Source organism: Algoriphagus zhangzhouensis, from assembly GCF_900148515.1.
In the GTDB taxonomy this organism is placed as follows: Bacteria; Bacteroidota; Bacteroidia; order Cytophagales; family Cyclobacteriaceae; genus Algoriphagus; species Algoriphagus zhangzhouensis.
Genome location: NZ_FRXN01000008.1, coordinates 1 through 52,750, shown reverse-complemented (window position 1 = coordinate 52,750; position 52,750 = coordinate 1). Strand labels below are relative to the sequence as shown.

The 52,750-nt window shown below is 36.9% G+C and carries 42 protein-coding genes and 1 pseudogene; 37 read left to right on the top strand and 6 right to left on the bottom strand.

The features are described 5' to 3' along the window. The coding region (locus BUF13_RS20250) for a T9SS type A sorting domain-containing protein (RefSeq protein WP_073573658.1) at positions 1 to 1,734 on the top strand (1,734 nt) is incomplete at its 5' end. Positions 1,735 to 2,989: 1,255 nt separating this feature from the next. On the opposite strand, the gene BUF13_RS20245 is transcribed toward BUF13_RS20250, so the two are convergent. After that, a complete protein-coding gene (locus BUF13_RS20245) occupies positions 2,990 to 4,717 on the bottom strand; it encodes a purple acid phosphatase family protein (RefSeq protein ID WP_166669869.1) in 1,728 nt (575 codons plus the stop codon). A gap of 1,717 nt (positions 4,718 to 6,434) precedes the next feature. Between BUF13_RS20245 and BUF13_RS20240 the strand changes: the two genes are divergently transcribed. The 25 genes and pseudogenes from BUF13_RS20240 to BUF13_RS20125 all read left to right on the top strand — a co-directional run bounded on the left by BUF13_RS20240 (position 6,435) and on the right by BUF13_RS20125 (position 29,264). Further along, positions 6,435 to 7,556 (top strand): DegT/DnrJ/EryC1/StrS family aminotransferase, encoded by a 1,122-nt coding sequence (locus BUF13_RS20240; protein ID WP_073573656.1) that lies wholly within the window; start codon positions 6,435 to 6,437, stop codon positions 7,554 to 7,556. Positions 7,557 to 7,616: 60 nt separating this feature from the next. Next, a pseudogene (locus tag BUF13_RS20820) lies at positions 7,617 to 7,766 on the top strand (MBOAT family O-acyltransferase); the annotation flags it as partial. Between the two features lie 5 nt (positions 7,767 to 7,771). Then, positions 7,772 to 8,665, top strand: a complete 894-nt coding sequence (locus BUF13_RS20235) for a glycosyltransferase (protein WP_073573655.1) — start codon at positions 7,772 to 7,774, stop codon at positions 8,663 to 8,665. A gap of 6 nt (positions 8,666 to 8,671) precedes the next feature. Further along, positions 8,672 to 9,472: a glycosyltransferase gene (locus BUF13_RS20230; RefSeq protein ID WP_073573654.1), complete on the top strand. Its 801-nt coding sequence runs from the start codon at positions 8,672 to 8,674 to the stop codon at positions 9,470 to 9,472. Positions 9,473 to 9,613: 141 nt separating this feature from the next. Next, on the top strand, positions 9,614 to 10,735 hold the full coding sequence (locus BUF13_RS20225) for an ABC transporter ATP-binding protein (protein ID WP_394345377.1): 1,122 nt from the start codon (positions 9,614 to 9,616) through the stop codon (positions 10,733 to 10,735). Beyond that, positions 10,716 to 11,444, top strand: a complete 729-nt coding sequence (locus tag BUF13_RS20220) for a TylF/MycF/NovP-related O-methyltransferase (RefSeq protein WP_166669867.1) — start codon at positions 10,716 to 10,718, stop codon at positions 11,442 to 11,444. The genes BUF13_RS20225 and BUF13_RS20220 overlap by 20 nt, the downstream gene beginning before the upstream one ends. After that, positions 11,444 to 12,145, top strand: coding sequence for a methyltransferase domain-containing protein (locus BUF13_RS20215; RefSeq protein ID WP_073573651.1), 702 nt, complete (start codon positions 11,444 to 11,446; stop codon positions 12,143 to 12,145). Before BUF13_RS20220 ends, BUF13_RS20215 begins: the two co-directional genes overlap by 1 nt. After that, positions 12,133 to 13,245 carry a glycosyltransferase gene (locus BUF13_RS20210; protein ID WP_073573650.1) on the top strand — a complete coding sequence of 371 codons (1,113 nt, stop codon included), beginning with the start codon at positions 12,133 to 12,135 and terminating at the stop codon, positions 13,243 to 13,245. The genes BUF13_RS20215 and BUF13_RS20210 overlap by 13 nt, the downstream gene beginning before the upstream one ends. Next, complete coding sequence (locus tag BUF13_RS20205) at positions 13,238 to 14,206, top strand: glycosyltransferase family 2 protein (RefSeq protein WP_073573649.1); 969 nt, start codon at positions 13,238 to 13,240, stop codon at positions 14,204 to 14,206. The genes BUF13_RS20210 and BUF13_RS20205 overlap by 8 nt, the downstream gene beginning before the upstream one ends. Next, entirely contained in the window at positions 14,203 to 15,063 is an 861-nt protein-coding gene (locus tag BUF13_RS20200) for a glycosyltransferase (RefSeq protein WP_073573648.1), read from the top strand. Before BUF13_RS20205 ends, BUF13_RS20200 begins: the two co-directional genes overlap by 4 nt. After that, positions 15,060 to 16,088, top strand: a complete 1,029-nt coding sequence (locus BUF13_RS20195) for a glycosyltransferase family protein (protein ID WP_073573647.1) — start codon at positions 15,060 to 15,062, stop codon at positions 16,086 to 16,088. The genes BUF13_RS20200 and BUF13_RS20195 overlap by 4 nt, the downstream gene beginning before the upstream one ends. Beyond that, complete coding sequence (locus tag BUF13_RS20190; protein ID WP_073573646.1) at positions 16,078 to 17,175, top strand: glycosyltransferase; 1,098 nt, start codon at positions 16,078 to 16,080, stop codon at positions 17,173 to 17,175. Before BUF13_RS20195 ends, BUF13_RS20190 begins: the two co-directional genes overlap by 11 nt. Beyond that, entirely contained in the window at positions 17,168 to 18,058 is an 891-nt protein-coding gene (locus tag BUF13_RS20185) for a glycosyltransferase (RefSeq protein WP_073573645.1), read from the top strand. Before BUF13_RS20190 ends, BUF13_RS20185 begins: the two co-directional genes overlap by 8 nt. 111 nt (positions 18,059 to 18,169) lie before the next feature. Beyond that, entirely contained in the window at positions 18,170 to 18,868 is a 699-nt protein-coding gene (locus BUF13_RS20180) for an acylneuraminate cytidylyltransferase family protein (RefSeq protein ID WP_073573644.1), read from the top strand. Beyond that, positions 18,846 to 19,466: an HAD family hydrolase gene (locus BUF13_RS20175; protein ID WP_073573643.1), complete on the top strand. Its 621-nt coding sequence runs from the start codon at positions 18,846 to 18,848 to the stop codon at positions 19,464 to 19,466. The genes BUF13_RS20180 and BUF13_RS20175 overlap by 23 nt, the downstream gene beginning before the upstream one ends. Further along, the gene (locus BUF13_RS20170) at positions 19,466 to 20,263 is read left to right on the top strand and encodes a glycosyltransferase family 29 protein (RefSeq protein ID WP_073573642.1); all 798 of its coding nucleotides are present in this window, start codon (positions 19,466 to 19,468) and stop codon (positions 20,261 to 20,263) included. The genes BUF13_RS20175 and BUF13_RS20170 overlap by 1 nt, the downstream gene beginning before the upstream one ends. Beyond that, a complete protein-coding gene (locus BUF13_RS20165; protein ID WP_073573641.1) occupies positions 20,260 to 21,402 on the top strand; it encodes a glycosyltransferase family 4 protein in 1,143 nt (380 codons plus the stop codon). The genes BUF13_RS20170 and BUF13_RS20165 overlap by 4 nt, the downstream gene beginning before the upstream one ends. Before the next feature lie 166 nt (positions 21,403 to 21,568). Further along, positions 21,569 to 22,540 (top strand): glycosyltransferase family 4 protein, encoded by a 972-nt coding sequence (locus tag BUF13_RS20160; protein ID WP_166669866.1) that lies wholly within the window; start codon positions 21,569 to 21,571, stop codon positions 22,538 to 22,540. A 9-nt stretch (positions 22,541 to 22,549) separates the two neighbouring features. Beyond that, complete coding sequence (locus tag BUF13_RS20155; RefSeq protein WP_073573639.1) at positions 22,550 to 23,641, top strand: glycosyltransferase family 4 protein; 1,092 nt, start codon at positions 22,550 to 22,552, stop codon at positions 23,639 to 23,641. Positions 23,642 to 23,721: 80 nt separating this feature from the next. Next, complete coding sequence (locus BUF13_RS20150) at positions 23,722 to 24,444, top strand: FkbM family methyltransferase (protein WP_166669865.1); 723 nt, start codon at positions 23,722 to 23,724, stop codon at positions 24,442 to 24,444. Positions 24,445 to 24,541: 97 nt separating this feature from the next. Further along, a complete protein-coding gene (locus tag BUF13_RS20145; RefSeq protein WP_208327388.1) occupies positions 24,542 to 25,063 on the top strand; it encodes a hypothetical protein in 522 nt (173 codons plus the stop codon). Positions 25,064 to 25,074: 11 nt separating this feature from the next. Next, on the top strand, positions 25,075 to 26,265 hold the full coding sequence (locus tag BUF13_RS20140) for a glycosyltransferase (protein ID WP_073573636.1): 1,191 nt from the start codon (positions 25,075 to 25,077) through the stop codon (positions 26,263 to 26,265). A gap of 77 nt (positions 26,266 to 26,342) precedes the next feature. Beyond that, on the top strand, positions 26,343 to 27,479 hold the full coding sequence (locus BUF13_RS20135; RefSeq protein ID WP_243839779.1) for a hypothetical protein: 1,137 nt from the start codon (positions 26,343 to 26,345) through the stop codon (positions 27,477 to 27,479). 233 nt (positions 27,480 to 27,712) lie between these two features. Further along, complete coding sequence (locus BUF13_RS20130) at positions 27,713 to 28,093, top strand: four helix bundle protein (RefSeq protein WP_073573634.1); 381 nt, start codon at positions 27,713 to 27,715, stop codon at positions 28,091 to 28,093. Positions 28,094 to 28,277: 184 nt separating this feature from the next. After that, a complete protein-coding gene (locus tag BUF13_RS20125) occupies positions 28,278 to 29,264 on the top strand; it encodes a polysaccharide deacetylase family protein (protein WP_073573633.1) in 987 nt (328 codons plus the stop codon). Positions 29,265 to 29,321: 57 nt separating this feature from the next. Here the strand turns inward: BUF13_RS20125 and BUF13_RS20120 are convergent, their stop codons facing one another. Further along, the gene (locus BUF13_RS20120; RefSeq protein ID WP_073573632.1) at positions 29,322 to 29,528 is read right to left on the bottom strand and encodes a helix-turn-helix domain-containing protein; all 207 of its coding nucleotides are present in this window, start codon (positions 29,526 to 29,528) and stop codon (positions 29,322 to 29,324) included. 116 nt (positions 29,529 to 29,644) lie between these two features. Here BUF13_RS20120 and BUF13_RS20115 point away from each other — a divergent pair, with 116 nt between their 5' ends. From BUF13_RS20115 to BUF13_RS20100, 5 genes are all read left to right on the top strand, one after another. After that, positions 29,645 to 29,836 carry a hypothetical protein gene (locus BUF13_RS20115; protein ID WP_073573631.1) on the top strand — a complete coding sequence of 64 codons (192 nt, stop codon included), beginning with the start codon at positions 29,645 to 29,647 and terminating at the stop codon, positions 29,834 to 29,836. 2 nt (positions 29,837 to 29,838) lie between these two features. Next, positions 29,839 to 30,000 (top strand): hypothetical protein, encoded by a 162-nt coding sequence (locus BUF13_RS20725; RefSeq protein ID WP_166669864.1) that lies wholly within the window; start codon positions 29,839 to 29,841, stop codon positions 29,998 to 30,000. Positions 30,001 to 30,478: 478 nt separating this feature from the next. Further along, positions 30,479 to 32,674 (top strand): TlpA family protein disulfide reductase, encoded by a 2,196-nt coding sequence (locus BUF13_RS20110; RefSeq protein ID WP_083586539.1) that lies wholly within the window; start codon positions 30,479 to 30,481, stop codon positions 32,672 to 32,674. Continuing rightward, positions 32,671 to 35,871 (top strand): SusC/RagA family TonB-linked outer membrane protein, encoded by a 3,201-nt coding sequence (locus tag BUF13_RS20105; RefSeq protein WP_083586538.1) that lies wholly within the window; start codon positions 32,671 to 32,673, stop codon positions 35,869 to 35,871. Before BUF13_RS20110 ends, BUF13_RS20105 begins: the two co-directional genes overlap by 4 nt. Positions 35,872 to 36,064: 193 nt before the next feature. Then, positions 36,065 to 37,444: a RagB/SusD family nutrient uptake outer membrane protein gene (locus BUF13_RS20100; RefSeq protein ID WP_083586537.1), complete on the top strand. Its 1,380-nt coding sequence runs from the start codon at positions 36,065 to 36,067 to the stop codon at positions 37,442 to 37,444. An 84-nt stretch (positions 37,445 to 37,528) separates the two neighbouring features. Here the strand turns inward: BUF13_RS20100 and BUF13_RS20095 are convergent, their stop codons facing one another. The 4 genes from BUF13_RS20095 to BUF13_RS20085 all read right to left on the bottom strand — a co-directional run bounded on the left by BUF13_RS20095 (position 37,529) and on the right by BUF13_RS20085 (position 40,327). Continuing rightward, positions 37,529 to 38,743 (bottom strand): DUF4221 family protein, encoded by a 1,215-nt coding sequence (locus tag BUF13_RS20095; protein WP_073573628.1) that lies wholly within the window; start codon positions 38,741 to 38,743, stop codon positions 37,529 to 37,531. Between the two features lie 65 nt (positions 38,744 to 38,808). Then, positions 38,809 to 39,027, bottom strand: a complete 219-nt coding sequence (locus tag BUF13_RS20570) for a hypothetical protein (protein ID WP_134204610.1) — start codon at positions 39,025 to 39,027, stop codon at positions 38,809 to 38,811. Between the two features lie 89 nt (positions 39,028 to 39,116). Next, on the bottom strand, positions 39,117 to 39,398 hold the full coding sequence (locus BUF13_RS20090) for a DUF6520 family protein (RefSeq protein ID WP_073573627.1): 282 nt from the start codon (positions 39,396 to 39,398) through the stop codon (positions 39,117 to 39,119). A 518-nt stretch (positions 39,399 to 39,916) separates the two neighbouring features. Next, on the bottom strand, positions 39,917 to 40,327 hold the full coding sequence (locus BUF13_RS20085; RefSeq protein WP_073573626.1) for a MauE/DoxX family redox-associated membrane protein: 411 nt from the start codon (positions 40,325 to 40,327) through the stop codon (positions 39,917 to 39,919). A 297-nt stretch (positions 40,328 to 40,624) separates the two neighbouring features. Here BUF13_RS20085 and BUF13_RS20080 point away from each other — a divergent pair, with 297 nt between their 5' ends. The 6 genes from BUF13_RS20080 to BUF13_RS20055 form a co-directional block, all read left to right on the top strand. Continuing rightward, positions 40,625 to 41,212 carry a cyclic nucleotide-binding domain-containing protein gene (locus BUF13_RS20080; RefSeq protein WP_073573625.1) on the top strand — a complete coding sequence of 196 codons (588 nt, stop codon included), beginning with the start codon at positions 40,625 to 40,627 and terminating at the stop codon, positions 41,210 to 41,212. Further along, on the top strand, positions 41,209 to 42,093 hold the full coding sequence (locus tag BUF13_RS20075) for a terpene synthase family protein (protein ID WP_073573624.1): 885 nt from the start codon (positions 41,209 to 41,211) through the stop codon (positions 42,091 to 42,093). The genes BUF13_RS20080 and BUF13_RS20075 overlap by 4 nt, the downstream gene beginning before the upstream one ends. Before the next feature lie 13 nt (positions 42,094 to 42,106). After that, entirely contained in the window at positions 42,107 to 42,301 is a 195-nt protein-coding gene (locus BUF13_RS20070; RefSeq protein WP_073573623.1) for a hypothetical protein, read from the top strand. Positions 42,302 to 42,505: 204 nt separating this feature from the next. Continuing rightward, positions 42,506 to 43,147, top strand: coding sequence for a DUF6266 family protein (locus BUF13_RS20065; RefSeq protein ID WP_073573622.1), 642 nt, complete (start codon positions 42,506 to 42,508; stop codon positions 43,145 to 43,147). Between the two features lie 2,836 nt (positions 43,148 to 45,983). Beyond that, complete coding sequence (locus tag BUF13_RS20060; RefSeq protein WP_170865157.1) at positions 45,984 to 46,529, top strand: phage tail protein; 546 nt, start codon at positions 45,984 to 45,986, stop codon at positions 46,527 to 46,529. A 96-nt stretch (positions 46,530 to 46,625) separates the two neighbouring features. After that, positions 46,626 to 52,750: MBG domain-containing protein (locus tag BUF13_RS20055; RefSeq protein WP_244547799.1), on the top strand; the 6,125-nt coding region annotated here is incomplete at its 3' end.

Here is a 52,750-nt window from a genome sequence, read left to right as displayed (position 1 = left end):
GCTCCGGCGAATGTCATTGTTGGAACAGATCCAGGACTTTGCGAAGCAAGCAATGTTGATTTGGGTGAAGCTCAATCAGGAGACAATTGTGGAGGAGTGCAAGTCACCAATGACGCTCCTGCTATCTTCCCATTGGGTCTGACCATCGTAAACTGGAGAGCAGAAGATGCAGCCGGAAATGTAACCTCAGCTTCTCAAGAAGTATGGGTAGAGGATAGGGAAGCACCAACCGTTTTGACACAAAATATAACTCTAACTATTCAAGAAGGGGAACAAGTTGAGGTTCTTCCTGAAAACATAGATGCAGGTTCTACAGATAATTGTGGAAGTCTCACATTGAGCTTGGATAAAACTTTATTCACTGATTTGGATGAAGGAGAAAATACTGTTCTCTTGACAGTAGAGGAAAATGCGGGTCATAGTTCCAGCGCAACAGCCTTGGTAACGATCATAGTAAATTGGAACCCAACTTGTGAAATCGCAGCGATTGCCAATAATATCAGCGTTGAACTAGATAGGAAAGGCTTTGCAAGTATTAGTCCGAGGGAGGTAGATAATGGATCTTTCAGCGATTGTGGTAGAATTGTGGGGGAGACATTGAGTCAATCCGATTTCTCCTGCGTGGATGTAGGAGATAATCTGGTGGTATATACAATCACAGATGCAGAGGGGAATCAAGCTGAAGCAATATTGATTGTGACGGTTATTGATCCAGAAGCTCCAACTATTTCTAGAACTCCAAAATCAATAACTGAAGCATTTACCGATGGTCAGATTTTCGAGATTCCTGATTATAGAATTTCTTACCCAGCAACGGATAATTGCTTTGTTTCAGAATTTATTCAGATTCCAGAACCTGGAACAATACTAGATGCTCAAGGAACTTACCCTATTATTCTGATGGCAAGGGATACTTATGGTAATGAATCTCAAGCGAGCTTTGATTTGATTCTCAGTTCTAGTGGTGGTAAAGGAAGAGGTAAAAACAAATTTGTAAGAAATGAATCTTTGATACCTGTACCATGGAATACTCCAGAGAAGGAAATTGCTTCAATTGGCTTTGAAAGAGATAATAATGGTCAAAAAGAAGAACTGCCAGTCATTTGGGATTTGAGTACTTATAATGGATTGGTGCCAGGAACCTATGAGATTCACGGTCAAGTCCAAGATGAAGAACCTGTGTTGATAAGGGTTAAAGTGGCTGAAAAAACTATGCCTGAGGAAATCTTGATTTTAGAAAATGAATTGACGGAAATCCTTCAGAAGGATCAGGTTTTGGCCACTTTGGAGACTATTGATCCAGAGGATGATCAGCATGAATATCAGGTCCTAGAGTCCAAGGATTTGGAGGTGAAAGGAAATCAGTTGATTTGGATAGGCGAGACCCAAAAAGCCAATTATCCATTGGAGTTCAGAGTTAAGTCCATCGATAGAGTGGGGCAGGTGATTGAAAAAGATATGATTTTGGAAAGAAGAATTGATCAAGCTGATTTTGAAATGTATCCTAACCCGGCAACTGATTTTGTTCAATTACAAGTCAATCTGACCGGACCATCGCACGTTTCCATACAGGTATTTGATTTGGCAGGAAAAATCTTGATCAAGGATGAGGGTGAATATGAAAGAGGATTTAATAAATCATTGGAAGTAAAATCCTTCGCAGCTGGAACATATCTAGTTCAGGTTCAGATCAACTTCCAGATTGAAATGAAACGATTAATCATTAAAAAATAGTAATTCGATTAAAACTTAACCTGGGGGAGAAATCCCCCTTTTTATTAGATTCGATATTTGGGATCCCGATAGGCAACGGGAGGGAATGGGGATCCCGATAAATACCGGGAGGGATTAGGGAAAAGGCATTTGGAAAAAATTCTCCGTGAAACCTCAGCGTTCTCTGCGCCTCTGTGGTGAATAATTTAAGAAACATGAAGGTTGTCCAAAGTACCAAGTACAATGTACCAAGCTTCCTAATTGTATTTAGTCCTTCGGAATTAGGGATTTGGGAATAGGGAATAGGGATTAGGCATGTCAATCGGACCTGCAAACACAACTTGTCACTTACCGTTCACTGTTAATGGTTAATGGTTAATGGGGAACCATCTGAGCTGTCTTTTGAATAGGAATGGCGCTTTAGCCCAATGTTGATTTTGCTGATTTTCTTCCTATCGCTGATTTCCGAACTCGTCCTTCAAGATTCGTAATTCATCATTCGATGTTCGATATTCGAAAAAAGAATTGTAATAGTTGTTTGCTACGCGTTGCAATTGCTTGGAATGCGAGTTTCTAATTAATCGTTCCCGATATTTATCGCGGATCGTATTTCAAATTTCTGATTTTAGCCTTCTAACTTATCATCTAATCCCTATTTCATGCTGTTCTAGATTTGCAATCTAGAACCTCTATCTAAGGAGTTTTCAACTCCAAAATAGACCCATTAAAAGGTTGACGAAACGATGTTTTCGTTCCCTCCTCGGCTTCAATCAGCGTTGTCAATTGATATCTCATGGCCGAGGGAAATGGACTTTTATTCTCTTTTAACCTGGGTTAAAACCCAAGCCTGTCTACCTTTGGTAGGCCTATTCAAGGTTCCGCCCCTACAGGGCTAAAAATAAAATAATTGTTTTCTTCTAAGTAATCCCAGCTCTTCGAGCCTAGGTATCAATTTCTAGCGGTATTCATCGATATTGAGAATTGAAAATTGAGCATTGAACATTGATGATTTACAAATCCCTGCTCCCTAATCCCTACTCTCTAAACCATTCCTATCCGATTCCCCAATTTTGCAATTTTGCAATTTTTCAATTTTTCAATTTTCAAACAATAAAAACGCCGAAGGCACACAACTATCACAACCCTTTTAGATTTCTGATTTCTACTTTCTGACTTATCTTCCAACATCCCACATCCAACTTCCCGACCTCTTACCGTTTACTACTTACAAGCTGATCACTGACTACCAATCCCTGATCACTACTCTCCACAATCCCTACTTCCTTATCTCAAACCTATCCACAACCTCCCCCGCGGAATTATAGGTAACAAACTGAAGTCTCTTGCCTTTGATTTCTACTCTCTGATAATAGTAGTTGCTGTTTTCTTGTACGTGGACATAAGGTGCTGGCTCGCCAATAGGGAAAAGATTGTATCCCGTTCCTACAGAATAAACATACACGGTCCCTTTTGAAAAATCGTCAACAGCATTCCCTGCCAACAATGGTTTAGACCTCATGTAGTTATGGACATGTCCACTCTGAACGATGTCTACATGATATTGATCGAATAAAGGAATCCATTGTTCAACAATATCAGGATAGGATGATTGCCAATTATAGGGAGGGAAGTGAAGCATAGCTATCTTCCATTCAGAACTTGAGTTTTTCAATTGTCGCTCTATCCAAGGAGTTAGTAGTTCCACATCCTGAGTGGCATCAATCATTAGAAAAAATGTGTTTTTATATTCAAAGTTATAGCTACTCTCTTTAGGGTTTTGGTCGGGACCATTTTGTGGTAAGCTCCACAAATCATAGTACAATTGATTACCTAAATCATCTTGGTTTTCATGATTGCCCGGTATCGGCATCAATGGTTTTTCAGAGAAAACCTGACCGGAATATCCAAAGAAATCATCCCATTCATTCCTATACAAACCATGGTCTACCATGTCTCCAGTGGTTGAATAAAAAGCAGTTTCAGGATGGACTTTGTCGGCTTTTTGTATCAATTGACCCCAGTCTTTTTGATTATGGGTATCACCAAACCAGATAAAAGAAAAATGATCATCCTCTGAAGCAGTTTGGAAGGAATAAATATCAGATTTATGGCTGCCTGATTTTATTTGATAAAAATAGGTTTGGCCAGATTTTAAGTTTTTGAGCTCGACTGTATGGTGGTTGACGCGAGGATCACCATATACTAATCGATCATATAGTTCTTTTACTTGAGACTGAACTTGTATGCTGTCTGTTGTCCCTTTTTCCCAATAGGTAAGAGTGTTTTGAGCAATTGCTAATGAAGTTCTCCATTGGATATTCATACTCGTATGCGTATCATCACTCCAAGAAAGAGCAATTTGATCTGGGGCACCTTTTGACGGGAAATTGGTTTCGCGGATTGCCTGAAACAAATGGGATTCTCTAGGTCTTCCCCGATTGGTAGCCAATAAAATATCTCCTTCCAATTCAGCCGGATAATCCTGAAGCTCCAAATCCCAGCAAGTATATACAGGATTTCCTTTCTGAAGTGATTGCAATTCCTGATAGGCAGGAAAAACCTCAGTGATTTCTAATTGTTTGTCCGAATCCCTATCTACTTTTCCAACAGATACAAAATAAGGAGTTCGATGATTTTCTATCCCAGGAATACCCAATTCCACCATTCCTTCTGGGAATTCTTTTCTCCAAACTTGGTAGGTATACTCCTCGTTTGTAACCTTCAAATCAGTTTTTTTAAAACCTGCTTCTTCCACCCAAAATGGAATTGTTTTTTGATCGACATCTATCATCAAAGAAACTTGTACTGGTTCATTTACATGAAATTTCCAATATTGGGTAGAAAGTACCTCTAATTCCTGAGCTGTAAGATTGGAAAGGAAAAAAGACTGGTCAGCACTTTTTAATTCAGATGGTGAGAAATCTGCATAAAACCGGGATATCACCCAATCCATGGTTTCTTCCAAAGGTGGGGTAGGTTCTTCCTTTGGAGATTGGCAACTCATGAAAAACAGGCCAATTCCAAATAGAATATAGAGATATGTAATTAAACTTTTTTGGGTGATCATAAATCAATTCAGCAGAAATAGAATCCTTCAATTTTTTTAAAAAGACCTATCTCCAGTATCCAAATATAATATTCCTGCACTTCTCCTATGTTAAGTTTTACAATTATGGCATGGCAAGGTTTGAAATGGCGTTGAAATGAGAGTTTAGAGTTTTGTCCAAAGTACCAAGTACGATGTACCATGCTTCTAGATCGTATTTCGTCCTTCGTCTTTCGGAATTAGGGAAAAGGGATTAGAAAAAATCTCCGTGAAAACTCAGCGTTCTCTGCGCCTCTGTGGTGAATAATTTAAGAAACAAGAAGGTTGTCCAAAGTACCAAGTCCAATGTACCAAGCTTCCTAATCGTATTTCGTCCTTCGTATTTCAACATTCGAAATTCATCATTCATTATTCGATATTTCGAGGATCGTATTTTTGTAAGAGGGATTTGGGATCCCGATAGTCATCGGGAGGGATTGGGGAAAAGGGATTAGAAAAATTCTCCGTGAAAACTCAGCGTTCTCTGCGCCTCTGTGGTGAATAATTTAAGAATCCCCCAATTTTTGAGCTGTCTTTTGAATAGGAATGGCGCTTTAGCCCATTCAAAAAATATAGTTCAATAAGATAAGGGCTTTAGCCCAATGTTGATTTTCTCCAAAATGGAAATTTCGTTGGGTTGAAAAAATGATGTTTCCTCCTTCTCCTCAGCACCAAGACTGGTGGTCAATTGATATCTCATGGCCGAGTTAAATGGCTTTTTGTCCTTTTACACCCTGGGTTACGCTTCGCTCACCCAGGGCTACCATCTTATCGCACCTCTGGTGCTCTGCCAATCCCTAATTTCTGCTCTCTAATACCTATTCCCAGTTCAACTTCCAACTTCCTACTTCCAACTTTTGAAATTTTCCAATTTTTCAATTTTCCAATTTTCAAACAATGTCAACCCTTCCAACCTCCAACCTCCAACTTCTAACTTCCAACTTCCCGACTTCCCAACCTCCCACCTCCAAACATTTCATTACTCAAAATTTGCGAATCAAAATCAACCGAGTAAATTTATTACTCAGTCATTCTTAAGTCCTCGATGGGACTGAAAGTAGCGAATTCAACTACTGTAGGTAGTCCTGCCTCCTGTAGTGAGGGCTGTAAGAAACTAAGTCAAATGTGACTGAAAGGGCGAAGCTGTGCCAAGATCCAAGAGACAAGAATCAAATGATAGGGGTTAGGAAATGGGGATTAGGAGAAAGAGTTGTAATGGTTGTTTGCTTCGTTTTGTAATTATTTGGATCAGGAGCTACTAGGTTTTCCATTCCCGATATTTATCGCGGACCATCATTCAACATTCATCATTCAAAATTCGATATTCGGGATTAGGAAAAAATCTCTGTGAAAACTCCGCACCCTCTGTGGTGAATAATTTAAAAATCAAGAGTCTAGGTAAAAGGAATTTAGGAAAAAGAATCTCTCAGTCCCTTAGTCTCCATTCTCTCTGCCACTCAGCCGAACCTCCTACATCCAACCTCCAGCTTCCAACTATGGACCATGGACCATGGACTATGGACTATGGACTATGGACCAAATTCCACTTACGGCTTACCACTTAAAGACCCTCACCCAACAGTCAACTAACACCAGATAATTACTCATTCAACATTTACCATTCTTAATTAAAATTTTGATCCCAGTAACCAAACCTTTCTTACCTCCCCAAGCGGACTATCAAGGCTATCTTGATGGGATTTGGAATCGGAATTGGCTAACTAACAATGGTCCTTTGGTCAATGAATTGGAGTTGAGACTTAAGGAATATTTGGGTGTCAACCATTTACTTTATGTCAGTAATGGTACTATGGCACTTCAAATAGCCATCAAAGCGCTAGATCTAAAAGGTGAAATCATCACTACACCTTTTTCTTATGTGGCAACGACAAGTAGCATTGTCTGGGAAGGGTGTAAACCAATTTATGTGGATATTATTCCTGGGAAGTTCACTATAGATCCAACAAAAATAGAGGAAGCCATCACTCCAGAAACTTCAGCGATTTTGGCTACTCACGTTTATGGGATTCCCTGTGATGTGGAGGAAATAGAGAGAATTGCCAAAAAGCATAATTTAAAAGTTATCTATGATGCGGCCCATGCATTTGGAGTCAAGATAAAAGGAAGGTCCATTTTTGAATATGGAGATATTTCAACTTGTAGTTTCCATGCTACCAAGATTTTCCATACGATTGAAGGGGGAGGAGTATTTACAAAAGACCCTGAATTATTGAAGAAAATGTCCTTTTTGAGAAATTTTGGACATGATGGTTTTGATAAGTTTAATGGATTGGGAATCAATGGAAAGAATTCTGAATTCCATGCAGCTATGGGCTTGGCAATTCTTCCATACTTGGAATCTATTCTGGCGAAGAGGAAAGAACAGTTTGTGTTTTATAAAAACCTGCTACAAAAGCTTTCAGTAGAATTTTCAAACATTGAAAAAATAGAATCTTACAATTATTCATATTTCCCTATTGTATTTCAATCAGAAGGAATTCTGCTGAAAAGCAAACAACTATTGGATGAAAATGGCATTGCTTGTAGAAGGTACTTCTATCCGGGGCTAAATACCTTGGATTATACCTCTGGTGATTGTCCCGTCTCAGATGCTATTTCCACAAGGGTTCTTTGCTTACCATTATACCATATTCTTTCCAAAGAGGAGCAGCAGATGATTGCTAGATTCTTATTAAGAGTTCAGAATTACAATAATGATAAGTCGAACTTAGAATTAGCGGAAACGAGAAATTCCTAATACCCCATTCTTCATTAATAGACACTTTAAAATTTCCATTTTTAACTTTAAACTCAAAAATTGCTTTTCAACTCCTTTGAATTTCTGATTTTCCTTCCTCTAGTCTTTATGGGCTATTGGTTTGTTTTTCAGAAGAATTTAAAGCTTCAGAATGCCTTTATTCTAATAGCAAGCTATGTCTTTTATGGCTGGTGGGATTGGAGGGTTATACCAAGATGATTTCAGTAATAGTTTGTTCAATCGATGATTTTTGGTTCGAAAAATTTTCTAAATCATTAAAGGAAACTATTGGTATAGAGTATCAATTAATTAAAATTGACAATAAAAAAGAAAAACTGTCAATTACTAAGGCGTACAATAAAGGAGCATCAGAGGCTATATATGATATATTGATTTTCGTCCATGAAGATGTAGTATTTCATTCACAAAACTGGGGTGTGTTTTTGCATGGTTATTTTGACAACCTTAAAAATCCTGGCGTATTAGGAGTAGTTGGTTCATCATATTTACCTATCAGTCCATCTGATTGGTGGATTTCAGATCAGAGTTTTATCTTTTCCAATTATATATCAAATTCAAAAGAATTTGCAGGAATAGTTGGAAGTCCTCAAATAAAAGGTGCACAGGTTCCATCAAAAGTATATGTATTGGATGGTATGTTTTTGGCAATAAAGAAAGAAGCTTTTGAGGGATTTAGATTTGATGATGGGTTAGAAGGTTTTCATGGATATGATACAGATATTTGTTTACAGGTAAGTAGGAAGTTTCAGAATTATTTTATTCCTAATATCCAAATTGAGCATTTCTCAAAAGGAAAAGCAAATTTGGTTTGGCTATTAAATACTGAAAAAGCTAAAAGAAAAATTCTTTCTAAAATAAATCGGATAAAAAAGGAGGAAGGTTTTTCGAATAAAATCGAACTTAAAGCATTTCATTTGTTTTTGGGACAATTGTATAAGTATGGAGATAATAGATTCAATTGTATCAAACTTGGATTTTATTACTTTAAACAAGTTGCAATTCGTTCTTTTCATTGGAGATTAATTCCTGTGTTTTTTTGGTATTTGATGATTTTTTCATTTAAGCGGACTCCTTATTTTTCATCTTAATATTTTATGGAAAAAGAAAAGTCGATAAGCATAGATATATCTATTGTACTTTTAACCTATAATCAAGAAAAATTTGTTTCTAAGGCCATTAATTCAATTCTTAATCAAGAGCTTTCTAATTCTTTCGAAATTATTGTAATAGATGATTTTTCAGCCGATGATACTTTTAGTTTAATTTCTGAATTTCAAGATAAATATCCTCTGAATTTTAAGGCCTATAGAAATGCATTTAATCTTGGGTTGGCAAAGAATTATGAAAAGGCAGTATTATTAGCTAAGGGGAAATATATAGCATATTTAGAGGGTGATGATTATTGGACTGATCCATATAAACTTCAAAAACAATTTAATTTTTTAGAGGAGAATCCTGATTTGGTCTTAGCTTTTCATGATTTTATAACTATTGATTCTAATGAAGGGATTATTTCTGATAAAAACTTAAAAATTGATTCATTGAAAAAAAACAGGTCTAAAAAAGACATGGTTACAGGTTGTTTAATTCACCAAAACACAATTATGTTTAGAAATGTAGTTAGGCGCTTTCCTATAGGATTTTTTAAGGCCAAAAACCATGATACTTTTTTTATTGCTTACCTATCTAATTGGGGAGAAGCAGGATATGTTAAATGTTCTCCTTTACATTATCGAATTCATACTAATTCTCTTTGGTCAAGTCTTTCGGGAAAAAGGAAACATTGGAATGGACTTATTACCTACTCAGTTATTCTATTCTATGTTCCATTTAGGTATTCTAGAAATCTGATTTGGAAAATAGCTTCAAAAGTTAAAGCGATTATTATTTCATAGAAGGTGAAAACTAGTATTAAAGTAGGTAATTTATCAAAGAGATATCGGTTGGGATTGAAAGAGAAACAATCGGATACCTTAGTAGGTCAAGTTTCCAATATCATAAAGTCACCATTTCAAAACCTTAAAAGACTTCGGAATTTGAGTCATTTTAATCTTCAGGATGATTCAGTTTTTTGGGCTTTAAAAGATATTTCCTTTGATGTAAAAGAAGGTGAAGTTTTAGGGATTATTGGAAAAAACGGAGCGGGCAAATCCACTCTTCTAAAAATTCTTTCTGGGATCACTGATCCAACGGAAGGGAAGGTTGAGATTTTTGGAAGAGTCGCTTCTCTATTGGAAGTTGGTACAGGATTCCATTCTGAGTTATCGGGCAGAGAAAATATCTATATGAATGGGACCATATTAGGAATGAGCCGTAGAGAAATTGATTCTAAATTGGATGAAATAATTGATTTTTCAGGTGTTGAAAAATTTATTGATACACCTGTTAAGTTCTATTCTTCTGGCATGAAAGTTCGACTGGGTTTTTCAGTTGCAGCACATCTAGAACCTGAAATTTTAATTGTTGATGAGGTTTTAGCGGTTGGTGACTATGAGTTTCAGAAAAAATGTCTGGGTAAGATGGAGGACGTGAGTAAAAATAAGGGGAGAACTGTTTTGTTTGTTAGTCATAATTTGGAGGCCGTTTCGACTTTATGTTCCAAGGCTATTTTGCTTTCCAAAGGTGAAATGTATTCTCAAGGAAAAATTCATTCTGTAATTAATGACTACTTAGGCTTTGAAGTTGTACAGAGTGGATGGTACCGGGATGAAGATAATAGTGCAGATGCATTCATTCGGGAAATTAGAATCTGTACTTCTGATAGTAATGGAAACCACACATTCGGCAAACCCTTAAGTTTTGAATTTGAGATTGTAACGAATAATCGTATTCCAAATGCAACCATTTCATTTCAACTATTTGATCAAAAAAATAGGGCAATAGTCCACTGTTGGCTGTTTCAAACTGACATCGCTTTTTGCTATAAGCCAGGAGTTTATAAGGTCATTTGTTATGTAGAAAATCCAAAATTGTATATGGGGAGATATACGTTGTCAGCTCATTTTGGAGAAGGAAAAGGTGGTGAAAAATATCAGACTATAGAAAATGCATGTTCTATGGAAGTGCATATGCATGGGATTTATCGTGAATTTGATTGGTCTCCCAATGCATGTACTTATTTGGAAAATTTTAATTGGGATGTTACAGAGATTTATTAAAAAGAAGAGAGGTCAAGTTATAGATAATTCATATGCGGACTTGACAGAAGACGAAATTGAAATAATCAAATTTGTACTTCCATTTACCATGACCTCTAAGGAACGTTTGATTTCTCTCATTCGGGCCGTTCGATATTTGGAACAAAATAAGATTGAAGGCGATTTTGTTGAATGTGGAGTTTGGAAGGGTGGAAGTGTAATGGCAATGATCTCTGTTTTGAAAAAACTTCAATCCAGTGAAAGAATAATCTGGCTCTGTGACACATTTGAAGGGATGACTCCCCCTTTAATTGATGATGCGAAATTCGATGGTACCTCCGCCAAGTCGCTACTTGAACTTGATGTAAATAGGACCTCGAATGTTTGGGCAGTTAGTGGATTAGAGGAAGTGAAAAGAAATATTTCTGATCTAAAGTATCCCCATGACAAAATTAATTACGTCGTAGGACCAGTTGAGGCTACTCTTCCAAGCCTTTCTATTGAAGCAATTTCATTGTTGAGACTTGATACCGATTGGTATGAATCGACAAAAGTTGAACTCGAGATTTTGTTTCCAAAATTGGTTAAGGGAGGTGTTTTAATTATTGATGACTATGGACATTGGAAAGGATGTAAGAAAGCAGTTGACGAATATTTTGAAACGTTAGATCAACCGATTTTTCTGAATAGGATTGACTATACTGGTCGAATTTTTACAAAATATTGGTAATGATTGACTTTAATCCCTCCCAAATCACCTTTGAGAATGTTGATCGATTTTTTATTAAGAAATCAATTTTTCAATTTATAAGTGAAAAATCTAATAGCTTCTCCGGCAATTTAATTGACGTTGGTTGTGGACAAATGCCATATAGGGAATTTATTACCCAAAATTCTCTAATAGAGACATATACAGGAATTGATTTGATTGGAGGCAATGAATACCATTCTGAAATCAGTCCTGATTTATTATGGGATGGGATCACTTTTCCTATTCAGGATGAAAGTTATAATTCTGCTTTGGCAACAGAGGTGTTAGAGCATTGTCCTGATCCCCAAGTGACATTGAAAGAGATCTTTAGAATATTGAAACCAGGTTCTCCGATTGTCCTTACTGTGCCCTTTATCTGGCCAACTCACGAGTCTCCCCACGACTATTATCGCTACACACCCTTTGGATTGCGCTATCAATTGGAAGAGGCGGGATTTGAGGATGTTCGGATTTCCTGCTTGGGAGGTTGGGATGCCAGCTTGGCACAAGTGCTCGGATTATGGATTAAGCGCCGAAAAATGAGCATGAGCAATCAAAAACGATTGTTTGTTTTAATAAAACCTTTTATCCAGTTTCTTCTTCGAAAAGACAGGATACTGGAGTCAAATAAAGAGCAAAACCTATTTACCAACCTTGGGGCCATGGCGTGGAAAAAATAAAAATCTGCTTTACTTCTCCTTCGGTCGATGCCTATTCAGAGACCTTTATCCAAAATTTGAAAGAAGGTTTGGAAGGAGAATTATTTCATTGTTACGGGGGACTCTTTCCTAACCTAACCTTAAATGGGAGACTTCAAAGTTTTAAAACCCCTCCTTTAAAGGATATAGTACTTCAGAGGCTGGGAATTATCAAAAGACCCCTTCGAGAGCATTACCTAATCAAATATCTCAAAGAAAACCAGATCAATCTTATATTTTGTAATTATGGTCCCGCTGGAGCAGAGTTAGCTCCTATTGCCAGGGAATTAAATATACCATTGGTGGTTCATTTTCATGGATACGATGCTTCAGTTACTTCGGTGCTTGCGAAGTACAAGGACGCTTACCTTAGATTGTTTGAGATAGCTAAGCGAATTATTGTCGTTTCGAAAGAGATGAAATTGGATCTTCTTGGACTTGGGGCACCTGAATTTAGACTGATCAAAATTACCTATGCCCCCCATTCCCGCTTTTTAGCTCTCAAACCAAGTCTCCAAAGCAATCAAATGATCTCAATAGGAAGATTTGTTGAAAAAAAGGCACCATATTTAACTCTTCTGGCCTTTAAACGTGCCAAGGAAAAATGCCCAGAGTTGAGCTTGAAAATGGTTGGGGATGGAGATTTACTCCCAATATGTAGAGACCTATGCATCGCTTTGAATATTAATGGGGTTGAATTTTTGGGAATCCAAACCCCAGATCAGATCGCTAAGCTGATGGAGAATTCCTTTTGTTTTGTTCAGCATAGCAAACAAGCTTCGAATGGTGATAAGGAAGGTACTCCTGTAGCAATATTAGAAGCTATGGCAGCAGGATTACCTATAATTAGTACAAGGCATGCAGGGATTCCTGATATAGTTTTTAATGGAAAGAATGGTTTTTTGGTTAATGAAGGTGATATATATGAAATGGCCAATGGAATTATTGAACTTTATTTGAATAGACGAAAGGCTGAAATGTTTGGAAGAAAGGGGAAAGAATTTATCTCAACAAATTTGGAGCAGAATGGGTATTTTAAGAAAGTTAATTCAATAATTAAAGAAGTGGTTAATCATGGATAATCACCCCCTTGTATCTATACTTATACCTAATTATAACAAAGCTCCATATTTAAGAGAAACATTAGATTCAATTCTTGCACAGACTTATATAAACTGGGAATGCATTATTGTTGACGACCATAGTACTGATGAGTCTTATCAAATATTAGAAAGATATTCTCAAAAAGATTTTCGATTTAAAATTTATAAAAGGCCAATTAAACTTCCAAAAGGTGGGAATGTTTGTAGAAATTTTGCTTTAGAAAAATCAAAAGGTGAGGTTATTCAGTGGTTTGATAGTGATGATTTAATGTTGGAAACTATGATTGAAAATAGGCTTTCCAACTTGATTTTGAATAATTTGGATATTGTTATTTCTTATATAACTAGAAGAAGTGAGTCTGGTTTAATATCTATAGATAAAATTGAAGAAGTAGAATTTGCTTCTATGTTAAGTTCAGTTTTTGAAGTTAAGCCATTGTTTTTACCTCAATGTTGTCTTATAAGTAGAAAGTATTTAGATGAAAATAAGATTGAATGGAACGAACAGATAAGAGTACTACAGGATGTTGATTATGAATTAAAATTACTGTCATTTAATCCAAAATTTTTGTTTATGAAAATAAAAGATTGGTTTTGGGTTATGCATAATAATGGTTTGAATCTCGGCTCTAAAAGATTTGAAGAATCTAACTTGAGTTCAATTCGTATTCTGTTTGAAATATTTTCCACTAGTAAATATTATTCTGATTATTTTTACTCTAATAGATCTGGTTTTTTCAGATTGGTTAAATCTACAAATAAAAGTTATGGTTTAGTTTGGTTTTTAAATATTGCTTTAGGTGGGTATTATTTAAAGTATATATCCCTTAGAAAGTTAATTTTTCAATTTTCACTTCTTGTCATTTTTTATATATTTAACTTTTCTGTTAAATTTAAGAGATTAGTTGCTAATTATTCGGTAAATCAGTTCATTAAATGAATCAAGTTTCTATATGTATTCCAGTTTATAATGGCTCTAGATTTATTTTGGAAACTTTGAATTCGATTCTCTGTCAAACTTTTCCTAATTATGAGATTATTATTTCGGATGATAATTCTGATGATGACTCGATGAATTTAATTAAAAATTTTTTTGATAAATATGGATGGAGAAATGTTGTTTTGGTAAATAATAAAGGTGCAAAAGGGATTGGATCTAATTGGAATAATTGTTTAAAACATGCAAATGGAAAGTATATTAAATTTATTTTTCAAGATGATATTATGTATGATACATGTTTAGAGGAAATGGTAAAATTCTTAGAAGGAAGACCTGATTTTTCTTTAGTATCTTGCAAGAGAAAATTCATAACTGATTCTAAATATTTAAATGAAAAAACTATTTCTTGGATGAACTTCCATTCTAATTTACAATTTAACCTAAAAAAGGATCTTAATAATTTCTATTGTATTGATGGAACGATTTTTAAAGAAGAATTTTTTTTCAAAAACCCAAAGAATTTTATAGGTGAACCTAGTACTGTTCTTTTTCGAAAGTCTTTTATTGAAAAAGTAGGGTTATTTAGATTAGATTTGAAACAATCGTTAGATTATGAGTACTGGTTTAGGTTTATTAAAATTTCTAAAATTGCGGTTTTAGATAAAGAATTAATTGGATTTCGAATTCATGATTTTCAGGAAACAAATAGGTTGCGGGTGATAAAAGTTGATGATTTTTATATTATGAGTAAAATTATTTTTTTCAATTATTTTTTTTTAATTAATAATAAATTAAGATTTCAATTGTTTTTTAGAGTCACATATTTAGGTAGGTTTATTTCAAAATTTATATCTTGAAAATATTTTGGTTATTATGTGGGAATCAAAAAGTTCCAAGTTCTAGAATTCATGGAATTAATGTTCATTTGCAACTTGTTAGACTTGGATATCCATCTTTTTTAGTCCATGTGCCCTTTTTTTATACAGAAGATATTATTTGGAATTCCCTTTTTGTTTCATTTTTTATTGATTCATTAGTTGCAGGCGATATCGTTATATTTCAAAAATTAAGTGGACCTAAAACTTTGGCATTAGTTGATGGGGTGAAAAATGTTAATGCCAAAACAATTTTTATTGATTGTGACCTTCCGGTAAAATCTAGTATGGCTAAATGTATTGATCAAATTATATGTCCTTCACAAAGTTTGGCAGATTATTACATTAATTTGGGCCATAAAAATGTTAAAATTATTTTTGATGCTGTTGAGGTATTTAAAAAGCCAGTCCCCCTTAAATTTGTATCAAAAAAAATAATTTGGTTTGGTAAATCTGGTTTGGGTAAATGGGAATTAATAAGCCAGATTAAAAATTTTGTATTTCCCCAGATAGCTCCAAATTGGATAGTTTTTACTCTTTCTAATCATGAAAATTCTGATTATGATTGGGATGTTGAAACATTTGATCAAATTATTTCCAAACATGATCTTTGTATTATTCCAATAGATAAAAGTGAAAGTAATCTAGTTAAGTCTGCAAATAGGTGTACTCAAAGCATGGCTTTGGGTGTGCCTGTACTTACTAATTTCCTTGAAAGTTATTCTCGTATTATTGTAAATTTTCAAAATGGTTTAATGTCAGATGATTTTAATGAATGGAAAGATTTTTTGATAAAATGTGAAGATCCTAGGTTCTTAAATGATTTAAAAATGAAGGCTTATGAAGATTCTTTGAATTTTTCAATTGAATATATTATTAAAGATTGGATTAATTTGCTTGGGTTATGTGATAAAAAGAAAATAAAGTTTAGGAAAATCAAAGATATATTTCTCTATTCTTTTTTATATCAAAAATTAGCTTGTTCCCGAATCTTTTATGAACGATAACCCCAAAGTCATTCTATTGTTAATTTCTAGATTTGAATTTGGTGGGATTCCCATTCAAGCTTTTTTATGGGCGAAATTTTTAAAAAAGGAAAATTTTCATCCAATTATATTAGCTCAATACATTCATGATTCTAGATATTTGGAACTTTTAAGGGAAAATGAAATTCCATTTGATTTTCTAATTACTAGTGATTTTAATGGTTCAAAAAAAGCAAGTGTCAAATATTTTCTTCGTTTAGTAAAGTGTTTAAATTCTTTTAATCCCGTCTATATTTTTCCTTTTAACAAGCATTTATCTTATCATATTAATTTGATTTGGAGATTTACCGGTGCAAAAAAAGCTTATTTTATGGAACGGAATCATGGGCTTGAAGATTTTATAAGTTTTCCTGACAAGATTATGAAATATTTTTGTTGGATAAACTGTTCTGGTTTAATTTTTAATTCTTATTCTGCATCATTAAATTCTCCTTTTCCAAAGAAGACTTTTGTAATTAAGAATTCTCATAGAAAATTTGATATTAAAAGTTCTAATGTATTTAAAAACATTTCCTTTCAGGAAAAAGATATAGTTCTTCTTCATGTTGCAAACATTGTTTCTCAAAAAAATTATTCATTATTAATTAAAGGATGGAATTTAATTAGAAAAATAAATAAGAATTTTAAATTGGTTATTATAGGTTCAGATATAAAAAATGATAATCATAACTTAATTCATTTGTTTTCTAAGTATGGTGTTTTTTACCTAGGAAAGGTTGTGGATATTTCACCCTATTTACAAAGAGCAAATGTATGCCTATTAAGTACTCATCACGAAGGCTGTCCTAATGTTATTTTGGAATATATGGATTCTGGTAAATTAATCTCAGCTTCTGATATTCCTGCCATACGGGAGGTATTGGATCCATTAAATTATAAATATTTATTTGATAATCAATCTCCAATTGATTTAATGGAAAAAGTCTTGGCTATATGTAAATTATCACAATTTGATAAATCAAATTTAATTAATAAGAATAAACAAAAATTAGATCTAGAATATTCGGATTCTAATTACGAGAAAATTTTAAGTTTGATTAATGACTAAGCAAACTTTAGGTGTCTTCCTTACCACCTTTGAACGTACTGACTGCTTGAATATCTGGATTGATTTAATCAAAAAGCAGACTATTCAGCCAAATAAAATCCTTGTGGTTGATAATAGTGAATCAGATTCTGTTTATCACTATTTTGAAAATAAACCTATCAGCTATTTAAGGGTAGGCTTTAATTCAGGTCCTGCGGGTGCTGCATCTATTGGTCTTAAAAAGTTGTACGAAGAAGGTTATGATTGGATTTATTGGGGTGATGATGATGATCCACCAACTGATCCGGGAACTTTTGAAAGACTATTAGAAATTGGTAATTCTTCACCTAGTACAGGAATTGTAGGTAAGGTAGGTGGTAGATTCATTTCAAATAGAGGTAGGACTAGGGTATATACAAATTCAGAATTGAAACCGATTTTGGTATCTGATTATGTTCCAGGTAATAAGCATATCTTAGTTTCTTCTAAGGTAATAAGACATGGTATCGTATCAGATCCCAAGTTGTTTTTTGGTTTTGAGGAATTAGAATTTTGTTTGAGAGTAAAAGACGCTGGTTTTTTGATCTTGGTGGATGGTAAAGGAATGATGGATGCTAGAATCAAAGCTGGGAATCTTTCACCGGGATATAAGTGGAAGGGAAAATCAATAGGGGATTTATCAAGAATTAACCGACAATATTATAGTGTTCGGAACATGTTATATATACTTTGGTCAAGAGGAGAGTACCTAGGCTATTTTTATTTTCTAATCAAGTCACTTGTAAAACTACCCTTTTCCATCAAGTATGGCTTTTCTTATTTCAGAAAATTGTCAGGACTTTATGGAACTGCAATTTTCCACCATTTAACAGGTCGTTATGGGCAATATATTGCAACCAAATAGGTTGTTTTGATTTGGTCTAAAGAAGAAAAGGATCCAGTAAATGGGCTTCCTTGTTTTGTTTAGAATCTCATATTCTTATATCAAAAATTGATTAAATAAACTGTTCATATTATGATAGAAAAAGTTTCTTTTTTTCTACCTGTAAGAAAAGGAAGTCAGCGGGTAACGAATAAAAGTACCCGTCAATTTGCTGATTTGAAAGGTGGATTGTTAGAATTGAAACTGAAACAATTGTTTTCAAGTAAGTTGCTTGACCAAATTATTTTGTCAACCAATGATGAAGAAGCCATTAAAATCGCTGAAGGTTTCGAAAATCTATGTGGGAGATTGAAAATTATAAAAAGGCCGACACAGCTTTGTATGGATTCTACCCCTTTGGTGGAATTGATCGAATATGTTCCCTCAATAGTTGACTCTGATCATATTCTATGGGGGCATGTTACTACTCCTTTTGTAGATGGAGAGGATTACGATTCTATTATTGAAGCTTATTTGATTGCTTTTAAAAATGGCAACGATTCTTTGTTGACAGTCTGTCCTTTTCAGAATTTCTTGTTAAATGAGGAAGGGAAAGTATTTAACTCAGATTCTAAGGAATTTAAATGGCCAAGAACCCAGGATTTACCTACACTATATGAGGTAAACCATGCGGTCTTTTTGGCACCGAGGTCAACTTATATTGAAAATAAAAATCGCTTGGGGATCAACCCTTCCTTATATCAAATGGATAAAATCAAATCATGGGATATTGATTGGGAGGATGATTTCACTGTGGCAGAAGCTATTTATGAAAGACTTAGAAAAATATGAAGTAATCCTTTGGGATTTTGATGGTGTGATTTTGGATTCTATGCCAACTCGTGAGCTTGGATTTAGAAAAGTACTTGAAGAGTACCCTAAGGAACAAGTTGAAGAATTGATTCAATTTCATTATAAAAATGGAGGTTGGTCCCGATATGTGAAATTTCGGTATTTCTTTGAAGAGATCTTGGGAAAAGAAGTGACAACGGATTTCATTTCAGAGCTTTGTTCAAAGTTCTCTAGAATAATGCTTGATTTATTAAGTTCGAAGGAGCTTTTGATTCTAGATTCATTGGGATACATCCAGGGAAATTTCTCCAATCAGGAAATGCATATTGTATCGGGTTCTGATCAGAAAGAATTAAGGCTTCTTTGTCAACAATTGGATATTCACACCTATTTCAGTAGCATCAATGGTTCTCCTACTCCCAAAATTGAACTGGTTAAAAATTTGCTTCAGATAATTCCATTTTCTCGATCAGAAATTGTTCTGATTGGAGATTCCAGAAATGATTTAGAGGCTGCAGAAATTAATGGGATCGATTTTTTTGGATACAATAATTGGGACCTGCAAAAAGACAATGGATATATCTTGAGTTTTAGCTAATGCGGATATTCGAAAACCTTTATGGATTTTATTTGTACCTCAATAAGGCAAAAAGGTTTGATTTTCAAAGGAAGTTTAAAGGAAAGAGAATTGCAGTAATTGGAGCTGCAAACTCTGCTTATGAAAAAGAGTTAGGAAAATTTATAGATGACTTTGATATTGTCATTAGAATAAATAAGGCACTAATTACTTATCAAGACAATCAAGAAAAGTTTATTGGAAAAAAGACAGATTTCTTGATCCATAACTTTCATGAAAATTTTGATGATGGAGGAGGTGGGCCTCTAGACTGGAAAGTTTTTGATAGGTTTAGTTTGAAACACCTAGTTCAAGCCAAATCTGATTTTTCTGGAAAAAGAAACGTCTTTAATTATTACAAAAAATATAAATCGGCTTCTAGAGAAGTATTGGTTCTACCGTCAATATGGTATCAAAAAGCGAAAAAGCTTTTTGTATCCTTTTCCCCAACAAGAGGATTTTTGGGAATATTCCTTGCACTAAATTCAGAAGCTAAAGAAGTTTATTTGACCGGTTTTACATTTTTTAAAACAGCTTATGCAGATGGTTATAGAGATAATATTAAATCCGTAGACGAAACATTAAAACATATCGATAGACAAGGGTTTCATGATGCAGAGTTTGAGTTTCAAAATTTTCTTCAAGTTCTTACCAATTCAAATATTGAAAAAATTCTTTTGGATGATGCATTGTACAGAATAATTAAAAATGAAGAGCAAATAAAATCTCAAAGCATTTTGAAATCAAATGTGAAAAGTATTGATTCCCTTTTCAAATGAAGAAGAAAGAGATAATCTATATCTCAGATTCATGTATTCCTTCCTATTCTGCTGATTCTATTCATGTTATGAAAATGTGCCATGCCTTATCCAACCAAGGGTATCAAGTTACTCTTGTTGGTAAGCGGACTAGAAATATGGTGAATGGAATTTCAGATATCCACTCATTTTACGGAGTTGAAAATTGTTTCGACATTATTCTTTTTCCTAAGAAGGCATTTAAATTTTCGGGAAGACTATACAATTTGATGCTTCCATTTTTTGGGATAAAGGCTCAACGAATAGCCTATACTAGATCTATTTATGCTGCTTTTTGGTATAGCCTTCTCAAAAAAGAAATTGCATTTGAAATTCATGAACCTTTCAATACAAAAAATGGATGGTTGAAATTTCTATTTCAATTTATTGTAGAAAGAAATAATGTAAAAAAGTGGATTGTTATCAGTTTGCCTCTTAAAGATCATCTTATCACAGAGTTTGGTATTGATTCAAAAGCGATATTATTGGCCCATGATGGCGCTGATAAAATTCAAAAATCTAATCCTGAAATCAGGCTTAACAATGAAAAGTTAAAGGTGGGTTATGTGGGTTCTTTATTTCAGGGAAAGGGGATGGAAATTATCCTTCCATTGAGTAAAAAAATGAAACAAATTGATTTTCATGTTGTAGGGGGGAATGAAGCACAGTTAGAATTTTGGAAGACTCAATTCTCTGGAGAAGAGAATAACCTGATTTTTCATGGATTCCAATCCCCAAAGAATTCTCAGAAATTTATGAATCAGTTTGATATTTTGTTGGCGCCATATCTTCAGAAGGTTTTTGTAAAGAGTTCAAAGAAATCCAACAATTTATCAAAATGGATGTCCCCCTTGAAGATCTTTGAATATATGGCTGTTGGAAAACCTATTATAGCCTCTGATTTACCAGTAATCAGGGAGATATTGACTCACAATGAATCAGCAATTCTTTGTGATCCAGACTCCTTGGAGGATTGGGAAATTAGTTTAATGAAACTGATTGAATTTCCTGAGTTTTCGAAACAGTTGGGGAATCAAGCGAGAGTGGTTTTAGAAAGTAAATTTACATGGGATATTCGATCAAAGAAGATTTTGGACTTTTTAGAGTCAAATGAAGTATAAGGAAAAAATAAGGGTTGGTACAATTGGTTTAAGTTATAACCATAAAAAGAACTTTTTTGGTCTAATCCCGAATAGAGTCTCCTATTTCAAAGTTTTGGATTTCATATCTCCTTATAGAGTTTTAATGAGAAATTCTACTTTAAAAAGAGTTTTAGCAAATTCCATTTTGAAAAATATACATTTTGCTCCCTTTCAAAGGAAAGTAGATTTATTTCATTTTTTTAATACTATTTCATTTTCAAATACTCCTTGGATCACAACCTTTGAAACATTTCTTCCAAGATGGGGAATGGATGAAATGGGGATAAAAAGAATTTGTTCTGAATCTTGTAAAGGGATAGTTGCAATGAGTTTTTGTGCAAATGACATTATGCTTCAGAAAGTCAAGGAAGAATTTCCAGATTATTTTGATGCTGTTGCTTCCAAAGTTCAAGTAATTCACCCTTCTCAAAAACCGATAGTAAATTCCTGGGAAGAAAAAGGAATTAATGTTAGAGAGAAAATAATTTTCACCTTGGTTGGTAATGATTTTTTTAGAAAAGGAGGGACTGAGGTTTTGAAGGTGTTTAAGATGTTTATTAATAAAGGTGCAAATTTGGAATTAAGAATCATTAGTAATTTGAAATTTGGAGATTATGCAAGCAAAACTTCCAAATCTGATCAAAATTGGGCTTTCCAATTCATTTCAGAATACTCTAACCATATCAAACATTATCAAAATATTTCAAACTCAGAGGTATTGGAATTATTGAAATCCACACACGTTGGACTATTGCCTACCTATGCTGATACATATGGTTATTCTGTATTAGAAATGCAAGCAATGGCATGTCCGGTTATTTCAACAAATATTCGAGCTTTACCAGAAATAAATTCAAATGAAAGAGGGTGGATTATAGAAGTGCCTAAGGATAAATATGGTGAAGGGAAATACAATTCCAAGGAGGAGAGGGAATTATTGTCAAGTAAGATCGAAAATGGATTAGGGCTTATATTCGATGAGATTTTAAATAATCCAAACATTATTATTGAAAAAGGACAAAAAGCGCTAAATGGCTTGAAAATATTGAATTGTCCCAAAACAAATGGAGATGCTTATTTTTCAATTTACAAGAATACTCTAGAAGTTGAGGATTGACAAAAGACTATGAAAATCATTCAACTGATCCAAAAACCTCAAAGGCGTGGAGCTGAAATTTTTGCGGCTCAATTGAGTGAGGAATTGAGAAAGCAAGGTCATCAGGTTCTTTTGGTAAGTATATTTTCAGGAGAGGCTGAATTACCTTTTAATGGGGAATGGATTAAATTAAATAGGCCGGTTTCTAATCGGCTTTTTGATTTTTTAGGGTGGAGAAAATTATCTCATTTGGTTGATAGCTTTAAGCCAGATATTATTCAAGCGAATGCAGCTGATACTTTAAAGTTCTCTGTTATTTCAAAAAGACTTTTTGGGTGGAGAAATCCGATTATTTATAGGAATGCCAATCAAATGGGGGACTTTATAAGAAATAGATTGCATTTGAAATTTAATAATTGGCTTTTAAATCAGGTATCAGGTATTGTCTCAGTTTCTGAAGCATCAAAATTGGATCTACATTCTACATTTGAATTAAATAGAATTCAATCTGAGGTAATTCCTATTGGTATAGATATGACTGAAATTGATCATGCGATTAAAGAAGATTTAAAAATTAATTTGCCAGAAAAGTTTTTGATTCAAATAGGAGGATTAGTCCCAGAAAAAGATCCAATTGGAATGCTAGATATGTTTGCGAACCTAATTCAGGAATTGCCAGATTTACATTTAGTTTACATAGGAACTGGAAAGTTGAAAAGTCAATTAAATGATGAAATTGATAGAATTGAATTATGGGAAAGAGTTCAGGTTATTGCTGCTCAAGAAAATATTTTCCCGTTTTTATCTAAAGCAAAAGCATTGGTATTGCCATCAAAAATTGAGGGACTACCTGGGGTTATTTTGGAAGCTATGTATTGTAAAATTCCTGTAGTGGCTTTTGGTGTAGGAGGAATCTCTGAAGTTTTGAAAGAGGAAGAGACTGGTTGGTGTAAATTACCAGATGATAATTATGGTTTTAAAAGGGCTATAAAAGAAATTTTGAAGTCGGAAAATGAATTACTAAATAAAATTACAGATAAAGCATTCAATGTTGTTATGGCTAGATATTCGATTGGTGATATTACAAATCGTTTTGAAGACTTCTATCAATTGGTGAAATGAGACAACTATTTTTAAAAATATTTCGGTCAAAAATTCTTCAACCCTTGTGGAAATGGCTTCATCATATTTCATTGATAGGTATGAATTATTTTGGAGGGGCTTCCTTGAAAGTAAGTGGAGAAATTCCTGCAATAAAGTGGATGAAAAAAAGACTTGAAAGCCAAAATAAAATTGTGGTATTTGATGTGGGGGCAAATACTGGAGAATATTCTATGTTGGTTGATCAAATTTTTGAAGGTAAAGCAGAAATTTATGCTTTTGAACCATCTGGATTTACTTTTCAGCAATTAAAGAATGAGACCGACTTAATAACTCAAATTAGACCTGTGAATCTTGGTATAGGATTGGAAAAGTCAAAGTTGCAATTGTTTTCAGGAGGAAGAGGAAGAACAACTGCATCAGTTTATAATCTTAAGCATAAGCTACATGCGTTCACAGATGAATTTACGGAGTCTGTCCAAATCACCTCAATAGATCTTTTTTGTAAAGAGAATAGTATTTCTTCAATTGATATTCTAAAAATTGATATTGAAGGCCATGAGTTGGCTGCTTTATATGGTTCAAAAGAAATGATTTCTTCCAAAGAAATTAAGTTTATTCAATTTGAATTTGGGAAATGTCATATAGATGCGAAAGTGTTTTTTAGAGATTTTTTTGATTTTTTGAGTCCTAACTATAAGATTTTTAGGATTGTTTCAAACGGTTTCTATGAAATAGAAAAATACTCTACTGAATTGGAGGTTTTCCAAACCTCTAATTTTTTGGCAGTTCTCAAGTTCAACGATTCAATATTTTCAAAATAAATCAATGATATCTTCGAAGGTTTTAAAGTTTATAAAAAGATCAAAGAGAAAGTATTATAGTTTGAAGTACCCTATGATTCCTTTCAAACCAAATAATATGGTAAAACCAAAAAATACTCTTTCATACAAATCAGGATGGAGTGGATTGGAATTTATTGTTGAGGACATTTTAAATCAATTTGAAATAAATCGAAAGACATGTATAGAATTTGGCGTCGAATTTGGATTTTCTTCAGTAGTGTTTTCAAACTTTTTTGATAATGTTAAAGGAGTTGATACTTTTCTTGGTGATGCCCATACTGTCCATAAAGGAGATCATTATGAAAGGACTAAGGAGGCTTTGATTGGATATCCAAATATTGAATTAATAAAATCGAACTATAAAGATTGGATTTTAAATGATATCAATAATTATGATTTTGCCCACGTCGATATCGTTCATAATTATAAGGAAACTTTTGAATGCGGTCTTTGGGCTGTTCAGCATAGTAAATGCTGTGTTTTTCATGATACTGAAAGTTTTCCAGAAGTTAGAAAGGCGGTTTATGATATAGCTAAACTAACTGGGAAAAAAGCGTACAACTATCCCAAAAATTTTGGTTTGGGGATAATTATTTAAGGTTAGAATTTGTGAAAATTAAAGTCCTACACCTCATTAAGTCCCTTGGACGAGGAGGAGCCGAAAAATTAATTCCAGAAACCGCTTTGGTTCATAATCAAAGTAGATTTGAATTTCATTGCCTTTACTTCTATCATCAAAAAGAAAATATTGCTGATGAATTAGAAGCAGCTGGAATTCAGGTTCATTTGATTCCTTCAGGAAATTTGGGGCTTTTTTTTCAAGTAAATAAGGTTCGTGATTTTATTAAAAAAAACGAATTTGATATTATCCATGCCCATCTACCTTGGGCAGGCATTTTGGCTAGATTTGTGGGGTCTAAATTGAATATTCCCATAGTTTATACTGAGCATAATACTTGGGATCGTTATAATAAACTTTCTTATTGGGGAAATCGATTAACTTTCAAAAAGCAGGATGTGGCAATTGCAGTTTCCAATGAAGTAGTACTTTCAATGCAACTAAACTCTATCATTGATCCTTATCAAAGAGGGGGAAGAATGAAAGTGAAAGTGGTGCAGAACGGTGTAAACACAGAAGTGTTTAGAAAATACGAAATACGAAATGAGAAATTAGAAATTAAATCTTCGATACCTAGTTCCAAAAACAGTGACCTTAAATCCATTTTAGACATTCCAAAAGATTCAAAAGTAATAGGCAAAGTTGCCGTATTTCGTGATCAAAAAAGACTCTGGCTTTGGGTGGAAATAGCAATTAGAATTTTAAAGAAAAATCCAGAGGTTCATTTTTTATTGGTAGGGGATGGAGAATGGAGATTTAAATTAGAAGAACAGATATCTAAATCAGGGTTAATAGAGAATTTCCATTTGGTAGGAGTTAAAAAAGATGTCATTCCCTATCTAAACATAATGGATATTTATTTAAGTTCCTCCGAGTTTGAAGGACTTCCAATTGCCATGTTAGAGGCAATGGCATGTGAAGTCCCAGTAGTCGCCACAAGAGCTGGTGGAATTGGAGAAGTAATTCAACATGGTAAGCAGGGCTTTATTTGTGAAGTAAATGATTGGGAGGAATTAGAGGACTTTTGTTTGAAAATACTTGCTGAAAATGATCTGCATCGAAGTATGTCCTTGGCTGCAAGGCAACAAGTCCTTGAAAAGTTTAGTATGAAAAAAATGGTTGGAGAACTTGAACAGGTGTATAATTCTGTTTTTCTAAAATTAAGTAAACAAATATGTTAGGGGCAGTGCTTCTTATATTTTTTCTTTTTTGGATAAGTCAACCGATACTTAAAAACCTCCAAAAAGAGCATAAATGGTTGAAAGCAGGATTACTCAACCAATTGTACTGGTACCATATGTTTTTTGGATTGGTTTATTGGACTTATGCTCAATTTAATAGGTCTGATTCTACTATGTATTATTATTATACAAGTAGAATCACAAATTGGTCCAACTCTTTCGAGGAGGGGACTGTCTTTGTTCATTGGTTAGCTTATCCTTGGATTAATTGGTTTGGCTTTAACTATGATATGATGATGTTTCTTGCAACTTGGTTAGGGTTCTGGGGCTTTGTCTTTTTTTACTTATTTTTTAAAGAGAATCTTCGCTTTAATCCAAAATTTGAGGGTTGGGATGCTATTACCATATTTATGTTTCTGCCGAACATGCATTTTTGGACTGCATCCCTAGGAAAAGGAGCGGTAATATTTGCAGGGATTGGATTTTTGACTTATGGTCTATCATGGCCTGCAAAAAGGCCTTTTCATATAGCTTTTGGAAGTTTTTTAACCTACATGATTCGCCCTCATATACTTTTTGCCATATTAATTGGGATGGGTGTAGGGTTCGTTTTGGGAAAGGAAAAGGTTCCCCTTTATCAAAAGTATATGGTCGTGATTTTCTCAATTGCCATGAGTATTTATGTTTATGAGGATTTGATCCTTTATTTGGGATACGATCCAAATAATCTGTTGGAAAGCTTTGAGGAGGAATCTGCTTTGAATAGAACTCGTTTACAAACTGCAGGATCAGCAGTAGACATGGGTTCTTATAGTCTTCCTATGAAACTATTTACCTTTTGGTTTAGACCTTTGTTTGTAGATTCTCCAAATGCTTTGGGTATTGCTATTTCTTTTGAAAATGCGCTCTATATCTATATGTTCAGCAAAATCCTTAAGAAGGATTTCATTACTTATATTAAAGATGCTCCTGCTATGGTTAAAATGTCTGCAGTGGTATTTCTATCTATCTCAATCTCCATGACTTTTGTAATGTCCAATCTCGGAATCATTATTCGGCAGAAATCCCAAATCATGTATTTTATGCTTTTTGTGGTTGTTGCTTTTATGGATTGGCAAAAGACAAATAGAATTAAAAAGAGAGGAGAGATTTTTAATAGAATTGTAGAGGAGGAGAGAAGGAATAGGGAAGAGGCGGAGTTGGTTGGGGGGTAGGTTTGCCTTCGGCGTTGTTAACTGCGCAGTTGTAATTGTTATACGCTTCGCGTTGTTGGCCTTCGGCGTTTTTTTTGCTGCGCTGTTGTAATAGTTGTACGCTACGCGTTGTATGCCTTCGGCGTTGTAATGGTTAAAAAGGGATTCGGGGATTGAATAGGAGTAAAAGTTTGATTATTTTTTTAGTTTTTGGTTAGGCTTTGTTATTTTGAAGAAGATCAAGCATACTTTTTATGGATACTTTTGAAGATTTGAAATGCTGGCAAAGCGCATATTCTCTTAAAAATAGGATTCGACTTGAAATTCTATCGAGAATCCCTGACTCTGAGAAGTATGACCTTAAGGCTCAATTGCTAAGAGCGGCTAGGTCTGCAACAGCAAATATTGCCGAAGGTTGGGGTAGATTCCATTTTTTGGATAGCAGAAAGTTTTATTATAATTCAAGAGGTTCATTGGGTGAAATTCTTGATCATTTAATTGAGGCAAAAGATTGTCATTATATTGAAATTGATTTGTTTTCATCCGTTCAAAATGATTGCATTACTTCACTAAAAATCCTGAATGGCTATATCAGGTACCTTACAGAAAAAAATAAACCATCATCCAAAATTTGAGAATCTTTTAACCCAAATCCCTATTCCCCAATCCCTAATTCCCAATCTCAATTTCCCAATCCCATTTTCCTTTTCCCCAATTCCGAATCCCTAATCCCTAATCCCCATTCCCTAATCCTAAATTTCTTTTTCCCCTTTCATCATTTTTTTAAATTGTTAGATTAAATGTTCATGCTATCCATTTATGAATCCCGGAACCCTCTCCATCTCTCTTGACTTCGAACTCCTTTGGGGGATTTTTGATAAAGTTGGGACAAGCTACAAGCCTCAGTATTTTTTAAATACAAGAGATTTGGTCCCTCAAATGTTGGATCTATTTGTTGAATATAATATTCAAGTCACCTGGGCAACAGTGGGGATGTTGTTTGCAGATAATGAGGAGGAATGGAAATCCTATTCGCCTGAATATCTTCCAAGCTATAGAGTAAAAGAACTGTCGGCTTATGAATGGGTCAAAGTCAATGGAATAAAACCTGAAGTTCATTTTGCTCCAGAATTGATTAGAAGAATATTGGATACTCCTGGACAGGAGTTAGGCTCCCATACCTATGCCCATTATTATACTTTGATGCGTGGTCAAAGCCCGGAGCAATTCAGAATGGATTTGAAGTCCACTCAAAGGATAGCTCAAGATAAGTTTGGAGTTTCATTAAAGTCCTTGGTCTTTCCAAGAAACCATATTAATGAATTGTATCTACCTATTTGCTTGGTAGAGGGTTATGAATATGTCAGAGGGAATCCTAAAAATTGGTTTTGGCAAGAAACCCAGCATGAAAGTATAGGGAAGAAAGTGTTTCGTTCTGCAGATTGCTTTTTTGAAGTGGGTTCTCGATCCTCTTACCCTATCACAGAAATAAAACCTTATCCCAATGAACCATTGGTTATCCCTGCTTCTAGAATTTTAAGACCTTATAAAAAAGGAAATCTATTGATGAACCAGGTTAGGTTGAATCGTGTGAAATCAGAAATGGAAAATGCTGCAAAAAGAGGGGAAGTATATCACTTATGGTGGCATCCACATAATTTTGCCAATGCTCCCAAAGAGTCAATGAATGAGTTAAAGGAAATTCTAGCCCATTTTAAAAAGCTTAAAAACGAATTTGGAATGCAATCCCTTCATATGGCAGGAGTAGGTGAGAAATTTAAAACTATTTCAGCAATCCAAGTTTAGAACCTTTTTCCTCAACTCAATATAATCCCCTCAAGACTTCGGTTTTGAGGGGTTTTTTTATTTTAAATCCTGACAGACATAGTCCAATAGCTTACAAGGATCCTCATCAATCGCCTTGGCGATTAGGTAGAGTTCAGCGACAGTAAGTTTGGCTTTTTGGTCTAGAGTTAAAACACCAATTCTTTGAGAGGTTAATCCGGATTTCCTTGCAACATCTGCTTTATTGATTGATTTGCGGGTAAATATTTCTCCAAGTCTTGTCATTCATTTTTTTCTTTACGGAAAGTATAAAATACTTGAAAAATATCAAGAATAACTTGATAAAATGTTTTTGAAAATCAAGATAAACATGATATATTTACAGAAAGACATGTTTTATAATGCAAAGAAACAAAGGTCATACGCAGGAATTGGGAGATTTAATCCAGATACCAATTCAAGAGGCAGGTCTTTTTAAGGAATCTATTTTAGGGATTCTAGACCTTATCAAAGTGGAGGATTGCAATCGGGTACAGCAAGAGTATATCAAGAACATCTATAGGCTGTTGGAGTATTTTTCAAAATCAGAATAAGCATGAAGCAAGTATTTCTATCCATTGTTTTCTTTAGAGTTTCGTTCCGCAAGCTTTTGGGATTTGGTAAGGATTTATTTGCTCTTCAGAAAGTAATTAGGATAATGTTGGGGATTTTAGAATTTGATCGGCTTTATCCTATCAAACCAAAACAGCCTGAATAAGGCTTAACATTTTTACCCTGATTGCTCCTGTGGATTTTTTGTACTCTTCCGCGGGACTATCCTATCTAATTAGGGCGAAACGATTTCATCAAACATAGTATTAAAGGAAATATGCTTCGCGAAATATTGTTAAGATATGCTTCGCGAGATAGATAGAAGATACGCAATCCGCTTCGCGATTGCGAGATAAGGTAGATAAACCATCCTTTCTCAATCTGTTTGATCTTTAGCATATCTCTTTTGTGCTGATCCATTAAGGTGCCATTGGAATTTTGTAAAGGTGAAATCACGGAATTATTCCGTCAAAGAGTTTAGAAAGCTTCCGCCATGGAGGGTTCAGTTTTCTTTTCTGATTATTTCTAACCAATCATTTCACATTTAACAAAGCCCCAAGGGCTAGCTGGGAGACTTGTGCGCTGTGGTGTAGCATTGCCTTGTCGGTATTACTTCTTCCGCTTGTCCTAGGGCATTTCAAAGCATGAAAAAAATAATACACACATGCTTCCCGGCGAAGCTATGTCCTTTTCCCAATAGAAGCAGTTTGCCTTTACCGAGAATAATATCTTATCTCCCCGCAAATATCGGGGTATCTCATCGACCTCTAGCTCCCATATCTCAGGAGCAAAGCGACTACTCTATTTCACTGCGAATAGCAGATTTATTTCGTCAGCCTCAGGCTGACATATTTCATCGACGAAGTCGATATATCTCGCAATCCAACAGATTGCCTATCTCAATAACCGAAGGGAGTAATATTTCAGCGAAGAAGGAGCTATATCTCTCCCGATTTATCGGGATTATTTCGCCAGCCGCAGGATGGCCTATCTCGCAAACCGAAGGTTTGCCTATTTCGCAAGACAAAGTCTTGCATATCTCACAAACCGAAGGTTTGTATATCTCCATAAAACGATTCTTTCAATATATCCTAGCCACTTTCTTTTTATTCCTATTCTTATTTGGAGCCCCCACTATTGTAAATAGTCAAGTTGCTGACTCACCCGGGACATCAAACTTTCCTCAGCTTACAAAGATGTCCCTTCGGAGCGGGGAAACCCGCTCCACTTTACTTGGGAATCAGTTTTTTGATGATTCTATTTCTCTCAGTCAAGGGAGTTTGGATTCCCCTGTCAGTGGAGAGGTATTGATTTATGGCGAGCTGATTAATCCCGATTCTCTGGGGCCGCTTTATTTTACTTGGACTCCTTACTTCTTTTCTGAGGATGCTCCTTTTCTTGAAGAGGAGGCGATAGTGAATCTCGAGAAAGGAGAGTTTTATGATGGGGTTTCGGATTATAGAATCCGAAAGTTTAGCCAAAGACTAGAGCTTTTCGATAGACCCGGCTATTTCAGCCTGACGATCGGTGAAAGAATTCTTTTGGAAGACTTTCTGATGTTTCCGGGAGATAGCCTAAAGATCAACATGGATCTCTATCATTCCACCTTGGTTTTTGCAGGTCCGGATGCTGATTTCTATGAAGCCCAATATGCCTTATATAGAGAGAAGCTTCGAGATGATTTTGATACTCCAATGCTCATGTTTGGAAGCAAATCCAGCCCCCGATTCCAAAGTGTGGAAAAGGAGGGATTAATTGAAAAATACGAATCTCAGTTTGGTAGTCATTTTCAAATGCTAGAGTTGGGAAAGGAAGCGATGGATCACTTCTTTGATGATCTGGAAAATACGGAAGATGAGCTTGCTCTCCGTTTGGAGGTTCTGGACTTCTATCGAGACAAAATCGGAGAGGAGCGTTATGAATTGCTTCTGACAGAAACGGTTGGGAAACTCTATGGAGGTAAGCTGGCATCTTTTCGAAAATTCCATTATCCGGAGGTTTTTGCCCGTTTTTCAGTAGAGGAGCAAGCGGTTTATTTTGATAGGGTACTGGCAATTATTGATGAGCTCAAGATCTGGGATCAAAAACAAGAAGGTGAATTTCATTCTGCTGCCCAATTGGTTTCTTCAGGCTACCTGAACCTGGCATTGGAAGAAACCATGTTGAGAGCTTTGCTAAAAAAGGGAAGCTTTCAGGGTCAAGTAAGGGAAGACTATTCCGGAGAACTGGCGGACCGATTGCTTAGTGGATACCTCTCCGAATATCTATCAGATATTCCCAATGCAGAAAAGGTAATCAATGCCTATTTGAAAGATACAGAAACTGCCCCCTGGAGGGATAGACTGCTCAATCTGAAACATGCCTATGTTCCCGGAGAAATGGTTATTCCAATTGAGTTGGAGAGTCTACAAGGAGAGCTTTATGATGAAAATCTCTTTCAGGGAAAGCCAACTCTGGTCTATTTCTACTTCTCTTCCTGTGCTCACAGTGCGGACTTTTTCGATCAGATTCTTTATCCCCTTTATCAGCAAACCCAGAATCTAGACTATCAGTTGATAGCCATTTCCATCGATGAAGACCTCGATCTCTGGAAGTCCAGAATAGACAAGTATTCAGATCCCTCCATTCCCAATTTCATTATCAGGGGAGAGGAAAAGAAAAAGTGGAGATCCTACTATGAAATCAATGCCTTTCCCAAAACCATGTTGATCGATGCGGAAGGGAAGATACAGTCCTTCAATCTGCGTACAGGCTTTACCACTTTGGAAGGCATCAAAAACAATTTTGAGAGCTTTTTCAAAGAAAAGGTTCAGCAGACCCAAACCCAAGCCAAACTATGAGAACATTGATGACTAAGCTGGTTTATACACTGGCAATATGCTGGGGCTTTTCTTTTCTGGGGATAGCCCAAACAAATCCAAGGATCCTAAAGGGTCAGGTGACTGCTGCTTCGGATGGCTCTTCACTTCCGGGAGTGACAGTAATTCTAAAAGGAAGCAGCAAAGGAACTGTCACTAATGAAGAGGGACAATATTTACTTTCAATTCCTTCGGGAGAACGGGTTTTGACTTTTAGCTTTATCGGTTATGCGACGCAGGAAGTGTTGGTTTCTGCCCATCAGACTCAATTGGATGTAGGCTTAATCGAATCAGATCTGGCTCTGGAAGGAGTGACGGTTTTTTCTACGGGATTTCAGGAGCTCCCATTGGAGCGAACCACAGGTTCATTTGTGGGGATAGATCAGGAATTGCTGGATAGAAGAGTTTCCACCAATCTGATTGATAGACTGGAAGATATAACACCCGGATTGATCTTCAATCGGGACAACAGCAGACTGGAGCCTGGAGAAAGTATATCCATCCGGGGAACAGCCACGCTGATTTCCAATAGTCAGCCCCTGATTGTGGTGGACAATCTGGCCTATGATGGCCCGCTTTCCTCTATTAATCCCAATGATGTATCCAGTATGACCGTGCTGAAAGATGCGGCAGCAGCTTCCATCTGGGGAGCGAGGGCAGGAAACGGAGTGATCGTGATCACTACCAAGAAGGGAAGCTTTGAAAGCCCATCCCGGGTTAATCTCACGATGAATCTGACACAGGTGGAAAAACCCGATCTTTTTTATTATCCCCTGATGTCCATCAATTCTCTGCTGGATAAGCAACTGGAACTTTATAAAAATGGGTACTATGCCTCCCAGATCGGAAACAGAAGAAATCCAGTGGTCAATCCCCTGGCCGAATCGATGTATGCATTTGAGCAGGGAGAGATTTCCCAAGCAGAACTAGATTCGAGATTGCAAGTATTGAGAAACTCAGATATCAGAAGGGATCAGGAGAAATACTTCAAGCGTTCGGCTTCCCAACAGCAATATGCTTTAAATGTATCAGGAGGATCCAAAAAGCATAGCTACCTCTTCAGTGCAGGTTGGGACAGAAATCTGGGACAAGACGTGGAAGCTGATAATTCCAGACTGACTTTGAGTACGCGACAGAGCTGGAAGACTTTTAAAGATAAGCTGACCCTGACTATAGGAGCTTATTGGGTTCAGGCCAAAAGCTATAACGGGATGCCGGGTACCAACTTCTTTCCTTACGATAGATTGGCAGATGAATCGGGAAATCCTCTTCCCGTATATCAGGATTATTCAGTTCGATTCAAGGAAGCCAATCAGAATCTATTGGCCTTGGACTGGAACTATGTTCCCCTTGGAGAGTTGGGGTTAAACAAAACATTGAGCAATTCCAATGATCTTAGATTGTTTGCCGGATTGGACTATCAAATTGGTGGAGGCTTTAGTCTTTCTGCCAATTACCAGTATTGGAACAATCGACAGGAGGGCAGTACCCACCATCCTTTGGAATCTTATGTTGCCAGAAACCTGATCAACAACTACACAGAGATCGACGAAATAGGAGGTCTGATCCACCACGTTCCCATGGGAGGAATCTTGTATTCCAATTATGGATCAGCCTTTAGCCATAATGTGAGAGGGCAGTTGAACTATACCAAAACCTGGAATGGCTTTCATAGCATCCAGGCTTTTGTGGGAGGTGAAGTGAAGGATTACCAGTCTCAAGGCTATCAGAGCAGTTCTTATGGCTATAGCGAGGAAAACGGAACTTCCATGCCAGTGGATTATCTGACTCGATGGAGGGAGTATGCAACTGGAAGGTCCAGAACCATTCCATTTGGAGAAGAATTTGAAGGCAGGATCAATCGCTTTGTTTCGGTATTTGGGAATCTGGGTTATGCTTATAAAGACCGCTATTTGCTAAATGCTAGCTTGAGAAGAGATGCTTCCAATCTTTTTGGAGTGGCGACGAATCAAAAGTCCGTTCCACTCTGGTCGGCAGGTTTGGGTTGGATTGCTTCAGAAGAGGAATTTTTGAAAGACAGGATCTTTGATTTTCTCAAGCTGAGATTCAGCTATGGCTACAATGGCAATACCAATTCCAATGTAACAGCAGTGACCACGGCAAATACCTTTGGAGGAGCATTGAACTTCAATACCGGACTTCCCTTTTTGGGAATCAGGACTCCACCCAATCCGGAACTGAGGTGGGAGCGGATCAAGATCGTGAATTCAGGAGTTGACTTTGGGATCAAAGGTGGAAGACTCTCGGGTTCACTGGATTACTACCAGAAAGAAGGCTTGGATCTTTTGGGCAATATTCCGCTGTATCCTTCCTCAGGCTTCTCAGAAGCGACGCTGAATTATGCATCCACACAAACCAAAGGTTGGGATCTGGTGATCAACAGCATCAATACGACCGGAGAGTTGAAATGGGAGAGTAGTTTCTTTTTGAGCTTGGTAAAAGAAGAAGTGACTGGAGTGGAAAATAATCCTACAGGAACCCAATTGCTCAGCTATAGTCCTTCGCTTCCGACTCCTGTAATTGGAAAGCCCCTCTTTTCCATTTTCAGTTTTCCTTTTGCAGGATTGGATCCGGATACCGGTGATCCCATGGGCTATGTGGATGGAGAAGCCAGTACGGATTACCTGACTATTTATTCGGAAGCGACTCCTGAAAATATCCGATTCCATGGCAGCGGCAGACCCACCCGATTCGGAGCCTTTCGGAATACCTTCAGTTATAGAGGTTGGAGCCTATCTGCCAATATCTCTTATAGACTGGGCTATTACTTTAAAAGACCTTCGGTATCCTATGACAATGTCAATTTGGGAGAGATCAGTCATGGAGATTATGAAAGAAGATGGCAGGAGCCGGGAGATGAGCAGACTACCAACGTTCCGTCAGACCCTGGTGCAAGGAATGCCTATAGAAATGGCTTTTATCTCAACAGTTCTGCCTTGGTAGAAAAGGGAGATCATATCCGAATGCAGGATGTAAGATTGGCTTATACTTGGCCGAAAAAAGAAGGAGGGAAACCATTATTCAATTCTCTGGAAACCTTTGTCTATATCAACAATCTGGGAGTACTCTGGAAGGCAACGGATGCTGTACAGGACCCAGATTATATACTGAGCCCATCTTTGACCACCTTCTCTTTTGGCTTACGAGCAGGTTTTTAAGCGGCTTCGAAAAGCGACTCAAAACCAATAAAAGAGGATAGGAAAAGAGGTCCAATCCATTCCCGGAGTCAGGAGATATACTTTCCTCATATTTCATCTCCGGGCCTTCGGGCCACTCCGGGATCCCTTTGGGTTTGACGGTGCATTAGAACAGTAGAGAAAGGAATTAAACTATTCAAAACGAAACAAAAAAATGAGAAATATTAGATATCAATTCAATAAAATATACCTGCTCTGTCAATTGGGGCTGGCAATGGGATTAGGAGCCTGTTCGGATTATTTGGATAGCAAACCCGATCGAAATTTGGTGATTCCAACCACCTTGGATGATTTTCAGGGACTCCTGGATGCGGAATTATATGGAATGAATGTGGTGCCGATGAGCGGATTTATTGCATCGGATGATCCTTATTTTGGATCGGGCTTATTGGCAAGATTGTCCTTTAATCAAAATGCGGTTTACTTCTGGGAAAAGGAGATCTATCTACCGGATGAGAATGATGTGAACTGGTCAGCCCCCTATCAGAAAGTCTTTTATGCCAATGTGGTGTTGGATGGACTGAATGAGTTCAGCCCACAAAATCAGGTAGAAGAGAATCGCATGTTGGAACTGGAGGCTTCGGCGCGGTTTTACCGAGCCATGGGACATTTTGAGGTGCTGATGCTTTTTGCCGAATCTTTTGATCCGAGTCGCGAGGATCAGCTGGGAGTTCCGATCCGACTGACTTCTGATATCAATCAGAAAGTGGGTAGAGCAACTATGAAAGAAAGCTTTGCACAGATACTATTGGACTTGGAAGAGGGCTTGGAGTTTTTACCCGTCCAAGCTGATATCCCAAGTAGACCTTCCCAATGGGCAGCACAAGCCATGTTGGGAAGAGTCTATCTGATGATGCATTCCTTTGAGGAATCCTATCAGGCTAGTAGTAGGGCTTTGGCAATAGATAATACCTTGATGAACTATAGGGAGCTGGATTCTACTTTGACCTATTCCTTTGAGCGGATGCATCCTGAAACAGTGTTTTATGGAAGAGTGATGAATTCCAGATTTACCACCAATGGAGAGAACTATGTCAATCCGGAATTGGTGGCTTTGTATGATTCTCTGGATATGAGACCTTTTTTCTTTTTTAGGGAAACAGGCGATTCAGCATTATATAATTTTCGGGGGAATTATACGGGAGACTTTTATCAGTTTGGAGGGATAGCAACAGATGAGGTGCTTTTGAATCTGGCAGAAGCGGGAGCTAGAACAGGTTATGAGGCAGAGGCTAATGAAGCCTTAAAATATTTGTTGGAAAACAGAATGGCAGAGGGCTATGTCTGGGAAGGAGATTTTGCTGGGGCTGAATTGATGGAAAAGATCATTTTGGAAAGAAGAAAGGAACTGGCATTCCGTGACATCCGATGGATGGATTTAAAGAGGTATAACCTTTATTCGGAATTGGCAATTACATTGAACAGAGAGTTTAATGAAAGCTCGGCGACTTTACTTCCCAATGATTCCCGTTATGCTTTGGAGATTCCACCTTTGGAAATCAACCTAAATCCTATGCCTCAGAATGTGAGGTAGGTCTTTGAGGATGGTTTGAGGTAGTCATGCATTTTTAGCAGCCCTCCCGTACATCTCTTGGGCTGTTGAGCTGTGGACTTCGGTTCACAGCTTTTTTTTGTTGAATTGAGTTTTATTTTTTTTTGGTGTAAATACCTCAAATTGAATTAACTCTTCATTTTCATAGAATAGGTCTTTTCTGGCTATGTTTAGACCTTTGGAACTCACAAAAATCATGGAGTTGTCATAGGTTTTTTGATCGAAAAAATCTTCACCGATCTTTTGTAGGTTTTCATCCAGTGTGATTATCGAAAAATTGGGAGCTTTATTTCCTGCTTTTATTTCCTCCAGGTTTGGTCTCAGGTAGACTATTCTATAATAAACGTTATTGAATTCATCATAGAGAATACCTGCAAAATCTGAATGGGACATAGCTTCATTCTCCATGGATTTATAATCGAATTTTTTATTGATGTCCAAGTAGGCTTTTGGATTGGAACTGAATGGTTGAGGGGAATCAAAATATTTGGATGAAATATTGATTGCTTTTGATTCAGTGAAGCTCAAATCCGAAATGTATAATTCGTTGCTAATTGGGTAATTGAAAATGATTTGAGCTTTTGAATAATTAATTGCCAATCCAGTGTCCCATTTAAAAGAGACTCCCCAAAAAGCTTGATCATAAATTTCTGGATAAACAGAGTTGTAGCTAATCTTTTTGGTTTTGAGGTCTAAAGATAGGGTGGAAGGGTAGTTCGTGTATTTATCCAAATAATTATTGATTCCGCATGGGATTAAGATGCTATTGTTGACTTGAAAAAAGGGCCGTAAAGTGGATGGAAAAGGAGCAGGGAAATTTTCTTTGGATTTATAATCTGTAATTAGATAGGAGTCAATAAGGCTTCCCTTGGTATTTATAAGAAAAAGCTTACCCAGGGGATTATTGTAAATGAAAATTGAATCTTTGTTGTGATATAAATGACTTGCCAGTAGTCCTAGATTTCCTACACTATTTGGGCCGTCTTCTTCTAAAATTATTTCTTGATAATCGATTGGATTATCTTCTTTAAAATTTAAAATGGAGTTATTGGCAACATTATAAATCGAAATAACTCCCTCTTTATTTTCTTCATCCCATTTATAGGAAATAGAGCTGGTTAAAAAGCCCATGGTTGATCCTGTTGGGAGTTTAGTAAGTCCAACAGGTCTAAGTACTGCCTGGACTTCTTTCGTTGATTGACTTTCTTCAGCTTTTTCTGAGCAGCCAATTATGAGGAAAAATAAAAAAATACGGAACGGTAATCTGATTTGATAATTCATGGTTTTTGAAATAGGCTACGGTTTATATGCCGTAGCCCTTTGAATTTTAAAAGATTGAATGGGTTTTATCCTCCAACTCCTCCTCCTTCAATAGTTCCGGAACAAGCGGGGCCTTGTCCATAGGTAAAGCACATATCTCCATTTCCTGAGGATAGTGCTCTACAAAAACCATCGTTTTGAGACTCATCAGATGAAACTGAACAGGAATATGTTATTCCAAATACAGTGATTCCAGAAAATGATAATCCTACTAGTATGAATGTTCCTATTAATAATTTTTTCATGATTTTAATTAATGTTTACGGAAGTATAACTTCTTAAGTTGATCCTGATTCTTGAAGAAATCAGGGGGCAAAAGCCCCCTTTTTACTCCTTATGGCATTGCCAAAGGGAGTGATCCATTTTTGACAAATTCTCCAACTTCTACTTGAGGAGAAGAATTTGAATCTTCTTCTCGTGAACAAGTTTCAGTTGGTGCATAATCACACTCATAGGTGCTCGCTCCAGGCGTGATACCTGTTAGATCATACCAAACATGGGTGTCTGGATCTTCAGCAAATCGAATTGTAGGATTATCAGCAAAGTTCATTGCCATTGCCATAGTTGCTCCAACCAACAATGCTATTGCTGGGAGCAGGTTTTTTAATCGTTTCATTTTCGTCTTGTTTGTGAAGGCTTAGCCTTCAGGTTGAACAAATAACTAGATACAGCCTAGGTATTTGGTGAATTCCAATTGACTGTCTCTGAACCTTTTCAGGATTTCCTGATTAAGGAGTAGGCTCATCCCCATGCTGACAGAGAATATGCAGGACTTTCCTCTCCCCGCACCGGAAAGTTGTCAGCAATGCCTTTGATTTTTATTTTGATAAATCTCAGCCCTTAAGGCCTATTGATTTGAGATTCGAAATTTGAGATTTGAAATTTAGCTTTCAACAATCCGCAGCACACAACCACCACAACCCTTCCAACAATTATAACTCCGAATAAAACATCCCCCTTGCCCCTCCCGATAATTATCGCGGATTAAGGTGGATTTGTTTGCGTTCCAACCTCCCACTTTCAACTTCCCACTTTGGACCATGGACTGTGGTCTATGGACTACTTACTACTTACTGTTTACAACTTACAGGTCCTGACCCCTGACCACTACTCTCTAATCCCTCCCGGTGACTATCAGGATCTTAATCCCCAAACCGCTAATCCTATCAATCCCAGATTCAATACAAAGTGCTCTGTCCAACCCAAACTTTCCAGGATCCCTGCACAGTTACAGGGTACTCTCGGAAAGGCACCTACCCATATTAATCCCACATAGCTGGTAAATACAGTTAGCAAAAGAATACTTCCCAAATATCCCCACCAACGAGTTGCTTGGAAGAGAAGTAAAAGTCCCAAGAGTAGTTCCACAAAGGGTACAGCATAAGTCAATACCTCAGCTAAATCTGGAGGAAAGGTCTGGTTATGAAAAGCCTTTCTACTTTCCTCATATCGGATCAACTTATCCAGACCAGTATAAGTCCAAAGTAGGATCAATGGTATGGAGATTAATTGCTCTTTTATATCAATAAATTTAGAACCTCTCATTATTCAGAATTTTCAATGAATTTGAACCTGAAATTCTCCTGTTTTCCAAGATTGAATTCAAACAAAACTATTTGAGATAGATCAAATTGGGATAGGTGTTATTTCCCAAGAGTATAATTAGGGTTGACTTTTTAGGAAATTTTTCCGCACTATCAATATGAAATACAGCTCAATTATCTTTTGGCTATTGTGAGTACTACTAAGTTATTTATACATTAACAGTGTAGTTGATTTACTATAGAGATTCTTTACTCTTGGTTTTTGTTGGATCAACTCAATTTTTTAAAGCTGTACATTATGGAAAATAACCTGAAAAAACTGAAAGAAGACTGTGTTCAGTTGGTACCTGGACTTAGTCTGGATTTTGAAAAATTGAGGTATTACATATATCTGAAAAAAGCTAAGAGAGGAGATATAATAAAGGAACCAAATACAATCGAAATCTGCAGTCGATATATCTGCGAGGGCTATATTGGACTGTTGAAAGAAGGAGAGGAGGGAGAGGCTTTGAAGGAGATTTTTAAAGTGACGGATATAGCTTTTGATTTCAAGTCCTATTGGAAAGAAAAAAAGACCAAGTCCTATTTAAAGTGCCTATCTGATGTAGTTTATTTTGAGGTGAGCAAAAAATCTGAACTGGAACTGGTTCGTTTATTTCCTGAATTTACCAGTTTAGGTTTGGCTATCAATCATCGGCTTTTGGAGAGATTTTCCCGGCGCTCCAATTTGAAAGGTCAAGGGATCCATAAAAGCTATCCAAAATTTTTACAAGTATTCCCAGGTATAGATGAGGTTCTATCTCAAAATAAAATCGCATCCTATTTTGGCTGTACTGCAAGAACAGTAAGATATGTTCAAAAGGAATTTAAATCAGAAAGGAAATGAAAGATTTGATTTTCCCTGTTGCTCTGAGTATCCATTTGATCCAATTGGAAAAAAAGACTTTAAAATGGCTTGAGAATGTTCATTTGTTAAAGAAAAAAAATGACATAGCTGAAATTAGGGAACAAAAAATTATCCGCTTTGCAGCCTACCTTTTTCCAGAAATGGAAATTAATCGCTTGGAGATAGTTATGAAGTTTTTTTGCTGCCTTTTTCTTTTGGATGATCGTTTGGATCATATTACACCGGAGGAAGGCCTTGACTGGATCAATTGTTTATGTGATGAAAAAACAGAAAGAAGATTCAATCCATTGATTTTCGAGATTCTTAAACTCAATAGGGAAATGTTGAGGTTGTCAGATAAGAAAAAATGGAGAAAAGGATGGATAGAAAACTGGGATTTTCATTTGGAAGGATTGCTTTGGGAGCTAGATAATAGATGCAAAAGAAGTACCCCAGATCTTCGGGATTACCAAATTCAAAGACCATTTGCTTCTGGGGTCTTTTTAGCTCTTCATTTATTAAGGATGGAGTTTTTTGAGGATAGTTTGATCGTTCAAAAATTGGAATGGGATGTCTCTCGCTTGATTGTTTTATCCAACGATCTGAGTTCTTCAGAGAAAGAGAGGAGTATGGGGGATTTTCAAAATGAACTGCTTTTGTTAGAGGTTTTTATAGGTTCATCCCAGGCAAAAATCCGTGTGGAAAATGAAATTATAAGGTTGCGTTCGCAAATTATTCAAGTTGCCGAGAGAATCAGACTTGAGTATCCCAAAATGGAAAAATGGCTAGAATCCATAATGCTATTACTTGGTGGCTGTCATTATTGGTCAGGAATCACAGCTAGATATTTTGCAAAGATTAATGGAGAGATGAAAAGATGAAATTGAGGAAAAAATGCTTAAAAGAAGATGCGTTATATACCCTAAAGATGTCCAGTTGATTACTGGCAGAAGTGAAAGATATGGGCAGGTGATTATTAGTAAAATAAAAATTGCCTTCAGTAAAAAGCCACATCAGTTTGTAACTATCGATGAGTTTGCCGAATTCTCAGGCATTCCCAAATCCACTGTAGAAAGCTTTATTTATTAATGTGAGGGCGAAGAATTTTCAGTTTGATAATTTCTTGTGATTTCTAGGGGTTTCTACGTGTTTCCTACGTGTTTTCTACGACTTTCCTAGCTGTTGAACTGGTAGAAAAGAGGTATGAACACCGTAGAAAATGTGCGCTAGGTAAAGTAATACAGCCAATTCAAAATTTATAAAGTATTAGAATCAGATTATAGAAAAGAAATTATGGGAAAGCTGGAACCATCAGTACTTGGAAAAATTAGAGGAAGGGTAGGGAGTCTTGTCTTTTATGAGCTTGGAGGACAGGCTATAGTTAGAAAAAGACCATCCTTGCAGAAAAAGGAATTGACAGATCTTCAAAAGTACCATCAGCTTGTTTTTAGCGTTGCCAATATTTTCTTAAAACCATTTAGAGAAGAACTAAACTTCTCAATGGTAACCTTTCAAAAAGGAGGAAGGAAAGGCTATCATCAAGGACTGAGTTGCTTAATAAAAAACGGGATCCAACATGGAGAAGAGCCTCAAGTGATTCCCAACCAGTTATTGATTTCCATGGGATCTCTTACAGGTCCCGCTGATGCCAGGGCAGAAAGAATATCCATTCAGGAAATAAAAATGAATTGGAGTCCCAATGCTTGGGAAGGTTCAGCTAGGGATGCCGATTTATCATATATCTTGATTTATGATCCTGTTAAAAAACATGTGTTTTCATGGAGAGGGGAAGCATATCGACGAACAGGTTACCAAACGATTCAAATTCCCTTGCCTATAGAAGCCGAAAATCAGGTTTGGGTTTATATGGCCTTTTATCAAGAGAAAAATAAAAAAAGAACTTTTTCAAACTCCATTTGTCTGGGTTTAATCTAAAGGTTATTAATGTGTTAAGTATTAAGAACCAAGAGCCAAGAAACAAGAACCAAGAATAAAGAATCAAGAATCAAGAGTTTAGAGCCGAGAACCGAGAATCAAGAACCTAGTACAAAGTACAATGTACCATGTACCAAGCTGCTGGAGTCAGCGATCTCGTTCCCGATTTCTATCGCGGATCATCATTCAACATTCGAAATTCATCATTCGATATTTGGGATCCCGATAGTCACCAGGAGGGATTGGGGAAAAGGTATTTGAAAAATAAATCTCCGTGAAAACTCAGCGTTCTCTGTGTCTCTGTGGTGAATAATTTAAGAAACAAGAAGCTTGTACCAAGTACAAAGTACCAAGCTTCCAGATCGTATTTCTACATTCGTATCTCGTCCTTCGGAATTAGGGATTAGGCATCAGAATCATAAAGCAAATACAAATTTCAGTTCCCGTTCATTGTTAATGGTTAATGGGGAACCATCTGAGCTGTCTTTTAAATAGGAATGGCATTTTTGCCCAATGTTGATTTTGCTGATTTTCTTCCTATCGCTGATTTCCGAACTCGTCCTTCAACATTCGTAATTCATCATTCGATGTTCGAAAAAAGAGTTGTAATAGTTGTTTGCTACGCGTTGTAATTGTTTGGATCATGGGCTTCTAGGTTTTCCATTCCCGATATTTATCGCGGATCATCATTCAACATTCGAAATTCATCATTCGATATTTGGGATCCCGATAGTCACCAGGAGGGATTGGGGAAAAGGTATTTGAAAAATAAATCTCCGTGAAAACTCAGCGTTCTCTGTGTCTCTGTGGTGAATAATTTAAGAAACAAGAAGCTTTAGCCCAATGTTGATTTTTTCCAAAATGGAAATTTCGATGGGTTGAAGAAACGATGTTTGCGTCACCTCCTCGGCACCAAGTCTATTGGTCAATTGATATCTTCGGGCCGAGGGAAATGGCCATTTGTTTTATTATACCCTGGGTTACGCTTCGCTCACCCACGGCTACCATCTTATCGCACCTCTGGTGCTTCTTGGTTATGTTTTGATTTCTCTTCTAAGTAATCTCAGCCCTTTGGGCCTATTCCCTGCTCTCTCCCGAATACTATCGGGATCCCAATCACTCCAAAGCCGTAGGCATATCGAGAATCGTAATTCGTATTTCAACATTCGATGTTCTACATTCAGAAAAAGAGTTGTTGTGTCGTCTTTCGCATTTCGTAATTCGTATTTCGATATTCAGGATTTGAAAAAACTCCGTGTAAACTCAGCGTTCTCTGAGTCTCTGTGGTGAATAATTTAGGAAACAAGAAACTTTAGCTCAATGTTGATTTTCTCCAAAATGGAAATTTCGATTGGTTGAAGAAACGATGTTTGCGTCACCTCCTCGGCACAATGCCTATTGGTCAATTGATATCTCATGGCCGAGGGAAATGGCCAATGTTTTATTAATGCCAGGGCTAAAGCCACAGGCCTGCCTACCTCTGGTAGGACTATTCAAAGTTCCGCCCCTTTAGGGTAAATCCTAATTCGATATTCGAAATTCGACATTCAGCGTTCATCAATGCGCAGTGTACAACCATTACAACCCTTCCAACATCCCACATCCAACTTCCCGACCTCTTACCACTTACCACTCACATGTCGCGCCTAAAGACAGACGCTCGGGCGAATTTTCCAATTTTCCAATTTTCCAATTTTGAAATTAAAACAACGCCGCAGGCACACAACCACCACAACTCTTCCAACCCTTTCCAGCTTTCTGATTTTATCTTTCTGACTTAACCTTCAACCTCCAAACTCCCACTTCCAACCTCCAACTATGGACCATGGACTATTGTCTATGGACTGAATACTGATAACTGACCACTAATCTCCTTCGGGCCAATTGATTTGATATTCGAAATTTAACGTTCATCAACGCGCAGCGTACAACCATTACAACCATTACAACATCCCAAATCCAACTTCCCGACCTCTTACCACTTGCCACTCACATGTCGCGCCTGAAGACAGACGCTCGGGCGAATTTTCCAATTTTCCAATTTTCCAATTTTCCAATTTTGAAATTAAAACAACGCCGCAGGCACACAACCATCACAACCCTTCCAACCTCTTTCAGCTTCCACCATTGAGCCTTCTGATTTCTGATTTCAGCTTTAACTTCCAACTATTAGTAAAAATGGATTTCGTTCATCTCAAATTTGACCCGTATACCTATTACCTTGGTAGGATTTGATTGGCATGGAGCAATGACTTAACTATTATAAGATAAGCAAAATACTATCTATTTAGGTTATATATTTTTCTTAAAAAAGGCTTGAGTTTTTTTTTCAATCTGACTTTTGATTTTTTTGTCTAATTTCTAAGATTTCCATTTGTTAATACTTGAAAAACAATTATTTATATATAAAAAAATAATTTTATGGTTTTAGTTGGTTTTAAGAATCGTATGAAAAACTGTAAAACCTATTATTGTTAATGCTGACTTGAATAGTTTTAGTTAAATCAATTGTCAAATTGAATTATTTTTATGAATTTGAGATTCAATTGGAATTATTTTTAGGTTGAGTAAGGGGTTTTTCTTCACAGTGAGATAGGGAGGTGTATTAGTTCTTATTGAAATTACTCCAGATTGTAGTTTTTATTTACATGCGGTTTTCCTCCATGATTCTTATGTAAAAATTGATCGGAGTAGTAAGTTTTACCAAGTGAAGGGTATTATTATAGCCTTTTAGTTTTTGAATAAGGAATTCAATTTACGTATTAATACGTATGGATTTTACTTTATATAATTTTCAATTTTACTTAAATATTTTACAACTAAATTATTTTTAATTATGGAACCATTTATTGGACAGATTATGTTGGTGGGCTTTAACTTTGCCCCTAGAGGTTGGATGACTTGTGAGGGTCAATTATTGCCTATTTCACAATATACGGCCTTGTTTTCACTTTTAGGAACTACTTATGGTGGTGATGGGAGAACTACATTTGCTCTTCCAGATATGAGAGGAAGAGCGGCAATTGGAATGGGGCATGGACCAGGTTTGTCTAGTTACACTTGGGGACAAAAAGGAGGTGTTGAGAATGTCACGCTGAATACCTTACAAATCCCAAATCATAGTCATAATCTAAATGCCAGTCCTAATGCTGGGACTTCTGCTACTCCTAACGGAAATTTTATTGCAAAGCACCAAGTCACTATTGAGCGTGGCAATACAGTAGATGGGGATTCTTTTACACCTGATGGAACTGGTGTAAGTCCTATGAACCCGGCGTCTATTTCAAGTGTCGGTGGTAATCAATCTCACGAGAATAGGCAACCCTATTTAGCATCCAATTATATCATTGCACTAGTAGGGATCTTCCCATCTAGAAATTAATAAATTTTTGAGGGGAGAGCTTCTGGTTCTCCCTACTTTTTTGATTTAGAAATTTCCGCAAGAGTTTTTTCCACCTCTCTTGAAATCAATATGCTCATGGATCGAATTACCAACTATGCTTTAGGGATTGTTCTCTTTTTCCTATTCTTTATTTCTCCATCATTTTCTCAGACAATAGATTTTGAGTCATTATCCAATTATCAAGGATTGGGCTTAAGCTATTCAGAGGGAGGTTTTACTTTTTCTATCAATGATCCAGGAAATGACAAACAGATAATTGCTAGAACTGGTGTAGGCTATGAAAGTTCCAAATCGCTATATGATAATAACTTGGCAGTAGGGGCAATCAATACATGGACTATAATCAAAAATGATGGAACTGAGTTTCAGTTTAAAAATATTTACTTGCAGGATGCAGGCTTTGCATCAACATCTGGAACCATCCAGGGTTTTAAGAATGGATCTGCGGTAACTGCGAAAAAAAGCATCAATTTTAATGGATATAAGGATTATTCATCAGATGCTGATTTTTTTGATGTTGATGAAATCAGAATAGAGGCGCTTGATATCAATTTTTATCTGGACCAATTCGTATATGGCCCTGTCCCTCCTCCAAACACCCCGCCTACTGCATCCAGCTTTACAGCTGCCAATGGCCCCTATGAGAATTTGACCTATACTTTTTCAACATCAATGTTTGGATATTCTGACATTGACGGGGATCCGCTTAGTCATATTTTGATTGAATCTTTGCCTGCTTCAGGAGTTTTGTTTTTGGATATTAATGACAATAATGTAGTTAATTCAGGAGAGGAAGTAGCCGTCAATCAACAAATCGGCAAGGCAGGCCTAGATGGAGGAAGACTTAAATACATTCAAAATGGCTCGACCAATACCTCTTTTCAATTCGAAGTGAATGATGGAACAGTCAATAGTTCCGGGAATTATGTTGCGAGTCTAAATGGCAGCCCTGTTCCTACAGTTACACTTTCTCTTACTCCAACGTCAAAATCTGAATCCTTATTAACAAATAGCCTCATTAGAGCCACCCTTTCCAATGTCTATGGAGCTCCAGTAACCGTGAACTTAGGTTTCAGTGGTGCCGCAACTGGGTCCGGAGTGGATTATTCGGTATCTGGAACTTCTATTACTATCAATCCAGGAAATACTACTGGTACCGTAATTCTTTCCAATGTTCCTGATGCCTTGTATGAAGGGAATGAAACAGTGATTATTGATATTACTTCAGTGACAAATGGGGTTGAAAATGGGGTTCAACAGCAAACATTTACAATTATTGACGATGATCCCGTGCCAACAGTAAGTTTGGAGGTACTGGGCATATATAATCCAATAACCGATGAAAGTGGTGGTCAGGCCTATGTAAGAGCTAAATTAGATGCAATAGCTGGTACAACAGTCACTGTTCCATTAAGTTTTTCAGGGACAGCCTCTGGAGGGGGAACTGACTATAGTGTTACCGGAACGACCATTACTTTATCTTCAGGAGAAACCATGGATAGTATTCGTGTTACTTCTCAATATGATGGTATTGAGGAAGGGGATGAGACTATCATTATCGATATGGGAACTCCGACTAATGGAATTAAAGGGACCCCAGATCAGGTGACCCTTACTATCAAAGATGAAGATTTAGAAGCGCCTAAGGATTATACCGTAGAAATTAATCAGGATCCGATAACTCCTTCCAATTCATCCAATGTCAGTTTTAGCTTTACCAATGCCGAAATAGGATCGACTTATAATTATCTATTTACCAGTTCTGCGGGGGGAAGCAGCGTTTCGGGTTCTGGAACAATTTCTTCCACTGATCAAACCATTTCCAATATTGACCTGAGTGGAATGTCCGATGGTACTATCACACTTTCTGTGGATTTAACGGATTCATTCAATAATACGGGTGCTACAGTAGATGATACGGCAGATAAATTGGCCAGTGCCCCTCCTTTCTTGACGGGGGTTCCAACGGATATTACTGTTAACGAAGGTGTAGCAAGCAATATTGATCTGTCAGGAACTACTTTTGGTGATCCAGATGCGGCAGCCGATGATGTTTTGAGTATTTCATATTTGTCATTAGGTGGCACCCTTTCCTTTAGCCCTGGTGTTGGTGTCACAATCAGCCAGCCAATTCCTGGAGCTTGGACTACTTCGGGTACTATTTCAAATTTAAATACCTACCTGAGTGATCCAACCTCGATTAAATATACCAGCAATCCAGGGGTAATTGGAGATAATGCCGGAAGTATTGGCTTATCAGGGTCTGATGGACTAGTAGGGGCATCATTTGGTACAATTAACATAGATGTAGAGCCAGCCCCGTATATTGGCTATATAAGTGTTCCTGCTAACGGGACCTATATAGCTGGAAATAATTTGGATTTCCTTGTTAATTTTTCAGAAGCAGTAACAATCAGCGGCTCCCCTGAGATCACACTAGTTATCGGAGGAAATATAAGAGCTGCAAGCTATGTTTCAGGCTCTGGTTCTACTTCCTTATTCTTTAGATATACTGTTGCCACAGGTGATTTGGATACCGATGGTGTTGAGGTTACAGAAGTTTATCTCAATGGTGGAACCATTCAAAATTCATCAGGGATCAATGCTAACCTAACATTAAACAATGTCGGGTCCACTTCAGGAGTATTGGTAGATGCTGTGGCTCCATTTGGTTACAATGTTGCCTTTGATTTATTAGGGGAAATTTTGATCAATCCGATCAATGTGACAATTATAGAGTTTAGAGGAACTGGTTTGGAAGTAGGGACGACCTTGCATTATTCCTTCACCAGCAGTGGAGGGGGAACTCCTGTTACAGGTACTGAATCTGTAGTTACCACTGCTCAGACCTTTGACAATGGTGGAGCTGGCTATGATCTTTCCGGCTTGACAGATGGAACAATTACCTTGACAATCTATTTGGTGGATGCAGCAGGAAATCAAGGATCGAATGTATCTGATACAGAAACCAAGGACACCGGAGCACCTTCTGGCTATTCAGTGGCATGGAATGATGCCTTGATCAATGCGATCGAAGCATCTAATACTTCCTTTACTGTCTCAAATGCAGAAGTAGGGGCAACGGTTTTCTACTCAATTTCAAGTGCAGGGGATGGTAATACAGCCACTGTTAGCGGTAGTAAAGCTGTTGTTAATTCAAGTCAAGTAGTGAATGTTGATGTGAGTTCCTTGGTTGATGGAAGTTTGACTGTGGTTGTTTACCTGCAGGATGGGGTTGGAAATGTTGGGGTAAATGAAACAGATAATTCAACTGTTTTGGATCAAACCAATCCGGTGTCAAGCATTCCGGATTTGACTCCAGCAAGTGATACCGGTTTGAGCGATTCGGATAATATTACCTCGGATGATACTCCGGAATTAACAGGTAATACAGAATCAAATGCTACTGTTACTATTTATGCTGATGCGGCAGAATTAGGTTCGACTACTTCTGATGGGGCAGGGAATTGGACATTTACACCTGCTAGTGCTATTGCCGAAGGCACTTATGACATTACGGCTATAGCTACTGATTTAGCAGGAAATACTGGTTCAGCTTCTGGTGCTTTAACTGTGACTATCGACATGATGGCTCCAAATCCTCCTGATCCAATTGGCGTTACTGAGGATACTGGGTTGAGCAACACCGATTATATTACTTCTGACAACACCCTGATTTTTTATGGTACTTCGGAACCTAATTCGATTGTAACCATAGCGGTAACTGGTTCAACCGGCCCATTTACTACAACTACAGATGGATCTGGAAATTGGTTGTATGATAATACAGCAAATTCACTGTCTGAAGGTCTTCATGAATTATATGCCTATTCGACAGATTTGGCTGGAAATGTAGGTGCCGTATCTTATGTTTTGGAAATAATTATTGACACCCAAGCTCCTCCGGCTCCAAGTACTCCGGATTTGGCACCGGGATCTGATTCCGGAGTTTCTGATTCAGATAACATTACCAATGATTTGACACCGACATTCACAGGTACAGCATTACCAGGAAGTGCTGTTACAGTCATCAGTAATGTTGATGGAGCTTTAGGTGTAACTACAGCTAATGGTTCAGGTAATTGGACCTTTACCGCAGGAAGCAATGTATCAACAGGTGTTCACGTAATTAGAGCTACCCAAGCTGACTTGGCAGGCAATAACAGTACTGTCTCTAGTGGCTTGTCAGTCACTTTTGATGTCAACCCACCATTCTTAAATTTAGAAGGAAGACATACAACTTATTTAAATGCAAATGGAATCACACCTCAGGTTAAGGTAGGTGACTTGTTATTAAGTGGTATGTTTGATGATTATACCCCAAGTTCACTTATCAAAACAAGCTTAAGCAAATCAGTTTTCAATTGTTCTGATATAGGTGCGAATCCTGTGGATGTTATTGCAACCGACCTAGCAGGAAATTCTTTTACCCAATCCGTAATAATCAGGGTTGTTGATAATATTAAACCAACGATTTTAGCAAAATCAACGATCACATTGAATGTTGATGCATTTGGTATAGTTGATTTAACAGCAGGAATGGTTGATGAAGGGTCATTCGATAATTGTAGTATTCTTTCTCAGGTATTAAGCAAAACTTTGTTCGACAAAACTGATGAAGGATCCAATACAGTGAAATATACTGTTACTGATGTCAATGGTAATTCATCTGAAGTTGATATCGAGGTTATTATTGTAGTCGTTCCAAAAATTCTGAATGTGACTGTTGATCTTGGTCAGACCAAAATCTATGGCGATGCAGATCCGATATTCACTTATACTGCTACAGGCTTTGAAGCAGGGGATGATGTCGGCAGTATTATGACTGGCGCTCTTTCAAGAGATCCAGGTAAGGATGTAGGTACCTATTCGATTACTTTGGGAACACTGGACGCAGGACCAAATTATACCATCAATTTCACCGGTGCGGACTTTGAGATTACACCGGCTACTTTAAATGTGTTCACATTTAACTATTCTAAGGTATATGGGGATGCAGATCCAACATTCTCCTTTGCTGCCTCAGGACTGAAAAATGGGGATCCAGGGTCTATCATCACTGGAGCTTTGGTTAGAGTAGCAGGTGAAGATGTTGGAACCTATGCGATCAATCAAGGTACTTTGGACGCAGGGTCTAATTACACCATCAATTTCACAAGTAGGAACTTGGTGATCACTCCAGCTACTTTGAATGTCACTGCTAATGCGGGACAAAGCAAAGTATATGGGGATACTGATCCTGTATTTACATTCCAATATTCGGGATTGAAAAATGGGGATACAGATGTTGTAATTACCGGATCCTTAGCTAGAGCATCAGGTGAAGATGTAGGTATGTATCCGATCAATGTGGGCACGCTGGATGCAGGTCCTAATTATACGGTCAACTTTACGAGTGCGGACTTTGAGGTCACTCCAGCAACTTTGGATATCACAGCCGATGCAGGGCAATCAAAGGTCTATGGAGATACTGATCCTGTGTTTACATATCAATATTCTGGATTGAAAAATGGTGATACAGATGCTGTGTTCACTGGGGAACTACAAAGGGCTTCGGGAGAAGATATTGGGACTTACCCAATTAATCAGGGAACGCTGGATGCAGGGTCAAATTATACGATTAACTATACCGGAGCAGATTTCACCATTGGAGAAAAAATCCTGACAGTGACTGTAGATGGAGGACAATCTAAAATCTATGGAGATGCAGATCCTGTATTTACTTTTGTAGCCGATGGATTCGAAGGAGGAGATGATTTAAGCATTCTGACTGGTACTCTTTCTAGAGCAACTGGAGAAGATGTTGGAACCTATCCGATTACTTTAGGTACACTGGATGCAGGACCTAATTACACCATCAACTTCTTAGGCTCTGACTTTGAGATTACCCAAGCGACTTTGGATATCACAGCTGATGCAGGCCAGTCTAAAATCTATGGCGATGCAGATCCTGAATTTACTTTTGTGGCCGATGGTTTTGAAGGAGGAGATGATGAGACGATTCTAACAGGAGCCTTGACCAGAGCAGCCGGAGAAGATGTCGGAACTTATGCGATCAATCTGGGTACACTGGATGCAGGTCCAAACTATACGATCAACTTCACGAGTGCTGACTTTGAGATCACTCCGGCAACTTTGGATATCACAGCAGACGGGGGCCAAAGCAAAGTCTATGGAGATGCCGATCCTGTATTTACCTA

Bases quoted from the DNA above. Each gene is read 5' to 3' on its own strand.
- BUF13_RS20245 (WP_166669869.1), bottom strand. From the start codon at position 4,717: ATGAGTTGCCAATCTCCAAAGGAAGAACCTACCCCACCTTTGGAAGAA.
- BUF13_RS20235 (WP_073573655.1), top strand. From the start codon at position 7,772: ATGATTTCAGTAATAGTTTGTTCAATCGATGATTTTTGGTTCGAAAAA.
- BUF13_RS20230 (WP_073573654.1), top strand. From the start codon at position 8,672: ATGGAAAAAGAAAAGTCGATAAGCATAGATATATCTATTGTACTTTTA.
- BUF13_RS20220 (WP_166669867.1), top strand. From the start codon at position 10,716: ATGTTACAGAGATTTATTAAAAAGAAGAGAGGTCAAGTTATAGATAAT.
- BUF13_RS20215 (WP_073573651.1), top strand. From the start codon at position 11,444: ATGATTGACTTTAATCCCTCCCAAATCACCTTTGAGAATGTTGATCGA.
- BUF13_RS20205 (WP_073573649.1), top strand. From the start codon at position 13,238: ATGGATAATCACCCCCTTGTATCTATACTTATACCTAATTATAACAAA.
- BUF13_RS20200 (WP_073573648.1), top strand. From the start codon at position 14,203: ATGAATCAAGTTTCTATATGTATTCCAGTTTATAATGGCTCTAGATTT.
- BUF13_RS20190 (WP_073573646.1), top strand. From the start codon at position 16,078: ATGAACGATAACCCCAAAGTCATTCTATTGTTAATTTCTAGATTTGAA.
- BUF13_RS20185 (WP_073573645.1), top strand. From the start codon at position 17,168: ATGACTAAGCAAACTTTAGGTGTCTTCCTTACCACCTTTGAACGTACT.
- BUF13_RS20180 (WP_073573644.1), top strand. From the start codon at position 18,170: ATGATAGAAAAAGTTTCTTTTTTTCTACCTGTAAGAAAAGGAAGTCAG.
- BUF13_RS20175 (WP_073573643.1), top strand. From the start codon at position 18,846: ATGAAAGACTTAGAAAAATATGAAGTAATCCTTTGGGATTTTGATGGT.
- BUF13_RS20170 (WP_073573642.1), top strand. From the start codon at position 19,466: ATGCGGATATTCGAAAACCTTTATGGATTTTATTTGTACCTCAATAAG.
- BUF13_RS20165 (WP_073573641.1), top strand. From the start codon at position 20,260: ATGAAGAAGAAAGAGATAATCTATATCTCAGATTCATGTATTCCTTCC.
- BUF13_RS20155 (WP_073573639.1), top strand. From the start codon at position 22,550: ATGAAAATCATTCAACTGATCCAAAAACCTCAAAGGCGTGGAGCTGAA.
- BUF13_RS20150 (WP_166669865.1), top strand. From the start codon at position 23,722: ATGAATTATTTTGGAGGGGCTTCCTTGAAAGTAAGTGGAGAAATTCCT.
- BUF13_RS20145 (WP_208327388.1), top strand. From the start codon at position 24,542: ATGGTAAAACCAAAAAATACTCTTTCATACAAATCAGGATGGAGTGGA.
- BUF13_RS20130 (WP_073573634.1), top strand. From the start codon at position 27,713: ATGGATACTTTTGAAGATTTGAAATGCTGGCAAAGCGCATATTCTCTT.
- BUF13_RS20125 (WP_073573633.1), top strand. From the start codon at position 28,278: ATGAATCCCGGAACCCTCTCCATCTCTCTTGACTTCGAACTCCTTTGG.
- BUF13_RS20120 (WP_073573632.1), bottom strand. From the start codon at position 29,528: ATGACAAGACTTGGAGAAATATTTACCCGCAAATCAATCAATAAAGCA.
- BUF13_RS20115 (WP_073573631.1), top strand. From the start codon at position 29,645: ATGCAAAGAAACAAAGGTCATACGCAGGAATTGGGAGATTTAATCCAG.
- BUF13_RS20725 (WP_166669864.1), top strand. From the start codon at position 29,839: ATGAAGCAAGTATTTCTATCCATTGTTTTCTTTAGAGTTTCGTTCCGC.
- BUF13_RS20110 (WP_083586539.1), top strand. From the start codon at position 30,479: ATGAAAAAAATAATACACACATGCTTCCCGGCGAAGCTATGTCCTTTT.
- BUF13_RS20105 (WP_083586538.1), top strand. From the start codon at position 32,671: ATGAGAACATTGATGACTAAGCTGGTTTATACACTGGCAATATGCTGG.
- BUF13_RS20100 (WP_083586537.1), top strand. From the start codon at position 36,065: ATGAGAAATATTAGATATCAATTCAATAAAATATACCTGCTCTGTCAA.
- BUF13_RS20095 (WP_073573628.1), bottom strand. From the start codon at position 38,743: ATGAATTATCAAATCAGATTACCGTTCCGTATTTTTTTATTTTTCCTC.
- BUF13_RS20570 (WP_134204610.1), bottom strand. From the start codon at position 39,027: ATGAAAAAATTATTAATAGGAACATTCATACTAGTAGGATTATCATTT.
- BUF13_RS20090 (WP_073573627.1), bottom strand. From the start codon at position 39,398: ATGAAACGATTAAAAAACCTGCTCCCAGCAATAGCATTGTTGGTTGGA.
- BUF13_RS20085 (WP_073573626.1), bottom strand. From the start codon at position 40,327: ATGAGAGGTTCTAAATTTATTGATATAAAAGAGCAATTAATCTCCATA.
- BUF13_RS20080 (WP_073573625.1), top strand. From the start codon at position 40,625: ATGGAAAATAACCTGAAAAAACTGAAAGAAGACTGTGTTCAGTTGGTA.
- BUF13_RS20075 (WP_073573624.1), top strand. From the start codon at position 41,209: ATGAAAGATTTGATTTTCCCTGTTGCTCTGAGTATCCATTTGATCCAA.
- BUF13_RS20070 (WP_073573623.1), top strand. From the start codon at position 42,107: ATGCTTAAAAGAAGATGCGTTATATACCCTAAAGATGTCCAGTTGATT.
- BUF13_RS20065 (WP_073573622.1), top strand. From the start codon at position 42,506: ATGGGAAAGCTGGAACCATCAGTACTTGGAAAAATTAGAGGAAGGGTA.
- BUF13_RS20060 (WP_170865157.1), top strand. From the start codon at position 45,984: ATGGAACCATTTATTGGACAGATTATGTTGGTGGGCTTTAACTTTGCC.